Origin of the sequence: Mesorhizobium sp. M1252, assembly GCF_040318265.1 — a bacterium.
In the GTDB taxonomy this organism is placed as follows: domain Bacteria; phylum Pseudomonadota; class Alphaproteobacteria; order Rhizobiales; family Rhizobiaceae; genus Mesorhizobium.
The window spans coordinates 56168-108886 of the sequence record NZ_JAMYLX010000009.1; the positions used below are offsets into that span (position 1 = coordinate 56168).

At 63.1% G+C, this 52719-nt stretch carries 64 protein-coding genes (2 of these 64 only partly in view); 33 read left to right on the forward strand and 31 right to left on the reverse strand.

Annotated features, from left to right (window positions below):
* Both NKH22_RS18945 and NKH22_RS18950 read right to left on the reverse strand, forming a co-directional pair.
* Positions 1-127, reverse strand: the beginning of a protein-coding gene (locus tag NKH22_RS18945; protein WP_352910495.1) for a glutathione S-transferase family protein. The gene continues 488 nt to the left of window position 1, outside the view; only the first 127 of its 615 coding nucleotides appear in the window; the start codon lies at positions 125-127; its stop codon lies off the left edge, out of view.
* 10 nt (positions 128-137) lie between these two features.
* Positions 138-1349 carry an NADP-dependent isocitrate dehydrogenase gene (locus NKH22_RS18950; protein WP_023669114.1) on the reverse strand — a complete coding sequence of 404 codons (1212 nt, stop codon included), beginning with the start codon at positions 1347-1349 and terminating at the stop codon, positions 138-140.
* A gap of 216 nt (positions 1350-1565) precedes the next feature.
* Between NKH22_RS18950 and NKH22_RS18955 the strand changes: the two genes are divergently transcribed.
* From NKH22_RS18955 to murI, 3 genes are all read left to right on the forward strand, one after another.
* Positions 1566-2414, forward strand: a complete 849-nt coding sequence (locus NKH22_RS18955) for an RNA methyltransferase (protein WP_023690202.1) — start codon at positions 1566-1568, stop codon at positions 2412-2414.
* An 81-nt stretch (positions 2415-2495) separates the two neighbouring features.
* The gene (locus NKH22_RS18960; RefSeq protein ID WP_023690201.1) at positions 2496-3104 is read left to right on the forward strand and encodes a DUF805 domain-containing protein; all 609 of its coding nucleotides are present in this window, start codon (positions 2496-2498) and stop codon (positions 3102-3104) included.
* 145 nt (positions 3105-3249) lie between these two features.
* Positions 3250-4038, forward strand: a complete 789-nt coding sequence (gene murI, locus NKH22_RS18965; protein ID WP_023684874.1) for a glutamate racemase — start codon at positions 3250-3252, stop codon at positions 4036-4038.
* 84 nt (positions 4039-4122) lie between these two features.
* On the opposite strand, the gene NKH22_RS18970 is transcribed toward murI, so the two are convergent.
* Positions 4123-5505 carry an RNB domain-containing ribonuclease gene (locus NKH22_RS18970; RefSeq protein ID WP_023711500.1) on the reverse strand — a complete coding sequence of 461 codons (1383 nt, stop codon included), beginning with the start codon at positions 5503-5505 and terminating at the stop codon, positions 4123-4125.
* 160 nt (positions 5506-5665) lie between these two features.
* Here NKH22_RS18970 and NKH22_RS18975 point away from each other — a divergent pair, with 160 nt between their 5' ends.
* On the forward strand, positions 5666-5854 hold the full coding sequence (locus NKH22_RS18975; protein WP_023684876.1) for a DUF3008 family protein: 189 nt from the start codon (positions 5666-5668) through the stop codon (positions 5852-5854).
* An 83-nt stretch (positions 5855-5937) separates the two neighbouring features.
* Here NKH22_RS18975 and NKH22_RS18980 read toward each other — a convergent pair whose 3' ends face one another.
* A complete protein-coding gene (locus NKH22_RS18980; RefSeq protein WP_023690200.1) occupies positions 5938-6138 on the reverse strand; it encodes a hypothetical protein in 201 nt (66 codons plus the stop codon).
* A 386-nt stretch (positions 6139-6524) separates the two neighbouring features.
* Here NKH22_RS18980 and rpsD point away from each other — a divergent pair, with 386 nt between their 5' ends.
* The 4 genes from rpsD to NKH22_RS19000 all read left to right on the forward strand — a co-directional run bounded on the left by rpsD (position 6525) and on the right by NKH22_RS19000 (position 9447).
* Positions 6525-7142 (forward strand): 30S ribosomal protein S4, encoded by a 618-nt coding sequence (gene rpsD, locus NKH22_RS18985; RefSeq protein ID WP_023669107.1) that lies wholly within the window; start codon positions 6525-6527, stop codon positions 7140-7142.
* Between the two features lie 107 nt (positions 7143-7249).
* On the forward strand, positions 7250-8137 hold the full coding sequence (gene ttcA, locus NKH22_RS18990) for a tRNA 2-thiocytidine(32) synthetase TtcA (protein WP_023669106.1): 888 nt from the start codon (positions 7250-7252) through the stop codon (positions 8135-8137).
* Positions 8127-8954, forward strand: coding sequence for an inositol monophosphatase family protein (locus NKH22_RS18995; protein WP_352910498.1), 828 nt, complete (start codon positions 8127-8129; stop codon positions 8952-8954). The genes ttcA and NKH22_RS18995 overlap by 11 nt, the downstream gene beginning before the upstream one ends.
* A gap of 85 nt (positions 8955-9039) precedes the next feature.
* Positions 9040-9447 carry a UCP034077 family protein gene (locus tag NKH22_RS19000; protein ID WP_502908581.1) on the forward strand — a complete coding sequence of 136 codons (408 nt, stop codon included), beginning with the start codon at positions 9040-9042 and terminating at the stop codon, positions 9445-9447.
* Positions 9448-9504: 57 nt separating this feature from the next.
* Here the strand turns inward: NKH22_RS19000 and NKH22_RS19005 are convergent, their stop codons facing one another.
* Both NKH22_RS19005 and grxD read right to left on the reverse strand, forming a co-directional pair.
* The gene (locus tag NKH22_RS19005) at positions 9505-10773 is read right to left on the reverse strand and encodes a multidrug effflux MFS transporter (RefSeq protein ID WP_023697568.1); all 1269 of its coding nucleotides are present in this window, start codon (positions 10771-10773) and stop codon (positions 9505-9507) included.
* Positions 10774-10890: 117 nt separating this feature from the next.
* Positions 10891-11226 carry a Grx4 family monothiol glutaredoxin gene (grxD, locus tag NKH22_RS19010; RefSeq protein WP_023669102.1) on the reverse strand — a complete coding sequence of 112 codons (336 nt, stop codon included), beginning with the start codon at positions 11224-11226 and terminating at the stop codon, positions 10891-10893.
* A gap of 160 nt (positions 11227-11386) precedes the next feature.
* On the opposite strand from grxD, the gene NKH22_RS19015 reads away from it, so the two are divergent.
* Positions 11387-12220 (forward strand): phosphodiester glycosidase family protein, encoded by an 834-nt coding sequence (locus NKH22_RS19015; protein ID WP_352910505.1) that lies wholly within the window; start codon positions 11387-11389, stop codon positions 12218-12220.
* 12 nt (positions 12221-12232) lie between these two features.
* Here the strand turns inward: NKH22_RS19015 and NKH22_RS19020 are convergent, their stop codons facing one another.
* The 3 genes from NKH22_RS19020 to purL form a co-directional block, all read right to left on the reverse strand.
* Positions 12233-12466: a BolA/IbaG family iron-sulfur metabolism protein gene (locus NKH22_RS19020; RefSeq protein ID WP_010909092.1), complete on the reverse strand. Its 234-nt coding sequence runs from the start codon at positions 12464-12466 to the stop codon at positions 12233-12235.
* A 100-nt stretch (positions 12467-12566) separates the two neighbouring features.
* Positions 12567-13091 (reverse strand): hypothetical protein, encoded by a 525-nt coding sequence (locus NKH22_RS19025; RefSeq protein ID WP_352910507.1) that lies wholly within the window; start codon positions 13089-13091, stop codon positions 12567-12569.
* Positions 13088-15319 carry a phosphoribosylformylglycinamidine synthase subunit PurL gene (purL, locus tag NKH22_RS19030; RefSeq protein ID WP_023825114.1) on the reverse strand — a complete coding sequence of 744 codons (2232 nt, stop codon included), beginning with the start codon at positions 15317-15319 and terminating at the stop codon, positions 13088-13090. Before purL ends, NKH22_RS19025 begins: the two co-directional genes overlap by 4 nt.
* Positions 15320-15507: 188 nt before the next feature.
* On the opposite strand from purL, the gene NKH22_RS19035 reads away from it, so the two are divergent.
* Positions 15508-15672, forward strand: coding sequence for a hypothetical protein (locus NKH22_RS19035; protein WP_023669098.1), 165 nt, complete (start codon positions 15508-15510; stop codon positions 15670-15672).
* Positions 15673-15714: 42 nt separating this feature from the next.
* Here NKH22_RS19035 and NKH22_RS19040 read toward each other — a convergent pair whose 3' ends face one another.
* Positions 15715-17124, reverse strand: a complete 1410-nt coding sequence (locus tag NKH22_RS19040) for an aminotransferase-like domain-containing protein (RefSeq protein ID WP_352910509.1) — start codon at positions 17122-17124, stop codon at positions 15715-15717.
* A 93-nt stretch (positions 17125-17217) separates the two neighbouring features.
* Here NKH22_RS19040 and NKH22_RS19045 point away from each other — a divergent pair, with 93 nt between their 5' ends.
* On the forward strand, positions 17218-17463 hold the full coding sequence (locus NKH22_RS19045) for a DUF1127 domain-containing protein (RefSeq protein ID WP_023700852.1): 246 nt from the start codon (positions 17218-17220) through the stop codon (positions 17461-17463).
* A gap of 12 nt (positions 17464-17475) precedes the next feature.
* Here the strand turns inward: NKH22_RS19045 and NKH22_RS19050 are convergent, their stop codons facing one another.
* The 6 genes from NKH22_RS19050 to NKH22_RS19075 form a co-directional block, all read right to left on the reverse strand.
* Positions 17476-18120, reverse strand: a complete 645-nt coding sequence (locus NKH22_RS19050) for a Pr6Pr family membrane protein (RefSeq protein WP_352910511.1) — start codon at positions 18118-18120, stop codon at positions 17476-17478.
* 5 nt (positions 18121-18125) lie between these two features.
* On the reverse strand, positions 18126-18536 hold the full coding sequence (locus tag NKH22_RS19055; RefSeq protein ID WP_352910514.1) for a hypothetical protein: 411 nt from the start codon (positions 18534-18536) through the stop codon (positions 18126-18128).
* 41 nt (positions 18537-18577) lie between these two features.
* Positions 18578-19246, reverse strand: a complete 669-nt coding sequence (gene purQ / locus NKH22_RS19060; protein WP_352910516.1) for a phosphoribosylformylglycinamidine synthase subunit PurQ — start codon at positions 19244-19246, stop codon at positions 18578-18580.
* A 1-nt stretch (position 19247) separates the two neighbouring features.
* Positions 19248-19490, reverse strand: a complete 243-nt coding sequence (gene purS / locus NKH22_RS19065; RefSeq protein ID WP_023669092.1) for a phosphoribosylformylglycinamidine synthase subunit PurS — start codon at positions 19488-19490, stop codon at positions 19248-19250.
* 88 nt (positions 19491-19578) lie between these two features.
* The gene (purC, locus tag NKH22_RS19070; RefSeq protein ID WP_013532127.1) at positions 19579-20373 is read right to left on the reverse strand and encodes a phosphoribosylaminoimidazolesuccinocarboxamide synthase; all 795 of its coding nucleotides are present in this window, start codon (positions 20371-20373) and stop codon (positions 19579-19581) included.
* 105 nt (positions 20374-20478) lie between these two features.
* Positions 20479-20601: a hypothetical protein gene (locus NKH22_RS19075; protein WP_280790911.1), complete on the reverse strand. Its 123-nt coding sequence runs from the start codon at positions 20599-20601 to the stop codon at positions 20479-20481.
* A 47-nt stretch (positions 20602-20648) separates the two neighbouring features.
* Between NKH22_RS19075 and NKH22_RS19080 the strand changes: the two genes are divergently transcribed.
* The gene (locus NKH22_RS19080; protein ID WP_352910519.1) at positions 20649-20969 is read left to right on the forward strand and encodes a DUF1476 domain-containing protein; all 321 of its coding nucleotides are present in this window, start codon (positions 20649-20651) and stop codon (positions 20967-20969) included.
* A 126-nt stretch (positions 20970-21095) separates the two neighbouring features.
* Positions 21096-21869 (forward strand): HpcH/HpaI aldolase family protein, encoded by a 774-nt coding sequence (locus NKH22_RS19085; protein ID WP_352841932.1) that lies wholly within the window; start codon positions 21096-21098, stop codon positions 21867-21869.
* A 19-nt stretch (positions 21870-21888) separates the two neighbouring features.
* On the opposite strand, the gene NKH22_RS19090 is transcribed toward NKH22_RS19085, so the two are convergent.
* Positions 21889-22443: an RBBP9/YdeN family alpha/beta hydrolase gene (locus NKH22_RS19090; protein WP_352910522.1), complete on the reverse strand. Its 555-nt coding sequence runs from the start codon at positions 22441-22443 to the stop codon at positions 21889-21891.
* 194 nt (positions 22444-22637) lie between these two features.
* Between NKH22_RS19090 and NKH22_RS19095 the strand changes: the two genes are divergently transcribed.
* Positions 22638-23453, forward strand: a complete 816-nt coding sequence (locus tag NKH22_RS19095) for a VOC family protein (RefSeq protein ID WP_352910525.1) — start codon at positions 22638-22640, stop codon at positions 23451-23453.
* 15 nt (positions 23454-23468) lie between these two features.
* Here the strand turns inward: NKH22_RS19095 and NKH22_RS19100 are convergent, their stop codons facing one another.
* The 4 genes from NKH22_RS19100 to NKH22_RS19115 form a co-directional block, all read right to left on the reverse strand.
* The gene (locus NKH22_RS19100) at positions 23469-24197 is read right to left on the reverse strand and encodes a metallophosphoesterase family protein (protein WP_352910527.1); all 729 of its coding nucleotides are present in this window, start codon (positions 24195-24197) and stop codon (positions 23469-23471) included.
* Between the two features lie 8 nt (positions 24198-24205).
* Positions 24206-25507 (reverse strand): adenylosuccinate lyase, encoded by a 1302-nt coding sequence (purB, locus tag NKH22_RS19105; RefSeq protein ID WP_352910530.1) that lies wholly within the window; start codon positions 25505-25507, stop codon positions 24206-24208.
* Positions 25508-25566: 59 nt separating this feature from the next.
* The gene (locus tag NKH22_RS19110; RefSeq protein ID WP_245261354.1) at positions 25567-25986 is read right to left on the reverse strand and encodes a hypothetical protein; all 420 of its coding nucleotides are present in this window, start codon (positions 25984-25986) and stop codon (positions 25567-25569) included.
* 101 nt (positions 25987-26087) lie between these two features.
* Positions 26088-26813 carry a DUF2259 domain-containing protein gene (locus NKH22_RS19115; RefSeq protein WP_352910532.1) on the reverse strand — a complete coding sequence of 242 codons (726 nt, stop codon included), beginning with the start codon at positions 26811-26813 and terminating at the stop codon, positions 26088-26090.
* A gap of 137 nt (positions 26814-26950) precedes the next feature.
* Between NKH22_RS19115 and NKH22_RS19120 the strand changes: the two genes are divergently transcribed.
* The gene (locus tag NKH22_RS19120) at positions 26951-27205 is read left to right on the forward strand and encodes a DUF2171 domain-containing protein (protein ID WP_023669083.1); all 255 of its coding nucleotides are present in this window, start codon (positions 26951-26953) and stop codon (positions 27203-27205) included.
* A 7-nt stretch (positions 27206-27212) separates the two neighbouring features.
* Here NKH22_RS19120 and NKH22_RS19125 read toward each other — a convergent pair whose 3' ends face one another.
* A complete protein-coding gene (locus NKH22_RS19125; protein ID WP_352910535.1) occupies positions 27213-28232 on the reverse strand; it encodes a P1 family peptidase in 1020 nt (339 codons plus the stop codon).
* Positions 28232-29302 (reverse strand): branched-chain amino acid ABC transporter substrate-binding protein, encoded by a 1071-nt coding sequence (locus NKH22_RS19130; RefSeq protein WP_023754385.1) that lies wholly within the window; start codon positions 29300-29302, stop codon positions 28232-28234. The genes NKH22_RS19125 and NKH22_RS19130 overlap by 1 nt, the downstream gene beginning before the upstream one ends.
* 180 nt (positions 29303-29482) lie before the next feature.
* Between NKH22_RS19130 and NKH22_RS19135 the strand changes: the two genes are divergently transcribed.
* From NKH22_RS19135 to NKH22_RS19170, 8 genes are all read left to right on the forward strand, one after another.
* A complete protein-coding gene (locus NKH22_RS19135) occupies positions 29483-30010 on the forward strand; it encodes a flavin reductase (protein WP_023690179.1) in 528 nt (175 codons plus the stop codon).
* The gene (locus NKH22_RS19140; RefSeq protein ID WP_023700847.1) at positions 30007-30936 is read left to right on the forward strand and encodes an AAA family ATPase; all 930 of its coding nucleotides are present in this window, start codon (positions 30007-30009) and stop codon (positions 30934-30936) included. Before NKH22_RS19135 ends, NKH22_RS19140 begins: the two co-directional genes overlap by 4 nt.
* 5 nt (positions 30937-30941) lie before the next feature.
* A complete protein-coding gene (locus NKH22_RS19145) occupies positions 30942-32186 on the forward strand; it encodes a vWA domain-containing protein (RefSeq protein ID WP_352910538.1) in 1245 nt (414 codons plus the stop codon).
* A gap of 58 nt (positions 32187-32244) precedes the next feature.
* Entirely contained in the window at positions 32245-32583 is a 339-nt protein-coding gene (locus NKH22_RS19150) for an XdhC family protein (protein WP_023700845.1), read from the forward strand.
* Between the two features lie 2 nt (positions 32584-32585).
* Positions 32586-33290: an XdhC family protein gene (locus NKH22_RS19155; RefSeq protein WP_352910540.1), complete on the forward strand. Its 705-nt coding sequence runs from the start codon at positions 32586-32588 to the stop codon at positions 33288-33290.
* Entirely contained in the window at positions 33287-34897 is a 1611-nt protein-coding gene (locus NKH22_RS19160) for an NTP transferase domain-containing protein (RefSeq protein ID WP_352910543.1), read from the forward strand. Before NKH22_RS19155 ends, NKH22_RS19160 begins: the two co-directional genes overlap by 4 nt.
* 240 nt (positions 34898-35137) lie before the next feature.
* Entirely contained in the window at positions 35138-35995 is an 858-nt protein-coding gene (locus NKH22_RS19165) for an alpha/beta hydrolase (RefSeq protein ID WP_027049509.1), read from the forward strand.
* A gap of 74 nt (positions 35996-36069) precedes the next feature.
* A complete protein-coding gene (locus NKH22_RS19170) occupies positions 36070-37275 on the forward strand; it encodes an epoxide hydrolase family protein (RefSeq protein WP_245260293.1) in 1206 nt (401 codons plus the stop codon).
* Positions 37276-37311: 36 nt separating this feature from the next.
* Here the strand turns inward: NKH22_RS19170 and NKH22_RS19175 are convergent, their stop codons facing one another.
* Entirely contained in the window at positions 37312-38370 is a 1059-nt protein-coding gene (locus tag NKH22_RS19175) for a DUF1176 domain-containing protein (RefSeq protein WP_023711474.1), read from the reverse strand.
* Positions 38371-38494: 124 nt separating this feature from the next.
* Between NKH22_RS19175 and NKH22_RS19180 the strand changes: the two genes are divergently transcribed.
* Positions 38495-39001, forward strand: coding sequence for a DUF1993 domain-containing protein (locus NKH22_RS19180; RefSeq protein ID WP_023669071.1), 507 nt, complete (start codon positions 38495-38497; stop codon positions 38999-39001).
* A gap of 76 nt (positions 39002-39077) precedes the next feature.
* Here NKH22_RS19180 and NKH22_RS19185 read toward each other — a convergent pair whose 3' ends face one another.
* A complete protein-coding gene (locus NKH22_RS19185; RefSeq protein ID WP_023711473.1) occupies positions 39078-39242 on the reverse strand; it encodes a hypothetical protein in 165 nt (54 codons plus the stop codon).
* 330 nt (positions 39243-39572) lie between these two features.
* Between NKH22_RS19185 and NKH22_RS19190 the strand changes: the two genes are divergently transcribed.
* The 3 genes from NKH22_RS19190 (at position 39573) to NKH22_RS19200 (ending at position 42615) form a co-directional block, all read left to right on the forward strand.
* Complete coding sequence (locus NKH22_RS19190; RefSeq protein WP_352910548.1) at positions 39573-40115, forward strand: hypothetical protein; 543 nt, start codon at positions 39573-39575, stop codon at positions 40113-40115.
* A gap of 117 nt (positions 40116-40232) precedes the next feature.
* Positions 40233-41300 (forward strand): aldo/keto reductase, encoded by a 1068-nt coding sequence (locus NKH22_RS19195; protein ID WP_352910551.1) that lies wholly within the window; start codon positions 40233-40235, stop codon positions 41298-41300.
* Positions 41301-41352: 52 nt separating this feature from the next.
* Complete coding sequence (locus NKH22_RS19200; RefSeq protein ID WP_023690167.1) at positions 41353-42615, forward strand: cysteine desulfurase-like protein; 1263 nt, start codon at positions 41353-41355, stop codon at positions 42613-42615.
* 4 nt (positions 42616-42619) lie between these two features.
* Here NKH22_RS19200 and NKH22_RS19205 read toward each other — a convergent pair whose 3' ends face one another.
* The 5 genes from NKH22_RS19205 to NKH22_RS19225 form a co-directional block, all read right to left on the reverse strand.
* Positions 42620-43648, reverse strand: coding sequence for a histone deacetylase family protein (locus tag NKH22_RS19205; protein ID WP_023708623.1), 1029 nt, complete (start codon positions 43646-43648; stop codon positions 42620-42622).
* The gene (locus NKH22_RS19210) at positions 43645-44148 is read right to left on the reverse strand and encodes a GNAT family N-acetyltransferase (protein WP_031193711.1); all 504 of its coding nucleotides are present in this window, start codon (positions 44146-44148) and stop codon (positions 43645-43647) included. The genes NKH22_RS19205 and NKH22_RS19210 overlap by 4 nt, the downstream gene beginning before the upstream one ends.
* 209 nt (positions 44149-44357) lie before the next feature.
* The gene (gene kce / locus NKH22_RS19215) at positions 44358-45287 is read right to left on the reverse strand and encodes a 3,5-dioxohexanoate:acetyl-CoA acetone transferase (protein ID WP_352859750.1); all 930 of its coding nucleotides are present in this window, start codon (positions 45285-45287) and stop codon (positions 44358-44360) included.
* A 10-nt stretch (positions 45288-45297) separates the two neighbouring features.
* Complete coding sequence (locus NKH22_RS19220) at positions 45298-46671, reverse strand: aminotransferase family protein (RefSeq protein ID WP_352802688.1); 1374 nt, start codon at positions 46669-46671, stop codon at positions 45298-45300.
* A 1-nt stretch (position 46672) separates the two neighbouring features.
* Entirely contained in the window at positions 46673-48316 is a 1644-nt protein-coding gene (locus tag NKH22_RS19225; protein ID WP_352910555.1) for a N,N-dimethylformamidase beta subunit family domain-containing protein, read from the reverse strand.
* A gap of 169 nt (positions 48317-48485) precedes the next feature.
* Between NKH22_RS19225 and NKH22_RS19230 the strand changes: the two genes are divergently transcribed.
* The 6 genes from NKH22_RS19230 to NKH22_RS19255 all read left to right on the forward strand — a co-directional run bounded on the left by NKH22_RS19230 (position 48486) and on the right by NKH22_RS19255 (position 52706).
* On the forward strand, positions 48486-48734 hold the full coding sequence (locus NKH22_RS19230) for a ParB N-terminal domain-containing protein (protein WP_352859755.1): 249 nt from the start codon (positions 48486-48488) through the stop codon (positions 48732-48734).
* A gap of 115 nt (positions 48735-48849) precedes the next feature.
* Complete coding sequence (locus NKH22_RS19235) at positions 48850-49806, forward strand: alpha/beta fold hydrolase (RefSeq protein WP_023756447.1); 957 nt, start codon at positions 48850-48852, stop codon at positions 49804-49806.
* 187 nt (positions 49807-49993) lie between these two features.
* The gene (locus tag NKH22_RS19240; protein ID WP_023743108.1) at positions 49994-50392 is read left to right on the forward strand and encodes a GFA family protein; all 399 of its coding nucleotides are present in this window, start codon (positions 49994-49996) and stop codon (positions 50390-50392) included.
* A gap of 116 nt (positions 50393-50508) precedes the next feature.
* The gene (locus NKH22_RS19245) at positions 50509-50700 is read left to right on the forward strand and encodes a hypothetical protein (RefSeq protein ID WP_352910558.1); all 192 of its coding nucleotides are present in this window, start codon (positions 50509-50511) and stop codon (positions 50698-50700) included.
* A gap of 281 nt (positions 50701-50981) precedes the next feature.
* Entirely contained in the window at positions 50982-52046 is a 1065-nt protein-coding gene (locus tag NKH22_RS19250; protein ID WP_023684920.1) for a glycoside hydrolase family 25 protein, read from the forward strand.
* A 153-nt stretch (positions 52047-52199) separates the two neighbouring features.
* On the forward strand, positions 52200-52706 hold the full coding sequence (locus NKH22_RS19255; RefSeq protein WP_023700830.1) for a DUF2314 domain-containing protein: 507 nt from the start codon (positions 52200-52202) through the stop codon (positions 52704-52706).
* Here the strand turns inward: NKH22_RS19255 and NKH22_RS19260 are convergent.
* Positions 52696-52719 carry the end of a LysR substrate-binding domain-containing protein gene (locus NKH22_RS19260; RefSeq protein WP_352910562.1) on the reverse strand. Its footprint extends 936 nt past the window's final position, so the window shows 24 of its 960 coding nt (coding positions 937-960); the start codon falls outside the window, past its right edge; its stop codon occupies positions 52696-52698. The genes NKH22_RS19255 and NKH22_RS19260 overlap by 11 nt on opposite strands.

The following is a 52719-nucleotide window of genomic DNA, read 5'->3' on the forward strand; positions in this document are numbered from 1 at the left end:
GAGTGCCCTCGGCGGCAAAGACATCGACCGGCACAAGGTCGTAGTCGATGCCTTTTTCCGCCAGCACGAGGCGGACGATGCGCACATAGACGCTGTAGTCCGCCCCGTCGACGACCGGCTTGGCCATGGCTGCCGGCTTACGCCATCGCCTTCTGCAAATTCTCGTCGATCTTGTCGAGGAAGCCGGTGGTCGACAGCCATGGTTGGTCGGGACCGATCAAGAGCGACAGGTCCTTGGTCATGAAGCCGCTCTCAACCGTCTGGATGCAGACCTTCTCCAGCGTGTCGGCAAATCGCTTCAACTCGGCATTATCGTCGAGCTTGGCGCGGTGGGCGAGGCCGCGCGTCCAGGCGAAGATCGAGGCGATCGAATTGGTCGAGGTTTCCTCGCCCTTCTGGTGCTGGCGATAGTGGCGCGTCACTGTGCCGTGCGCGGCCTCCGCTTCCACCGTCTTGCCGTCCGGCGTCATCAGCACGGAGGTCATCAGGCCGAGCGAGCCAAAACCTTGCGCCACCGTGTCGGACTGGACGTCGCCGTCATAATTCTTGCAGGCCCAGACATAGCCGCCAGACCATTTCAGGGCGGAGGCCACCATGTCGTCGATCAGCCGGTGCTCGTACCACAGCTTCTTCGCCTTGAACTCGGCCTCGAATTCAGCCTCGTAGACCTCCTGGAAAATGTCCTTGAAGCGGCCGTCATAGGCTTTGAGGATGGTGTTCTTGGTCGAGAGATAAACCGGATAATTGCGCAGCAGGCCGTAATTCAGCGAGGCGCGGGCGAATTCGCGGATGGAGTCGTCGAGATTGTACATCGCCATGGCAACACCGGCGCCGGGTGCGTCGTATACGTCGTGCTCGATCACCTTGCCGTCCTCGCCGACGAACTTGATGGTCAGCTTGCCCTTGCCGGGGAAGCGGAAGTCGGTGGCGCGATACTGGTCGCCGAAAGCATGACGGCCGACGATGATCGGCTTGGTCCATCCCGGCACCAGACGCGGCACGTTCTTCATGATGATCGGTTCGCGGAAAATGGTGCCGCCGAGAATGTTACGGATGGTGCCGTTCGGCGACTTCCACATCTTCTTCAGCTTGAATTCCTCGACGCGCTGCTCGTCGGGCGTGATCGTCGCGCATTTCACGCCGACGCCCCATTTCTTGATGGCATTGGCCGAATCGATGGTCACCTGGTCGTTGGTGGCGTCGCGGTGCTCGACGCCGAGGTCGTAATATTCGAGCTTCAGGTCGAGATAAGGGTGGATCAGCTTGTCCTTGATGAACTGCCAGATGATGCGGGTCATCTCGTCGCCGTCGAGCTCGACGACCGGGTTCGCCACCTTGATCTTCGCCATGAAAAGAATGCCTCGCTTTTGGGGAACAAAACGGCCTCGCCCGCATGGCTTCGGCCGGGTATGCGGAGCGTATATCAAAGCCTATTTGGCCGCGCAAACGACCATCCGTGCAGAATGGGTCGTCTGTGCCGCGACCGGTGTTTGCAAAAGCTTCATTTTGCCGAGCGGATGTGGCAGGGAACGCTGAAATGCCGCAAACAGCAGTTCATTGAGATCATGTCCGCCGTCGATCATCCTGAAAACGCATCCGCCGCCGGGCCGGCGATCATCCTGGTCGAGCCGCAGCTCGGCGAGAATATCGGTATGGTTGCGCGCGCCATGGCTAATTTCGGCCTTGCCGAACTGAGACTGGTCAACCCGCGTGACGGCTGGCCGAGCGAGAAGGCGCGCGCCGCCGCCAGCCGCGCCGACCATGTCATCGATGCCGTAACAGTGTTCGGCGACCTGGCGTCCGCCGTCGCCGACCTCAACTTCGTCTTCGCCACCACGGCGCGGGAGCGCGACGGCTTCAAACCCGTGCGTGGTCCGGTCGAAGCGGGCAGGGCGCTGAGGGCGCGTCAGATGGCCGGCCTGCGCACCGGCATCTTGTTCGGCCGCGAGCGTTTTGGGCTCTACAATGACGAGGTCGGGCTGGCCGACGAGATCGTCACCTTCCCGGTGGATCCCGGCTTTTCGTCGCTCAACATCGCCCAGGCCGTGCTGTTGATGTCCTATGAATGGATGAAGTCGGGCCTGGAAGACGAGACGGCGACCAATTTCTCCAGCCCTGAAATGAAGCCGGCAAGCAAGGAAGAGTTGCACGGGCTGTTTGCCTATCTCGAAGGCGCGCTCGAAGCGCGCGGCTATTTCCGCCCGGCGCCCAAGAAACCCAAGATGGTCGACAATCTGCGCGCCGTCTTGACGCGCGCCGGTTTCGCCGAGCCGGAACTGAAAGTGCTGCGTGGCATCATCTCGTCGCTCGACCGGTTTTCGCCGGCCATGCCGCGCGGTGACGGCTCGCCGGGAGACGATCCAAGGCGTTTGCCGGCCGCTGCGCGAAAACGCCAGGCAGACAAAGAAGATTAGAAATCGCTAAGCTTCGAACGGCTGAAGTAACCGAATTTTATTTGCCTCTCGTCCATTGTTGTCAAAACGGTGGGGTGGCAAATGTTCACGTCCAAAATCGGCCGTATGCGCTTCTTCTTCTATTCGCTCGGCGTAGCCCTGCTCGAGGCCGTTCTTGCTGTGCTGTGCATCGTTGGCACGATCGGCTTTGAGGGGCTGGTCAACTCGGCGCCCGGTCCATCGCGGCAAGGCATGGCAGGCGCGGTTCTGGTCGTTTCCCTCCTGGCCGTGGTCATGCGTGCCAACATCGCCTGGCGACGCAGCCGCGACGCCAACGGCAAAGCCTGGATCCTGTGGTCCTACATCGTGTTCTGCGCCATCTACGCCTTTCTGCAGGCAGGCACGCTGCTGGTCATCGATTTCAAGAACCCGGAAAGCACGTCCAGCGGTTTGAACCTGCTGGCGCTGTCGATCTTTGGCCTTTGGTGCACGATCCTGGTGGCTAAGCCGGTGGCGGGCATCAATATCGACGAACTGACATCGGTTTTCGATTTCGATGGCGATACGCCCATGCCTGCGGGATCCGGTCGGATGGCCAGCAGCACGGCACAGTCTTCCATGCGCAACGCCACACCGGCCACGCGCTCGGTGCCGTCCGCCCAGCCTATGGGCCGCCCGAGGCCCGCCGGCTTCGGCAAGCGCGGGCTCTAGACCGAGGCAAGGTCGTCTTCGCCGGCTTTGCATAGAACTTGCTGACATTCGCCACTTCAAGACCATGATGGTTGCAGATAGAAGAACGGCATTGGCCAATGACCGCCAAGCCTTCTGATCCAGCCTCTTTCATGGTCCGATATCAATGAGCCACCGTCCGATCCTGATGTTCGATTCCGGCGTTGGCGGATTGACCGTGCTGCGCGAAGCGCGCGTGCTGATGCCCGACCGGCGCTTCGTCTACGTCGCCGATGACAAGGCCTTTCCCTACGGCGCGTGGGAAGAGCCGGCGCTGCAGGCCCATATAGTCGAGCTCTTCGCCAAGCTGCTCGACCGTTTTGATCCGGAAATTTCGGTCGTCGCCTGCAATACCGCTTCGACGCTGGTGATCGATGCCTTGCGGGAAAAATTCCCTGGCCATCCCTTTGTCGGCACGGTGCCGGCAATCAAGCCGGCTGCCGAGCGCACCCGGTCCGGGCTGGTCTCGGTGCTGGCGACGCCGGGCACGGTGAAGCGCCAGTACACGCGCGACCTGATCGGCAAATGGGCGCAGAAATGCCATGTCCGGCTGGTCGGCAGCAACAATCTCGCCGGACTGGCCGAGGCCTACATGCGCGAGGGCTTTGTCGACGAGGAGGCCGTGCGTGCCGAGATCGCACCGTGTTTTGTCCAGCATGACGATTTGCGCACGGACATCGTCGTGCTCGCCTGCACGCACTATCCGTTCCTGGCCAATCGCATGCGCAAGACCGCGCCCTGGCCGGTCGACTGGATCGACCCGGCCGAGGCGATTGCGCGGCGCGCTCTGTCGCTGCTTCCGGCTGTCGACGGGCCATTGCCGCAAAGCGAGCCCGACATCGCCGTCTTTACCTCGGGAAAGGCGGACTTCGCCATCAGCCGGCTGATGCAGGGTTTTGGATTGAGCGCACGCTAATGCATGTCGCCCAAAAGTGCGCAGCGGTTTTGGGACAAGGACATGCACAAAAACAAAAAAACTAAAGCGCGTCGCCGACGCGCTTTAGACAGGTTCGAAGACAATGACGCGCCGATCCGGATCGGCCGAAACAAGCCTTAGCGTCAGGCCATCGCCCTGCCTGAACCCTGAGGCCTTCACATTCGCAACGACAGGCATGTCCGAGAGCTGAACGCGCGCACGCTGATCACCGACGTCGGTGACGACGGCCTTGAATGTTTCACCCACACGCCCCCTCAGCATCACCGCCTCGGCAAGGTCGATGGCCGCGTGGTTGATCTGCGAGGCGCGGGCGCCTGCGCGGCCCATCACCTTCGGCAGTCTGGAAAACGCCTCGTTAACGACTTGCGGCACCGGCTGGCCGTTGACGATGGCCAGCACGCAGCGCACGACATAGCGATCGGCCAGCCGCCTCAGGGGTGCGGTGGCGTGGGCATAGGTCGCGGCCATCGCCTCGTGCCAGGGGACAACGCCTTCCTCATAGGGCTGGTAGGACGCACCGGAGCCGGCGCGGCGGATTTCCAGCATCAGCGCTGCCTGTTGCATGTTGGCAGGATCGAGGGTTCGCTGATAGTCGGGCAGGCTGGTCGAAGGAGGCCAGGACAGGCCTAAGGCCCGTGCCGCGCTGCGCAGTCTTTGCACTTTGGAAGCATCGGGCGGCGCCATCACCCGGAACAAGCCGGTCCGGTGTGCCAGCATGGCGTCGGCAATCGCCATGTTGGCGGCCAGCGAAAGTGCTGCGTTGTCTTGCTCGGATTGCAGCAGCGGTCTGAACGCAAGCTGGAACGTGCCATCGGCAAGCTGTTCCACCTCCTGCTCGGGCGGGTCGACGCGCGAAGCGCCGCGACGGTCTTCGGCCGCCGCCATGCGCCGCGCGATTTCGGCGAAGCCGACTGGGACGTCGGCGGCCTGCACGCTGTCATAGGCGAGCTTGGCGCGGCTTTGAATGATTGCCCGCTCCGCGCCATCCAGCCTTACCGCTCCGTCGTCGACGATCCGGACCGTGAAGATGACAGCCGGACGCGGACCGCTGGGCAGCAAGCTCGCGGCGCCCTCGGCAAGCACCCGGGGATAGAGCCCGGCCTTGCCGTCCGGCAAATACAGGGTTTCGCCTCGCGCCCAGGCTTCGCGATCCACCGCGTCGCCGTCCGCGACGAACCAGGCTACGTCGGCAATCGCATAGTGCAACAGAAGGTCGCTACCGCTCGCTTCGATCGAAAACGCTTGGTCAAGATCGGTGGAAGCCGCGGGATCGAGCGTCACGAAGGGCATCGCCGTGCGGTCGGCATGCTGGTCGGGCACGCGCCTGGCCGCCGTCTGTGCCATGGCCATTACATCAGGGGGAAATCCCTCCGGCACATGGAACTCGGTGCGGATTTTCGCGAGGCCGGTAGCGAGTGCCTGCGAGGGATCGTTCAACGATTTCATGGCGCCGTCCTACACCGGCGTTGCGGGCACGGGAAGGTGGTTTTGCCGGCAGTTGGCCGACCATGGGCAGACATGAGCGCGGAACGGAAGTTGACCGCCAGCGCTGGAACCGTCGCCGGAGCGCAACGTTTCTTCCTCTGTCAGCAAAGGAGGTGCCGATATGCCTGCAACCTCAAAAGCACAGCAAAAGGCCGCTGGCGCAGCCCTGTCGGCCAAGCGCGGCGAGACCAGGAAGAGCGAACTTCAAGGCGCGTCGAAGTCGATGTACAATTCGATGAGCGAAAAACAGCTCGAGGAATTCGCAGAGACCAAGCGCAAAGGCCTGCCGGAGAAGAAATCGGCAGACTGAAACCTTGAACCGAGTCGATAAACAAAGCCCGTGGCCGAAACCACGGGCTTCTTCGGTTCAGGCCAAGCCCGAAACCCCTGACGTCACCAGCAGCGCTTCACCTTGTAGCGGATGACCTTCTTGTGGCCATGCCGCCAGATGACCTTCTTCTTCACCACGACATGGCAGGTCTGACGATGCTTGTGGCCCTGCCAATGCTTGGCCATCGCTGGCTCGGGCACGGCGATCGACATCGTCCCGGCCAGGACGGCTGCACCGACCAACGAGAGGAAAAACTTTTTCATGCGACTTCGGGCTCCTTTGGCTCCAGTCCCTTCCTAAATGCCGTCGGCGCAACAACCTCCCGCCGCATCCGGCACGGCACTCAACGCCAAAGACGTGATATGGTTGCCGGGCCCAGCGCCAGCGACGCGCTTGACTCTGCTCAAATCTCCGTTTAACGAGCGCACCAACACCGGGCCGCAATGCCCGGTTGTTTCTTTTGCATGGCAAGCCCGGGAAAGCAGGTTTATCGTTTCCTGGGTTTTGTCTAGACTGACGTGTCCCGTGGGTTTTCCGCCGCGTTGCGTGGGAAAACCCTGTCAGGCCTCGAAAACGGAGGCCAGAGGAGGGCGCGTTTCCTTCACCCGGACCATGAGGCTCCGGGTGGTTTGTTTTGAAAGGGAATGCGATGAGCAAGCGCGAATCCGCGAAGTACAAGATCGACCGCCGTCTCGGCGAAAACATCTGGGGCCGCCCGAAGTCCCCGGTCAACAAGCGTGAATACGGCCCCGGCCAGCACGGCCAGCGCCGCAAGGGCAAGCTTTCCGATTTCGGCCTGCAGCTGCGCGCCAAGCAGAAGCTGAAGGGTCACTATGGTGATGTCTCCGAAAAGCAGTTCCGCAAAGTCTATGAAGAGGCTGATCGCCGCAAGGGCGACACCTCCGAGAACCTGATCGGCCTGCTCGAGTCGCGTCTCGACGCGGTCGTCTACCGCTCCAAGTTCGTGCCCACCATTTTCGCGGCTCGCCAGTTCGTCAACCACGGCCACGTCAACGTCAACGGCAAGCGCGTCAACATCGGCTCGTACCGTTGCAAGCCGGGCGATGTCGTCGAAGTGCGCGAAAAGTCGAAGCAGCTGGTCATCGTGCTGGAAGCGGTCGGCCTCGCCGAGCGCGACGTGCCGGACTATATCGAAGTCGATCACAACAAGATGGTCGCGACCTTCTCGCGCATCCCCGGCCTGGCCGATGTTCCGTTCGCCGTGCAGATGGAGCCGAACCTGGTCGTCGAATTCTATTCGCGCTAAGCGATCGCTTTTCTGCGATACTGGAAAGGGCCGCCCGTCGAGGCGGCCTTTTCTTTGTCGGCCATGTCCGCTAATCCGGCACTCTCGGCTATGGAAAGCGACAAGCCATGAACATGCTGGCAGACATCGAAACAGTTGAACCGATTGCTGAAGGCGGCTTCCATCCGCTGTTTGCCGACGTGCCGTCTTCCGTCGAGTTCAACAAACTGCGTAAGCGGCTGTTGCGGTTAACCCGTCAGGCGGTCGAGGATTTCGCCATGGCGAGGCCCGGCGACCGCTGGCTGGTGGCCTTGTCCGGCGGCAAGGATTCCTACGGGCTGCTGGCCGTGCTGCTCGATCTCAAATGGCGCGGGCTGCTGCCGGTCGAGCTGCTGGCCTGCAATCTCGACCAGGGCCAGCCGAATTTTCCGAAGCACATTTTGCCCGACTACCTCGATGCGCATGGCATTGCCCATCGCATCGAGTATCAGGACACCTATTCGGTGGTCACCGACAAGCTGCCTCAGGGCAGCACCTATTGTTCGCTGTGCTCGCGGCTGCGGCGCGGCCATCTCTATCGCATCGCGCGCGAGGAGGGCTGTTCGGCGCTGGTGCTCGGCCACCACCGCGAGGACATTCTCGAAACCTTCTTCATGAATCTGTTCCATGGCGGCCGCCTTGCCGCCATGCCGCCAAAGCTGCTCAACGACGACGGCGACGTCATGGTGCTGCGGCCGCTGAGCTACTGCGCCGAGGTCGATCTGGAAAAATTCGCCGCCGCTATGAAATTCCCGATCATTCCCTGCGATCTCTGCGGCAGCCAGGAAGGCCTGCAGCGCAACGCCATGAAGGCGATGCTGGACGATATGGAAAAGCGCATGCCGGGCCGCAAGGATACGATGCTGCGCGCGCTGTCCAACACCAGGCCGTCGCATCTGCTCGACAGAAAGCTGTTCGACTTTGCCGCCCTCAATGGCAGCCTCAGCACAGGACAAGACATTTCCGATGATATTTGACGACCAAGCGATCGACTGGCTGGCCGAGCTTCTCGCCGATGCAGCCAGGGCCGAAATCATGCCACGCTTTCGCCGGCTGGGCGAGGGCGACATCAGACAGAAGACCTCGGCTGCCGACCTGGTGACCGAGGCCGACATCAACGCCGAGCGGCTGATCACGGCCAGGCTGCGCCAGCGCTATCCCACGGCGATGATCGTCGGCGAGGAAGCCTGTTCCGACAATCCGGCGCTGCTTCAGGGGCTCGGTGATGCCGACCTCGCCTTCGTCGTCGACCCGGTCGACGGCACCTTCAACTTCGCCTCCGGCGTGCCGCTGTTCGGCGTCATGCTGAGCGTCGTCGTCAAGGGCGAAACCGTCGCCGGTATCATCCATGACCCCGTAGGCCGGGACTGGCTGATCGGCGCCAAGGGCGCCGGCAGCCATATCCGCCATGCGCATGGCGCGCTGGAGACGGTGCATGTCGCCGATGCCGTGCCGATCTCGCAGATGACCGGCTCCGTCTCCTGGCAATATCTGGCGGAACCGCAACGCTCGCTCCGGGCGCGCAACCAGACCAAGACCCTGTCGCAGTTCGGCTATCGCTGCGCGGCACATGAATACCGTCTTCTGGCCAGCGGCCATGCCCATTTCGTCGTCTACAACAAACTGATGCCGTGGGACCATCTGGTCGGTGTGCTGATCCACGCCGAGGCCGGCGGCTACACCGCGCGGATCGACGGCAGCGCCTATCTGCCCTCGCATATCGACGGCGGCATTCTTGTCGCCCCGGACAAGGAAAGCTGGCAGGAGTTGCGCAGGGAACTCTGGGCGCAATAATCGGTCCAACTGCTGGTAGAGGCTTTCGTCAAGTATATTGGCTCTGTTATAGTGTCCAATCTCTCGCGAAGTCGGAAGCCGCGAAATGAAACATCGGTCCGCAATTGTTGCAACGGCACTTGCACTTGCCCTGGTCGCCGGCGTCACCTCGGCACGATCGCAGGAGCGCGCGTGTCGAAGCCTCGATCCCGTCGACAGCATAGACGAGATGTTCGACGCGATCTTTGCCTGTTGGCAACCGCCGCCTGGAAGTGCTGGCCTGAGCCTGACGCTGAGCTTCTCAATTCGTAAAAACGGCACGCTGATGGGCAAGCCGCGCGCCACCTTTTCGCATATGGGAGACGATGCCGCGCTCAACCGGATCTTCGTGACGTCCGTGCTCGAAGCGCTCGACAAGGCTCTGCCGATGCCGCTGTCGGACAGCATGGGTGGCGCCATCGCAGGGCGCCCGCTGTTCCCTCGTTTCACGGCAGTGATTGGCGGCGCATCCTGAAACGCGTCGCATAAAGGTGGATGCGGTTTTGAGACCAACAATCTCAAGGCGCGTCGCTCAATGCAGGTCGGTGACGTGCCCTGAAATGGGTGGGTTGTGCGGCTGGAACATCTTGCCGCGCTCGGCGATCAGGATCATCAGCAGGGCCGCAACCGAGACGCTGCAGAACCCTGCGGCCAGCGGTGTCACCGTGCCGTTGAAGGCCTGGCCGATCAGCGTGCCGAGGATGCCGCCGAGAAAAGTCTGCATGAAGCCCAGGATGGACGACGCGGTGCCCGCCAGTTGGCCGAGCGGCTCCATCGCGAGCGCGTTGAAATTGGCGCCGAGCGCGCCGAACGGGAGCATCGCACTGGCGAAGAAGGTGATGAACAGCCAGAGTGGCATCTTCATTTGAAGCGAAACGGTGAGCCAGGCAAGGCTGATCACCAGGAACAACAGCAGTGCGCTCTGCGACAGGCGGCGCATGCCGATGCGGCCGACCAGGCGCGAGTTGAGGTAGTTCGAAAAAGCGAGAACGCCGGCGACACCCGCGAAGATGACAGGAAACAATTCGCCGACATGAAAAATGTCGACATAGATCTGCTGTGCGGAGGCGATGAAGCCGAACATGGCGGCGAAAATGAAGGTGCTGGCAAAGGCGTAGCAAAGCGCCATGCGGTTGGTGAGCACGATGCGGAAACCACCGACGACGGATGAGACTGTCAGCGGCCGGCGGTACTCCGGATGCAGCGTCTCCGGCAGCCGCAGCAGCGACCACGCCGACACGATCAGCGCCCCGACGGCCATGGTGACGAAGATCCAGTGCCATGTTGCGAACAGCATGATGACCTGGCCGATCCCAGGCGCGATCACCGGGATGGCCATGAACACCATGAAGATCAGAGACATCACCTCGGCCATGCGCCGACCGTCGAACGTGTCGCGCACGATCGAGACGGCGATGACGCGGGTCGCCGCCGCACCGATGCCTTGCACCAGCCGGCACAGCAGCAGGACGGCGAATGACGGGGCGATGGCGGCAGCTGCCGCCGCCACGACATAAATCGCCAGCCCGGCAACGAGCGGCGCGCGGCGCCCGAACCGGTCCGAGATCGGTCCGAAGAAAAGCTGTCCGCCACCGAAGCCCAATATATAGGCGGTGATCACATACTGGCGGTGGTTTTCATTCTCAACGCCAAGCGTGGCGCCGATTTGCTGCAGTGCCGGCAGCATGATGTCGATGGCCAGCGAGTTCAACGCCATCAGTGCCGCGCACAGCGCGATGAATTCCCAGCGCGGAATAGGCAATTTGCGTGCCTGTTGCGGCGCTTTTGCTGGCTGGTCCACGGCGGGTCCGATCTTCAAAACGATATGCGCCGGCATGCCGGCGCATAAGTTCGTCCTCACTCCGATAGGGGGAGGTAACATTTTGCCGGGGCGGGGCTGCCCCGTCTCAACTCAGAATCAGGCTGTCGCTTTGACGCTGACGCCCTTGTCGACGAGCAACGTCTGCAGCTCGCCCGCCTGGAACATTTCGCGGATGATGTCGCAGCCGCCGACGAATTCGCCCTTGACGTAAAGCTGCGGGATCGTCGGCCAGTTCGAATATTCCTTGATGCCTTGGCGCAGTTCGGCCGAGGTCAGCACGTCGACGCCCTTGTAGTCGGCGCCGATGTAATCGAGGATCTGGACGACCTGGCCGGAAAAGCCGCACTGCGGAAAACCGGGCGTGCCCTTCATGAAAAGGACGACGTCGTTGCCCTTCACTTCGCTGTCGATGTAGTCGTTGATGCCGCTCATGAGATATCCTTTCACGCCTGTGGGAGTCAGGCTCGAAGCATAGCCATCAAATAAACCCATAGATGGGCCGAAACAAGATGTTTGCGCCGCCGTCGCGGAAATGGCGCAAAGGATCGCCTGTCTTGGGCCAAGCATCCCTGCCGATTGCAGCCTCCGGGACATGATGAAAAGACGATATGGCGCCGCCCTTCCGATCGCCATCCTGCTGGCCGCGATTGCCGTTGTCTGGTGGCCGAGACGCCCGGAGCCGCCGCCGCTGGTCATTGGCGGTGACCTGCCCGCGCCTTGCCGGAATGTCGCCTTCGAGGCGGTGACCTATGTCGTCTGCGAGACCGATCTTCGCGCCGACAGCATCGGTGTTTTCCACGCCGGCGCCGATGGCAAGCCTTTTGGTTCGCTCGAAGCCTTCGACAAGGCGGTTGCGGGCGAGGGGAGGCCGGTGCTGCTCGCCGTGAATGGCGGCATGTATCACGAGGATTTGTCGCCGGTCGGCCTGCTGGTCGAGAACGGCAGCGAGAAGTCGCCGCTCAACCTTGCCGACGGCGAAGGCAATTTCTTCCTGAAACCGAACGGCGTCTTTCTGGTCGGCAATGACGGCAAGGCGGCTGTCATGGAAAGCAACGCCTATGCGGTTACCAAACGCGATGTTGCCTTCGCCACGCAGTCCGGCCCGATGCTGGTGATCGATGGCAAGATTCACCCACGCTTCGAGCCGAACGGAACCTCGCGCTACATCCGCAACGGCGTCGGCGTGCGCGATGAAAACACCGTTTTGCTGGCGATCTCGCGGTCTGAGGTCAGTTTCGGCAGCTTTGCGCGGCTGTTTCGCGACGCGCTACAATGCCGCAACGCGCTGTTCCTCGACGGCGCGGTCTCCGCGCTGTCGGATGGGAAAAGAATGATCGTCGGCGGAAAATACCCGGCGGGCCCGATCATCTCAGTGTCGGCGAAGCCGATCACGTCAGTGTCGGCGAAGCAGCCGAAGAAACAGTAGGCCAGTCTGGCTTCAGTCCGGCACACTGGTCTGCAACGCCAGCGCGTGCAGCACGCCGCCCATATTGCCCTTCAGCGCATCATAGACCATTTGGTGCTGCTGGACGCGGCTCTTTCCGCGGAAGCTCTCGGCCACCACTTCGGCTGCATAGTGATCGCCGTCGCCGGCGAGGTCGCGGATCGTCACCTTGGCGTCCGGAATGCCGTCCTTGATCAGTTTTTCGATGTCGTGGGCATCCATTGCCATGGCAAAATCCTGTTCTGGGCGGCTAGGCACGAAGTGACTCGGACGGCAGCCTAAAGCCTTTCTGGTCCGGGTTGAAGCCGTTCTGTCGGCGACGCAGTGTCTAAGGGCCATCCTGCGGCGGGTGCACCACACCATCTTCGGTGATGTCGTCGCGGGTCGAGAACCCCCGGCCAAGGCTGAACACCAGGACATAGAGCGGGATGTTGAGCGCCAGGTTGATGATCGGGAGATAGCTGGTCATCTGCCACAGGGGCGAAAAGAATGGTTGGCCATTGCCGTCGCAGATCAGCGATGAGCCGTATTCCCACAGCGCGCCGGTAATGACCGCAATGGCAAAGAGCTTGATGCAGGTGGCGACATGCCTTGCGCGCGCCGGGTTCGGCAAAAGGCGGCTCCACAGCACCAGGCAGACGATGGGGATCGCATAGATCAGACTTTGCAAGGCCAGCATCTGCAGTGTGCCATTGGCCGCCTCAAGGAACTGGTCACGCCTTTCCAGCAGCGGACAGACCTCGCTCGAGGTCGTCGACAGCAGGAAAAAGACGAACGGCCCGAGGAACCAGAAGAAGAACAGCGACGGCCAGAAGACGACTGCGATCAGCGTCCGGGCTGCCAGGCTGGTCAACTGGACTTGTCCATGAAGTTCGGGAACCAGCCTTCGTGGGCGGCGGTCAATTCGCTGACCGGGATCGCCCTGGCATCGCCGAGCTTCAGTTCGTTTCCACCGGTCGAGCCGATCCATGGCGCAAAGATGCCGAGCTTGCTCTGTTCCTCGCGGATGGCGTCCCATTCCTTGCTCTGCGGATCGACGGACAGCGTCAGCAGGTAGCGGCCCTGGTCTTCGCCGAACCAGACCGGGATCGGGTCGGTGCCGGCGAGCCCCGGAATGGTGGCGCCGATGCCGGACGCCATCGCCATTTCGGCCAGGGCTATCGCCAAGCCGCCATCGGAAAGGTCATGGGCCGCGGTCACGACGCCCGACGCGATCAGCGCGCGGACATGGTCGCCGACGCGCTTTTCGTGCGCGAGGTCGACGGATGGCGGCGGCCCGTCGGTACGGCCATGGATGTCCCTGAAATAGGCGGACTGGCCGAGATGGCTGCCCCAGCTTGCGGGTGCGCCGACCAGCAGGATCATCTGGCCCTCGGCGGCAAAGCCGATACGGGTCATCTTCGACCAGTCGGCAATCAGTCCGACGCCGCCGATGGTCGGCGTCGGCAGGATGCCCTGGCCGTTGGTTTCATTGTAGAGCGAGACATTGCCCGACACGATCGGGAAGCCGAGCGCGCGGCAGGCATCGCCAATCCCTTTCACCGCGCCGACCAGTTGGCCCATGATCTCAGGCCGTTCCGGATTGCCGAAATTGAGGTTGTCCGTCGCCGCCAGCGGCAGCGCGCCGGTGGCGGTAAGGTTGCGCCAGCATTCGGCCACCGCCTGCTTGCCGCCTTCATACGGGTCGGCCTCGCAATAGCGCGGCGTCACGTCGGAGGAGAAGGCGAGCGCCTTGGTCGGATGGCCTTCTACGCGCACCACGCCGGCGTCGCCGCCCGGAAGCTGCAGCGAATTGCCCTGGATCAGCGTGTCGTATTGCTCCCATACCCATCGCCGCGACGACAGGTCCGGCCCGCCGAGCAGTTTCAGCAGCGCGTCGGCGACATCGGCCTTCGGCGCATCGCCGGCGGCAAGCGCCGCAGGTTTCTTCGGCTCGACCCAGGGGCGGTCATATTCCGGCGCCTTGTCGCCAAGGTCCTTGATCGGCAGGTTGGCAACTTCGTCACCCTGGTGAATGACGCGGAAGCGCAGATCGTCGGTGGTCTTGCCGACAATGGCGAAGTCGAGGCCCCATTTGTGGAAGATCGCCTCGGCTTCCTTTTCCTTCTCGGGGCGCAGCACCATCAGCATGCGCTCCTGACTCTCCGACAGCATCATCTCATAGGCGCTCATGCGCTCTTCGCGCACCGGCACCTGGTCGAGGTGAAGCTCGATGCCGAGGTCGCCCTTGGCGCCCATCTCGACCGCCGAACAGGTGAGGCCGGCCGCCCCCATGTCCTGGATGGCGATAACGGCGCCAGACGCCATCAGCTCAAGACAGGCTTCGAGCAGGCATTTTTCGGTGAAGGGATCGCCGACCTGCACGGTCGGGCGCTTCTCGTCGATCTTGTCGTCGAACTCGGCCGAGGCCATCGTGGCGCCGCCGACGCCGTCGCGGCCGGTCTTGGCGCCGAGATAGACGACGGGCAGGCCGACGCCCTTGGCTTCCGACAGGAAGATCGCATCGGTCTTGGCGAGGCCCGCGGCAAAGGCGTTGACCAGGATGTTGCCATTGTAGCGGGCGTCGAAATTGACCTCGCCGCCGACCGTCGGCACGCCGAACGCATTGCCGTAGCCGCCGACGCCGGAAACCACGCCGCTGACCAGGTGCCTGGTCTTGGGATGGTCCGGTGCGCCGAAGCGCAAAGCGTTCATCGCCGCAATCGGCCGCGCGCCCATGGTGAAGACATCGCGCAATATGCCGCCGACGCCGGTCGCCGCACCCTGGTAGGGCTCGATGTAGGAGGGATGGTTGTGGCTCTCCATCTTGAAGACGACGCAGTCGCCATCGCCGATATCGACCACACCGGCATTCTCGCCCGGACCCTGGATGACCTGAGGCCCGGTGGTCGGTAGCGTGCGCAGCCATTTCTTCGAGGATTTGTAGGAGCAGTGCTCATTCCACATCGCCGAGAAGATGCCGAGTTCGGTAAAGCTCGGTTCGCGCCCGACCAGGTCGAGGATGCGCTGGTATTCGTCGGGCTTCAGCCCATGCGCGGCGATGAGTTCCGGGGTGATCGGCACGGAATTGGAAATGGTCATGGGCGGCGATTGATGTCCATGGGAGAGGGGAATTTGAGACCCCTCATATCGCAAGCTTTGGCGTGATACACCCCATTGGATGACGAAAAACGCCGGAAAACCACAGGGCGACGATGGTAGCGGGGCGCCGTTGGGGAACGCTATGGCATCCCGGCCGTTAGGCCTCAAAGCAATCAGGAGATTTCGACATGGCCACCAAGCAAGGCAAGAAAGACAATCGCCTCTCCGACAAGGAGGCCATGCATATTGCCGAGACCACCGACGTTTCGCCCAAGCAGGCCAAGGACCTGGCCGAGAAGCACGGCAAGGACAAGGGCGCGAAGGAAGCCAAAAACTTCAAGGCAGAGGGCTGAACCTGAGATCGGTACGCAGGGGCACGGTTTAGCCCCAACGATTCAGGACGAACTGTCGTAGCCGGCGCGGCCTTCCTCCAGCAGCCGCCGGATCACCGCGACGCCGCCGGTGATGTCCTCGCGCCGCCTTGGCTGCGAGACGCCGAAACGCACGCCGTGAAAAACCTGCTCGGAACGCCCCGCCTTGAACTCGTCCTCGTCGTCGAGGAGCACGCCATTTTCGAGGCATGCGCTCCTGAACGTGCCGGACAGCCAGGGATCGGGCAGCGTCAGCCAGACGAAGGGCACGCTGCCGTGTGACTTGAAGGCGAAACCGGCCAGTGTCTCGCGCACGATGGCGATCCGGGTGGCAATTTCGGCAATGCTGCGTTTGCGGATATCGCCAGCCTGCCCTGACAGCACCAGCCGCGCATTCACCTCCGCCAGCAGGAACGGCATCCCGCCGGTCATCATCTTGTGGGCGACGCGGATGCGATGGCGATAGGCGGGCGGGCAGGAGAGCCAGCCGCCGCGAACACCTGCCGCGACCGATTTCGACAGACCGCCGGCGACAATGGTGCGCTCGGGTGCATATTCGGCGATGAGCGGCGTCGGATCTTCGGTCAGGCCGCCATAGAGATCGTCCTCGATGACGATGACATTGTACGCGCGCGCGACACGAGCGATCGCCTCACGGCGCGAAACCGACAGGATCGCCAGCGTCGGGTTCTGCACCGTCGGCATCAGGAAGATCATCTTCGGGTGCTTTTGCGCGCAGACGCGTTCGAAATCCTCGGGATCGAGGCCTTCTTCGTCCGATGCCACCAGTGCTATGCGCCGCCCGATCAGCCCGGCGCTGCGGGCGATCTGCGAATAGGTGAGGTGCTCGAAGGCGACATAATCGCCCGGTGTGGTCAGTGCCGCAATCGCCGCCATCACCGCGGCATGTGTGCCAAGCGTGGGAACGATGGTGTCGGCCGCCGGACGGAACGAATTGCGCGACAGCCAGCGGGCGCCGGCCTCGAACCAGCGCTCCGGAAAATCCCTGGTGTAGCTCGAAATCTCGTGCGGGTGATCCTGCACCGTGCGCGAGAGCATGTCAGCGACAATGGCGCCCTGGCCGATGTCGGGCGCGGCAGTGCTGTCGAAACGCAGCTTGCCGGGCGGCGCATCGACATAGCGCGTGCCTTGCACGGCAGGCTCGGCGAATTCGGGTGACGCTTCCGATTGCTGCGCCAGCACATAGGTCCCGCGACCGACTTCGCCGCTCACTAGGCCGCGCTCGCGCAGCAGCTGATAGGCTCGGCCGATCGTGCCGACCGTCGTGCCGATATCATAGGCGAGATCGCGCTGCGGCGGCAATTTTGCCCCGGCATCGATGACGCCCTTGTCGATGTCCGACTCGATGCTGTCGGCAAGGCGCTGGTAAAGCGGGCCGGAACCGATGGTGAGGTCAGGGAGCCAATTTGTCATGGTGACAATTCTGTATATTGCACCAGATCGGGTGTCAATGCATATCAGAACCGTACCAAGATGGGTACAATTTGCAAGGTTGGCAGAAAGACAATGGATACAATCGAGACAATTCGCTGCGCGGGCATTGAATTGGTCGGGCCGCGCCCGTCCAGCCGGCGAGGCTTTGTCGGCCGGATCGTGCATGTGGTCAGATCGCTGGCGCGATGGATCGACGTGCTGATCGAGCGCCGTCGCGGCCGCCTGGCTTTGCTCGAAATGACCGACGAGCAGCTCAGGGACATCGGTGTGTCGCGTGACGACGCTCACCGCGAAGGCATCAGGCGATTCTGGGACTAACTTGTAGTCTGGTCAGCGGCGTGTGCCCGGAGCCCTGAGGCGTGAGACGCCCTTATCGGCAAGCACGGCGAGGATGCACAGCACCAGGAAAACACCGGTGACGGCCAGCGCCGCAAGGGCGACGTTGGCCGCGCCGTTTTTCGCAACGTCGAGGAACGGGTAGGGCACTTCGCCTGCGATCGGTGCGCGCGCCAGCGCATAGGCGAGATAGGCGATCGGATAGGCCATCCACCACGAAATGTCGCTCCAGCGTGTCCTGCCGTCAGCGCCTGCAACAAGCCACCACAGCACGAACAGCACCGGCGTCACATAGTGCAGCAGCACGTCACAGAGCAGGAACAGCCCCTGCGGCTGCCAGAGCTGCGCCAGAACTGTCGCGTAGACGATGAAGACCAGGGCGATGGAAGCCGCCACGCCCGCCTGCATCCGCGGCCCGGCAAAGGCCGGCAGCCAGGCGTAGCCCGAAGGCGACAGCAGCGAGACATGGACCAGCACTGCACCGATGTTGGTCAGGATGGTGAAGAAGCTGAACAGAAAGACGATGGAGCCGAGAAAACTGCGGCCGGCTTCCATCGATGCCGGGATGGTGATGCACGCTTGCAGGACAAGCCCGGTCAGACCGATGATCAATCCCGCAATCTGCAGGAAGCGGCCCACTGGCGTCAGGCGGCCGCGTTACACGACGGATTGCCCGTTTGCCAGCGCGCAATGTCGGATCCGATGCGCGCGCCGAGCGGATCGTCCATCAGCGGACCGAACACGTCGACGCGGCTGGAATTGCCTTGCGACTGGACGACCAGCAGCGGCTTGCCGCCATAATGCTTGGCCGGCACCAGCAGGAAGCGGGGCGTGCCGCTGAACGAATTCAGCTCATTGGCCATCTGATAGGATTTGAAGGCGGGATCCTTGCTGGCGATCCAGCATTTGTGGGCCGATATCGCTACCTGTTCCATGGCCAGCAGCGAAGCGCTCTTGCTCGTGGGGACCGGCGCGCTCTTCGGGCTGGACTGGCAGGACGCCAACGCCAAGCCGGCAGCAGCCAGGGGACCTAGGCGAACAATCATCAGTCTCATGGTCAACCGCCCCCGCGTTTTGAAAGGAATTCGAAGAGATATCAGGCGGCGATGCCGAGCGCGCCTTCGAACAGCGCCCGGCCGTCACTGCCGCCATGCGCGGCCTCGATCAGGTTTTCCGGATGCGGCATCAGGCCGAGCACATTGCCCTTCTCGCTGATGATGCCGGCAATGTCGTTGATCGAGCCATTGGGATTGGTGCCTTCGGCATAGCGGAACACAACCTGTCCTTCGCCCTCGAGGCGCGCAAGCGTGTCGGCATCGGCGAAATAATTGCCGTCATGATGCGCAACCGGCGTGCGGATGATTTGGCCCGGCTGATAGCGGCGGGTGAACATGGTGTTGGCGTTGGCGATCTGCAGCTTCACCTCACGGCAAACGAATTTCAGCGAAGCATTGCGCATCAGCGCGCCGGGCAGCAGGCCGGCCTCGACCAGAATCTGGAACCCGTTGCAGACGCCAATGACCATGACGCCCTTGGCGGCCTTTTCAGCGACTGCCCGCATCACCGGCATCCGCGCGGCAATCGCGCCGCAGCGCAGATAATCGCCGAAGGAGAAGCCGCCGGGAATGGCGATCAGGTCGACATCGGGGATTTCGGTGTCGGTCTGCCAGACGGTCGCCGGCGCCTGCCCGGAGACATTGGTCAGCGCCGCAATCATGTCGCGGTCGCGGTTGAGGCCGGGGAGAAGAACGACAGCTGATTTCATATCAAGCGATCTCCACCGCGTAATTCTCGATCACCGTGTTCGCCAGCAGCTTGTCGCACATGGCTTTCAGATCGGCTTCAGCCTTGGCCTTGTCGGTCTCCGAGAGCTCGAGGTCGAAGACCTTGCCCTGCCGCACCTGGCCGACGCCGCCGAACCCCAGTCCGGACAGAGCGTGCTCTATGGCTTTTCCCTGCGGGTCGAGCACGCCGTTCTTGAGGGTGACGGTGATGCGGGCCTTGATCATGCTGGACAGGTTCCTGTTCGAAGACTTAGCAATTCCAGGAAAAGTCTGAAGCGGTTTTTCGTCCGGAATTGCGTCAAGAAATGAAGACTTAGTGCGGCTTGCCTTTGAGGCCATCGGTCGAGGCGACGAGCACCGGGCCGGTCGGGCGCGGCGGCTCGTTCTCGTTCATGATGCCAAGGCGGCGGGCAACTTCCTGATAGGCTTCGACGAGGCCGCCCATATCGCGGCGGAAACGGTCCTTGTCGAGCTTGTCCTGCGTTGCCACGTCCCACAGCCGGCACGAATCCGGCGAGATCTCGTCGGCAACGACGATGCGCATCATGTCGCCCTCGAACAGGCGGCCGCATTCGATCTTGAAATCGACGAGCTGGATGCCGACACCCATGAACAGGCCGGAGAGGAAGTCGTTGACGCGGATGGCCAGCGCCATGACGTCGTCGATCTCCTGCGGGCTTGCCCAGCCGAAAGCGGTGATGTGCTCTTCCGACACCATCGGATCGTCGAGCGCATCGGCCTTATAATAGAATTCGATGATCGAGCGCGGCAGAACGGTGCCTTCCTCGATGCCGAGGCGCTTGGACAGCGAGCCGGCGGCGACATTGCGCACCACCACTTCGAGCGGAATGATCTCGACTTCCTTGATCAACTGCTCGCGCATGTTGAGCCGGCGGATGAAGTGGGTCGGAATACCCATGCGGTTCAGATGGTTGAAAATATATTCGGAGATGCGGTTGTTGAGCACCCCCTTGCCGTCGATGACCTCGTGCTTCTTCTTGTTGAACGCGGTCGCATCATCCTTGAAGAACTGGATCAGCGTACCCGGTTCCGGTCCCTCATAGAGGATCTTGGCCTTGCCTTCATAAATGCGGCGGCGATTTTTCATCTGATTTTTCTCTGGATTTGCGGGCAGGCGGCAAGCGACCAGTTCCTGTCCGTCTGCCTAAATTGGTGCGGCGACGGGTGGGGTTCAATGCCGGGTCTATCCCAATCACAGCGTTTGCTCAATCGGCAAATCCTTTCCATCGACCGCTTTCAGGAATGAAATGCCGCAGCGCAGCAAGTGATGTAGCATATTGACCGGCCCGCGCCCTTTTGGTTTGTGCTGCGGCAACACACATATCCATCGCCAACGCGAATCGATTTCATCGGAGGGAAGCCATGAGCAGCATGAAAGACCGCGAAGAGGGTTTTGAGCGCAAATTCGCCTTCGACGAAGAACTTCGCTTCAAGGCTTCCGCACGCCGCAACAAGGCGCTCGGTCTGTGGGCCGCCGAAAAGCTGGGCAAATCCGGCACCGATGCCGACGCCTATGCCAAGGAAGTGGTTGTCGCCGACATCGAGGAAGCCGGCGATCACGACGTATTCCGCAAGATCCGCAAGGATTTCGACGCCGCCGGCGTCGACCAGTCGGATCACCAGATCCGCCGCACCATGGACGAACTGATGGCGCAGGCGATCGAGCAGATCAAGAACACCTAGAGCGAGTAGCGCTGGACCAATCGACCGCCCGGTCCAGCCGGGCGGTTTTTCTTTGCCTTTTCAGCCTTTTCCGGCTGAAACTGTGCGTGGGCCTGTTACAAGGCTCTACCCAACGAGGAAAGCACCATGTCCCTGAAGTCACGCCTGGCGGCGGATGAAACGCTGTTCACCGCCTGGTCCGGCGTTCCGGACGCTTTGACGGTCGAAATCATCGCCAAGCAGGGTTTTGACGCCGTCACCCTCGATATGCAGCATGGCGGACACCACGAGGACTCGGTCCTGCGCGGGCTGGTGCCGGTGCTGGCCGCCAACAAGCCGGCGCTAGTGCGCATTCCGGTCGGCCGCTTCGACATGGCCAGCCGCGCCCTCGATTTCGGCGCCGAGGCGGTGATTGCGCCGATGGTGAATTCGGTGGCCGATGCAAAACTCTTTGCCGCCGCGATGAAATATCCGCCGATGGGTGAGCGCTCCTGGGGCCCGACCTATGCTTTTCCGCGCCATGGCAAAGGCGACCACGCCGAATGGCTGCGCGACACCAATCAACGCACGATGGCCTTTGCCATGGTCGAAACGCGTGCCGCGCTCGATGCGCTGGACGGCATTCTCGACACGCCGGGCATTGACGGCATCTTCCTCGGTCCATCGGATTTCTCGATCGCATGGTCGAACGGCGCGACCGTCAATTCGACGCTGGAAAGCATGATGGAAACCGTCGCCTCCATCGCCGAGCGCACGCGCAAGGCCGGCAAGCATGCGGCGATCTACGTCGTTGAGCCGGCGATTGCCGGCCGCGTCGTGGCGATGGGCTACCGGCTGCTGGCGATGGGCTCGGACCATACGCTGATTTCGCTCGGCGCAAAGACACTCATCAAAAGCATGAACGATTCGATCAAGGGCTGAGGCGTGGTGCCTTGCCCGGTCAGGCCTTGAGGTCGGTCAGGAACTTCGCGAAGGTCATCGACCCCTCCGGCCACGGGCCGAAGCCGGCATCCTCATTGAGGTGACCAGTTTCGCCGGCATCGATGAACAGCGAACCCCAGGCAGCGGCAATGTCCTCGGCAACCTCGAAGGCGCAGAACGGATCGTTGCGGCTGGCGATTACGATGGACGGGAAGGGCAGCGGTTCGCGTGCATAGGGGCCAAAGGTCATCAGGTGACGCGGCCTTATCTCCGGGTTGGCGACGTCGGGCGGCGCGACAAAGAACGCACCGGCGACCGGCTTCCTGAACTGCGGAATGGCCTGCACCGCGGCCGCCACGCCCAGGGAATGGGCAACGATCACCACCGGCCGCTCGGCCTCGTTGACAGCGTTCGCCACGCTCGCCGTCCAGTCCTCGCGCACCGGCTTCGACCACTCCGCCTGCTCGACCCGGCGCGCCGTCGACAGTTTCGACTGCCAGCGTGTCTGCCAGTGTTGGGGGCCGGAATTGGTGTAGCCCGGCACGATCAGAATATCTGCGTCTTTGACTTTCATGGCGCTGAGATAGCGAGCGGCCGTGTCTCGTGCAACCCGCGCTGACGCATGCGGTGCATCACAATCGTGAACAACCTGTTCGATTCTTTCCATCTTGTGTGAACGATCAGGATCGACGATTTGAGGCAGGAAGAGATCGACAACAGAATAGACTGGTGGCGCGGCCTGGGATAACGCGCTGAACGGAGAGTTTTATGAGCGAACTGCCTTTTGCCGCGACGACCCCCGTCAGCGTGTCACGCGTGGGCCTGAAGGCGCGCGACGCCGAAGGACTTGCCGATTACTACCGGGCTGTTGTCGGCCTGCAGGAATTGAGCCGCGCCGATGGCGCCATCACGCTGGGCGCTGCCGAGCGCCCGCTGCTGGTCATCGAGCCTGACGCAGCGGCCAAGCCCGACGATCCGCGCAGCGCCGGCCTTTTCCACACCGCTTTCCTTCTGCCCAGCCGCGCCGATCTCGGCCGTTGGATAAACCATGCCGCCGCCAACAAGATCCGCATCGAGGGCGCCTCCGACCATCTGGTCAGCGAGGCTCTCTACCTGACCGACCCCGAAGGCAACGGCATTGAAATCTATAGGGACCGTCTGCCGCAGGAGTGGAAGTGGAACGGCGACAAGATCGCCATGGCGACCGAGCGGCTGAATCTGGCCGCCGTGGTTGGCAGCGTGCCGGCCCGTGACGCCGGCTGGCAGGGCGCGCCGCAAAACAGCATTATCGGCCATGTCCATCTGCGCGTCGGCCGGCCGGAAGATGCCGAGGCTTGGTGGCACGACGAATTTGGCTTCGACACGGTCGCTAAGTATGGAGGGCAGGCGGTGTTCCTGTCGTCGGGAGGCTACCACCATCATATCGGTGGCAATTCGTGGCACAGCGCCGGCGCCGGCCGCCGCGATCCGTCCCGCTCGGGTCTGGCCTGGGTCGAGATGCGGTCGGACAAGACAACCGCTGAAACCACGCGGGAAGATCCGTGGGGCACGGTTATCCGCACCGTGCCGGGCGCCGCCGGCTGAGCGCCCGCTCGGTTCTTACAAGGAATTGGCGGCGTAGCCCGTCAGCAGCCCATGCGCCCAGCTGTCAAAGCCGGTCGCCGTGGAGCGGCCGGATGCTTCGGTCCAGTCATAATTGACCACGTGATGGCTGAACGACCATTGTCCGCCCTTGCGCGTTGCGATGGCGTAGCGGGCATGCGGACTGCCGGTCACGGTCAGGCCGGGGAATGCCTGGACGCCGACGCTGCCCGGATTGAGGATTGTCCGGTTGTCCGACAAGCGCACAACGCGCGGCGGATGTGTATGGCCGCACAAGGTCAGCCCGGCGCCGGCGCTGCCCAGCTTGTGCCTGATCTGCTTTTCATTGGAGGGTTGGAAGTGGCTGCCTCCGTCTTCCTCGAGCAGGAACACGTCGTCGTCACTCGGGCTGCCATGGCAAAGCAGGATGTCCGGGGCAGGCGACAGGGTGACCGGCAAGGCCGAGAGCCAGGTCAGGGATGTCTCAGAGAGGCGTTGGTGGGTGAAAGCATCGACGTCTTCCAACCCGGAAGCAGGCGGCTCGATCAGCACACGGTCGTGATTGCCGCGCACGGTCGGCCAATTCTGCGCCATCAGATATTGCGCGGTTTCTTCAGGCCATAGCGGCCCGGAGAGACAATCGCCCAGATTGACGATGATGTCGGGAGAAGCGTCTTTGATCTGCGCATGAACCGCCTCAAGCGCGCGCAGATTCCCATGGATGTCGGAAAGGACGGCCAGCCGCATCGAAAAACCTATCCGAAAACCCGCTTGAAGATCGTGTCGACATGCTTGGTGTGATAGCCCAGGTCGAATTTCTCGCGGATCTCGGCTTCGGGCAGCGCTGCGGTGACTTCCCTGTCGGCCAACAATTCCTCAAGGAAATCAGCGCCATGTTCCCATACCTTCATGGCGTTGCGCTGCACCAGGCGGTAGGCGTCCTCGCGGCTGACGCCGGCTTGCGTCAGCGCCAAAAGCACGCGCTGCGAATGCACAAGGCCACGGAACTTGTTCATGTTCTTCAGCATGTTGTCGGGATAGACCAGCAATTTGTCGATGACGCCGGTCAACCGCGACAGCGCGAAATCGAGTGTTATCGTGGCGTCCGGGCCGATCATGCGCTCGACCGAGGAATGCGAAATGTCGCGCTCGTGCCAGAGCGCGACATTCTCCATCGCCGGCAAGGCCATGGAGCGCACCATGCGGGCAAGGCCGGTGAGGTTTTCGGTCAGCACCGGGTTGCGCTTGTGCGGCATTGCCGACGAGCCCTTCTGGCCCGGCGAAAAATACTCTTCCGCTTCCAGCACCTCGGTGCGCTGCAGATGGCGGATCTCAGTCGCCAGCCGCTCGACCGACGAGGCGATGACGCCGAGCGTGGCAAAGAACATGGCATGGCGGTCGCGAGGGATGACCTGCGTCGACACCGGCTCCGGCTTCAGCCCAAGCTTTTTCGCCACATGTTCTTCGACATAGGGATCGATGTTGGCGAAGGTGCCGATCGCGCCCGATATGGCGCAGGTGGCAATATCCTCCCGCGCGTGCACCAGCCGCTCGCGGCAGCGTGAGAACTCGGCATAGGCCTGCGCCAGCTTGACGCCGAACGTGGTCGGCTCGGCATGAATGCCGTGGCTGCGGCCGATGGTGATGGTGTCCTTGTGCTCGAAGGCCCGGCGTTTCAGCGCGGCGAGCAGGCCGTCGAGGTCGGCCAGCAGGATATCGCTGGCGCGGCTGAGCTGCACCGCAAGGCAGGTGTCGAGAACATCCGATGAGGTCATGCCCTGGTGGATGAAACGCGCATCCGGCCCGACGAATTCGGCCAGATGGGTGAGGAAGGCGATGACGTCGTGCTTGGTCACGGCCTCGATCTCGTCGATCTTGCCGACGTCGAATTGGGCGGCGCCGCCTTTTTCCCAGATGGTTTTGGCGGCTTCCCTGGGAATGACGCCGAGCTCGGCCAGCGCATCGCAGGCATGGGCCTCGATCTCGAACCAGATGCGGAAGCGGGTTTCCGGCGACCAGATGGCGACCATTTCCGGCCGGGAATAGCGAGGGATCATCCGTCAGTCCTGATGTGTCCGTGGTTAAGTGCGCGTCCTAACAGAGGCGGACCGAATGCTCAACGCTGCTGGCGCGCAAACCACACGCTGGCGGCGGCAAGCGCGATGAATCCGAGCGGAAAATAGAGCCTGATACCCAGCACCACGAATTGGTAGAGCGCCGTCAGCGAGGTGAAGACCAGTTCGAACGCCCACCGGGCGGTGAAGGCCTCCGCGTGCCATTCGGCATAGTAGGAGCGGTATTGCAGCGCAAACAACCCGCCGGTGAAGGCGAGCGTCGTGGCAAGCAGGCAGACGAAGGCGGCGGCGAACGCCACCTCCCAATGCCGGTCGAGCGAGACCAGCCGCGCCGCGAACAACCCGACGGGAAAGGCCAATGCCGCGCCGGTCGCAAACAGCAGGGCGACGAAGCGGATCTTTTCCGGGGTCTCCCAATTGTCGAGCCAAAGACCGGTCAGCGCGCTGGCGCCCATGGCCATCGCCCACAGCAAGGCGCCGACAAGCGCCGTGCCCGTCGATGGTACGGCGCGGCTGACGCGATTTCCGGCGCGCTTGCGCCAACTGGATTGATCGAGCGATGTCACAGGCGTCCGGTCACGGCGATCCAGCGAAAATCCGGCCCTTCGAAGCCGTATTGGCGCACCGCGATCAGCACCGCATAGGCGCTGATGCTGTCCATCGAGAACGTCTGCACCGCGCCGATCCTGTAGCCGTTGGGGCAGCCACGGCTTTTCGGGATCGATTTATCCTCATGCAGCAGATGGGTCCGGCCGCCATCCCTGGCCTCGATCCGCAGCAGGCGAAAACCGTTGACCTCGCCCTGGCTCTGGCAGCTTTCGGTGTCATTCATGCCGATCTCGTCCAGCCGGAATTCCAGCGGCGGGTCGACCGGCGAAAAGATCGGCCGTGGGTTCACCACCATGCGGAACGGGTCGGCCGACAATTCGGTCACCGGGTTGAAGCCGGCGGTGATGCCGCGGTTTGCGGTGAGTTCGGCCTGCACAACGACGGCTTCGCCCTTCTGCCTGGCCTGCTGACGGGCCGTATCGAGCGAGGCGGTCTCATCCTCCAGCCGGACCCGGATTGGCGTGCCCTTCAGGAACGTGTCGTCGGCGGTGTTGATGTAGTAGCGATTGGCATAGGGAAAGCCCGAACCGTCTGCCACACCGTATTCCTCGAAGGCGAAGACGCCGCCATCCTTGCTGAAGCCGAGGATTTCAAGCTCGGCGACATCGCCCGCTCGGGCGGCCATGGCGGATGCCAGATGGACCAGCAGGCAAACGCCAATCAGGACGAGATTTCGCATCGGGGTTCCGCTCCGCCTGCCGTGGTTCGATCGTTCCCTATCACGAGACAGTCAAAACATCGTGCTATTCGAAAGGCGATGCATCCAATTCCGCCTCTGTTTGTTATCGTCGATCGTTTTCAAAAGGAGAACACCCCATGACTGAGGCCAGCAAGATTCGCGAGCATATGGAAGTGGTCGGCGCCGACGGCGTTCACATCGGCACCGTCGACAGGGTTGATGGCGAGCGGATCAAGTTGACCAAGGCCGACAGCGGCGAGGGCGCCCATCAGGGGCATCACCACTACATTCCCTTGAGCCTGCTTGCCGAGGTCGAGGGCCAGAAAGTCTGGCTGTCGGCGAATTCGGATGTCGCGGTCAGCTTCGAGGAAGAGGAGTCCGACCCGACCTGACTGAAAGTCAGCGCGACGACCACACCGGAAACAGATCGCCATCGGCCGGCATCGCGGCATGGATGCCGCGGCTGATGGCGCGCGCCATGGTGGCGCCGGCGGCGGCAAAGAAATCGACGGCATCGTCGGCGCTGAGTTCTATGCCGCTCTTCCCCGTCGCCAGCGCGAACACCAGATCGCCGTCAGCCGGCGTGTGCACGGGCCAGATGGCGCGCACGAAGCCGTCATGCGCTGAAATGGCCAGCCGCTTGGCTGCCGCCTTGGTCAGCACGGCGTCGGTGGCGATGACGGCGATGGTGGTGTTGCCACCGGCCTCGGCTTGTCCACCGACACGCTTGTCGCGGTATTTCAACAGGATCCGCCTGGCGTCGTCCGGCATTGGCGAGGGATAGCCAAGCCCGCCGAACTCATCGCCGATCTCGAAGGGTGCTGCCCAGAAATAGCGGGTCCGCGCGATCGTCACCGAGCCGGTCGGGTTGGCGGCGGCGAGTGCGCCGATGGTGACGCCGCTGTCGAGCACAGTCGAGGCAGAGCCAAGGCCGCCCTTCAGCCCGGAACTCAGCGCCCCGGTGCCGGCGCCGATTGTGCCGAGCGGAAAGTCGACTGTTGCCGCCTGGGCGGCTTCGTAGCCAAGGTCACGGTAGGGCGGGTACTGGCCCCAATCCTTGTCGCCGCCATTGCGCAGGTCAAACAGGATCGCTGCCGGCACGATCGGCACGCGAAAGCCGCCGACATCGATCCCTATGCCGTTTTCACGCAACGCCGCCTGCACGCCCGATGCGGCGTCGAGGCCGAAGGCCGAGCCGCCCGAGAGAACCACGGCATGGACCGCCTCGATGGAATTGTGCGGTTCGAGCAGGTCGGTCTCGCGCGTGCCCGGCGCGCCGCCGAGGATCTGCACGCCTCCGACCGCCGGTTCATCGCACAGCACGGTCGTGACGCCCGATTTCAACCTCGCGTCCGACGCGTTGCCGACGCGCAGGCCGGCGACATCGGTGATCAGATTGCGCGGTCCGGTGCGAAACATCAGTTCGTCTCCGCCGGCACGAAACGCGTCCCGTCGAAGCGGAAGGCGCGATAGAGGTTTTGGCTCAGATCGCCTTTGTCGTCGAACCGCAGCGGCCCGATCGCGGTGGTGAAATCATGCCCGGTTAGCGCGTCGGCCAGCCCCTTGCCGGAGCCCTCGGACACCGCCGAGGCCGTCTTGGCGATCTCCACCGCCGCATAGGCAGGCAAGGAATAGCCATCAGGCGCGATGTTTTTGGCCGTAAACGCCGCCAGCACCTTGGGATCGGCGACATCGGCCCATTCCGGCGGCGCGATCATCAGCGTGCCGATGGCGTAAGGCACATCGCCGGGTGGCGTGCGCAAATTCTCGCCGCCGGCAAAGACGATGCCGGCCTCGAGCTGGCCGGCGTCGCGGCCCATAATGGCGATGTCGTCGCCGTCGCCACCGGCAAAGACATGCGTCGCGCCCGCCTTCTTCAGCCGGCCGATCAGCCCGATCTGGTTGTCGAGCTGGGGCCGGAACGTGTCTGTGAAGACCGGCTTCAGCGCCGCCTGTTCGGCCGCGGCGCGCAGCGTCTCGGCGATTTCGCGGCCATAGATGGTGCCGTCGTCGACGATGGCGAATAATTCGCTTTGCCACAGCCGGGTCAGGATGCCGGCCACGGCATTGCGCTCGTCGTCGCCGCGCGGCCCCAGCCGATAGACCGGCCAGCCGGTCTTGGCGCGGCGGTCGGTCAGGCTTTCGGTGCGCACGCCAACGGTGATGACCGGTATGTTGGCATCCTTCAGGATCGGCAGCGCCGCCTGGATCGCCTCGGTGCAGAGGAAGCCGACGACGATATCGACCTTCGCAGCGGCGAATTCCCTGGCGGCGGCAGCCCCGCCATCGGCGGTGCAGGCATCGTCGACCGTCCTGATCTCGGCGCCGTTGGCTTCTGCTGCCAGGGCAGCACCCGCCTCGATCTGCTTGCCCAGGATCGCCGACGGACCGGACAGGGGTGCGGCGACGCCGACAAGCAAAGTCTGCGCGCCGGCGCTTGCCGGCAGCAGCCAGAGCAGTGCCGCTATTACAGCTGTTGGGGGTCGCATTCTGACGACGAATTCCTCCGTGCCGGTCGCATGCTTCCAGCGTCTCTTCCGCCAAGACCTAAAGGCTGCCCGCCCCAGGCGCAACACGGGAATTTGCGGATTGGCGTCAACCACTTCGCTTGTGGCCTATTGTGTGCCGCCATATATAACGCTTGGATTCCCGCTTATGGAAAATCATCGGTGTTGAAGTTGAACGACATAGGGCCTCAGGCCTATCGCGACGCGATGGCGCATTTTGCCGGCCACGTCCATGTGGTGACCACCGACGGGCCCGCCGGCAAACGCGGCACGACGGTGATTGCCGCCTGTTCGGTGTCGGACACGCCGCCGACGGTTCTCGTCTGTCTCAACCGCGAGAATGCCAAGAACGAGCTGTTCGTGCAAAACGGCCGGTTTGCGCTGAACACGCTGGCTTCGCACCAGCAGCCGCTATCGGTGGCGTTTTCAGGCCTGACCGGGCTGTCGGCCGATGAGCGTTTCGCGCTTGGCGAGTGGGATGTCATATCGACGGGCGCGCCTACCCTGAAGGGCGCTCTGGCGGTTTTCGACTGCGAATTGATCGACACCAAGGATCTCGCCACCCATCGTGTGCTTTTTGGCAAGGTGACAGGCCTGCGCATGGGCGATAATTTGCGGCCGCTGATCTACCACGCCCGCGACTACCACGTGCTGCAGAGCGGAGCAGAGGCGGCAACGGAGAAAGAATGACCGAGCTGAAACCGCGCCCCGCGCCGCGGACGATCGACGAAACGCTCGATCTCCTGACCGGCGCGGACTACGTCGCGGACCGCTCGCTGGCAACGGTGCTGTTCCTGTCCCTGCGCATGCAGCGGCCGCTGTTCCTTGAAGGGGAGGCCGGCGTCGGCAAGACCGAGATCGCCAAGGTGCTGGCGCAGGCACTCGGCCGCCGGCTGATCCGCCTGCAATGCTATGAGGGGCTCGACGTCTCGTCCGCTGTCTATGAGTGGAATTACGCCGCGCAGATGATAGAGATCCGCATGGAGGAGGCGGCAGGCTCGGTCGACCGCTCCGACATGGAGCGCAATGTCTTTTCCGAAAAATACCTGATCCGCCGCCCGGTGCTCGATGCGCTGACCGGCAAGGCGGGTGCTGCCCCGGTGTTCCTGATCGACGAACTCGATCGCACCGACGAAGCCTTCGAGGCGTTCCTGCTCGAAATCCTGTCCGACTTCCAGGTGACGGTGCCCGAGCTTGGCACGATCAAGGCGGAGGAGCCGCCGATCGTCATCATCACCACCAACCGCACGCGGGAAATCCACGACGCGCTGAAGCGGCGCTGCCTCTATCACTGGGTCGACTATCCCAATGCCGAGCGCGAGCTGGAGATCGTGCGCCGCAAGGTGCCGCAGGCCAACAGCCGGCTTTCCGCGGAAGTGGTGTCGTTCATCCAGAAGCTGCGCCGGGTCGAGCTGTTCAAGGCGCCGGGCGTCGCCGAAACCATCGACTGGGCCGGCGCGCTGACCGAACTCGACAAGGTGGCGCTCGATCCCGAAACCGTCTCCGACACGATCGGCGTTTTGCTGAAATACCAGGACGACATTGCCCGCATCGGCGCGGGCGAGGGCCGGCGTATCCTCGACGAGGTCAAGGCCGAACTGGCGGCGGCGGAGTAGGGCAAGTGAAGGCGCCCGAACCCAGAGAGGCGACGGAAGACGGGCGCATCGCCGACAACATCGTCTATTTCGCCCGCACCTTGCGCAAATCCGGCATGCGGGTCGGGCCGGCTTCGGTCAAGGATGCGATCGAGGCGGTGCTGGCAGCCGGCATCGGTTCGCGCGACGATTTCTACTGGACGCTGCATGCCGTGCTGGTGTCGCGGCACGAGGATCACCCTGTTTTCGACGAAGCCTTCCGGCTGTTCTGGAAATCGCGCGAGCTGATCGAGAAACTTCTGGCGATGTTCTCGCCTGTGGCGCCCGACACCAAGGAGAAGCAAAAGCCGCGCGCGGCAGAAAACCGCGTCAGCCAGGCCATGTTCGAAGGCCACGAGAAGAATCGGCCGGTCAGGGAAATCCCGGAGATCGAAGTCGACGCCCGGCTAACCTTCTCCGGGAATGAAGTGCTGCGCGGCAAGGACTTTGCCCAGATGAATGCCGACGAGATGGCAGACGCCAAGAAGGCGATTGCCCGGCTGCGGCTGCCGTTCGACATGGTCCGTACCCGACGCTTCAAGGCAGACCTGCATGGCCGCCGTATCGATCCACGCGCCATGATGCGCTCGGCCGCGCGCACCGGCGGCGAACTGATCCTGCCGAAATTCCGCTCAGCCCGCGAAGTGCATCCGCCGCTGGTGGTTCTCGCCGATATCTCCGGTTCGATGAGCCAGTACACGCGCATCTTCCTGCACTTTCTGCATGCGCTGACCGAAAAACGGCGGCGCGTGCACACCTTCGTCTTCGGCACGCGACTGACCAATCTCACGCGGCAGATGCGCCATCGCGACCCCGATGCCGCCCTTGCCGACTGCTCGGCGGCGGTGAAGGACTGGTCGGGCGGCACCCGCATCGGCGATACGCTGGCGGAGTTCAACAAGCACTGGTCACGCCGCGTGCTCGGGCAGGGCGCGGTGGTGCTTTTAATCACCGACGGTTTGGAGCGCGACGATGTTTCCGGCCTGTCGCAAGAAATGGATCGCCTGCACAAATCCTGCCGGCGGCTGATCTGGCTCAACCCGCTTCTGCGCTTTGGCGGCTTCGAGGCGCGGGCCCGCGGCGTCAGAGCGATGCTGCCTCATGTCGACGAGTTCCGCTCGGTACACAATCTCGATGCGCTGGCCGACCTCTGCGCCTCGCTGGACAAGAAATCCGCCGCTTCGGTCGATCCGCGTCGCTGGCTGGACGCTGGTGTCAGGCGCGCCGCATAGCCATATTGGATTCCGAAAAACAGGCTCCCAGAGAAAACAGATTTTGAGGCAAGCGATCATGGACAACAGCATCTATCTCGATGAGGCCCGCGACCCCTTGATCATCGCGGAAGGTTGGATGAAGGACGGCAAGGATGTTGCCATCGCCACGGTGGTCGAGACCTGGGGTTCGGCGCCGAGGCCGGTCGGCAGCCACTTGGTCATCGACGCCGAAGGCAACTTCCACGGCTCGGTCTCGGGCGGCTGCGTCGAGGGTGCTGTGGTGAGCGAGGCGATGGACGTCATCGACTCGGGGAAAGCGAAGATGCTGGAGTTCGGCGTTGCCGACGAAACCGCCTGGCAGGTCGGCCTGTCCTGCGGCGGCCGCATCAAGGTCTATGTGGAGCGGCTTGGTTAGGCATGGATCCCTACGCTCTCAAAACGCTCAATGCCGAACGCCGGGCCCGCCGCGCCGCGATCCTGGTCATCGATCTCGGCGACGGCCGCGACCGCATCGTGCGCGAAGGCGACCAGGTTGCCGGGGAACTCGGGCAAGCGATCGCCAAGGCATTTCGCACCGGCAATTCGGGTTCGGTCGAGGCTGAAGGGCGCACCTTCTTCCTCAACGCGCATTTGCCGCAGCCGCGCCTGGTGGTAGTCGGCGCCGTCCATATCAGTCAGGCGCTGGCGCCGATGGCCAGGATCGCCGGCTATCCCTTGGAGATCGTCGATCCGCGCACCGCCTTCGCCACCCCGGACCGTTTTCCCGATGTAGCGCTGCATGCCGAATGGCCGGAGGATGTGGTGAAGCGCCAGCCGCTCGACAGCTACACGGCGCTGGCCGCCGTCACCCATGATCCGAAGATCGACGATTTCGCGCTGAAGGCCGCACTCGACGCCAATTGTTTCTATGTCGGCGCGCTCGGTAGCCGCAAAACCCACGCCAGGCGCGTCGAGCGCTTGCTGGCGCTGGGCGCGACCGCCGACCAGATCTCTCGCATCCACGCCCCGATCGGCCTCGACATTGGCGCGGCGAGCCCGGCCGAGATCGCCGTCGCCGTCCTGGCGCAGACGATCCACGCCTTCCGCTCGCGCGGGCTGGAATCGAAAGGCGCTGCGGCGTGAGATTCGGTCCGGTTCCAATCGACCAGGCGCAAGGCGCGGTGCTGGCGCATGCCACGACGGCCGGCGAGCGGCGTTTCCGCAAGGCGCACAGGCTGAGCACGCAGGACGTGGCGGTGCTGAAGGCGGCCGGCATTACCGAGATCGTCGTGGCGGTGCTTGCCGCCGATGACCTAAGCGAGGATGCGGCGGCCGAAAAGATTGCTGCCAGCATGGCCCACCGCAACATCGAGGCAAAACCTGCCGCGACCGGCCGCGTCAACCTCCATGCCAAGGCCGCCGGTCTCTTCACCGTCGATGCCGCCATGATCGACGCCATCAATGCGGTCGACCCGACCATCACCATCGCCACGCTGGCGCAGCACGCGCCGGTCGAGACGGGGCAAATGGTGGCGACGGTCAAGATCATCCCCTTCGCCGTCGCCTCAGCTTTGGTCGACAAGGTGGCGAAAATCTGCGCCGGTGGCGAGATCTTCGCCGTCAACGCTTACCGGCCGGTGCGCATCGGCGTCATTCAGACGATGCTGCCCGGCATCAAGGCCAGCGTGCTCGACAAGACGCTGCGCGTCACCGAGGCCCGGCTGGCACGCTCCGGCGGCCGGCTGACGACGGAGCGCCGCACGCCGCACGAGATCGCGCCTGTAGCCGAGGCAGCGGCCGCGCTGGCGCGCGACAACGACATGGTGGTGATCTTCGGCGCCTCGGCGATGAGCGATTTCAACGATGTCGTTCCGGCGGCGATCGAGGCAGCAGGTGGCACGGTGATCCGCGCGGGCATGCCCGTCGATCCCGGCAATCTGCTGGTGCTGGGCACGCTCGACGGCAAGCGCGTCATCGGCGCGCCCGGTTGCGCCCGCAGCCCCAAGGAGAACGGTTTCGATTGGGTGCTCGACAGGCTGATCGCCGGCCTCGACGTCACAGCCAAGGACATTGCCGGCATGGGAGTTGGCGGCCTCTTGATGGAAATCCCGACCAGGCCGCAGCCGCGCGAGCCGGTGCCGGCGAGAGCCGGGCTGAAGGTCGAGATCGTGCTTCTGGCCGCCGGTCGCTCCAGCCGCATGGGCGGGCCGAACAAGCTTCTGGCGCTGTTCGACGGCAAGCCGCTGGTGCGCCGCACCGCTGAACGGGCGCTCGATTCCAAGGCTTCTGCCACCGTTGTCGTCACCGGCCATCAGCGCGAGCGGGTGCACGCCGCTCTCTCGGGCCTCGACGTGATCTTTGCCGACAACCCGGATTTTGCCGACGGCCTGTCCTCGTCTCTAAAAGCCGGCATTGCCCGCGTTGGAGCCGAGGCGGCCGGCGCCATGATCGTCCTCGGCGACATGCCGGGCATCTCATCGGCCGATCTCGACAGGCTGATCGAGGCCTTCCGTAGGGACGGCGGCCGCTCAGTGGTGCGTGCCGCCCATGACGGCCGCCGCGGCAATCCGGTGCTGCTGCCACGCGCGCTATTTGGAGGCATCGCCCACCTCGAGGGCGACACCGGCGCCCGCCATCTGGTCGAGGCCGAAGGGTTCGATGTCATCGATGTCGAGATCGGCGACGGCGCGTCGATCGATGTCGACACGCGCGAGGCGCTCGAAGACGCCGGCGGCGTGCTGCAGGATTGACAAAGCGCGGCTGAAAAACGCATGCCATGCAGTATGGCTAATCGTACCGCCGCACCCCCCTCTGGCCTGCCGGCCATCTCCCCCTCAAGGGGGGAGATCAGCAGTTTCGATGGCGGCGCTCATCTCGCAGTTTTTCCTACAGCTTTGAAGATTGGCGGAAGGCGGCGTGATATCCAATCTCCCCCCTTGAGGGGGAGATGGCCGGCAGCCCAGAGGGGGGCGGCCGCGCTCCATAGCCTTCTGATTTCGCTCTTTTTCCTGTTCTCTGCCGCCCACGCCGACGCGCTCGAACTAAAACCCTACAAGGATGACCTCTTCGCCTATCCGGCGACGCTCTCGTCCACGGACAAAGGCGCCTACACCGTCATCGACTATCGCGAGATGCGCGACATCAACGACCGCGACGAGGTGCCGGAAAAGCGCGTGCAGGCTAAGTATACCGACACCGGCGTGCGCAAGGTGCAGCGGGATTTGATGCTGAAAACCGATGCCGGCGATGTCAGGCATGTCGCCGTCGGTAAGACCGAAGGCGCCGGCATCATCGTGCTTTACCTGCACGGGCAGGGCGGCAGCCGCAAGCAGGGCGTCGACGACTTCACCTTCGGCGGCAATTTCAACCGCATCAAGAACCTGATGGCCGGCAATGGCGGCCTCTATCTCTCACCCGATTTCACCGATTTCGGCGACAAGGGCGCGGCCCAGGTCGCGGCGCTGATCGGCCACTATGCCGAGGCCTCGCCGGACGCCAAGATTTTCGTCGCCTGCGGCTCTATGGGTGGTGCGCTGTGCTGGAAGCTGGCCGGCCGCAACGATACGGGACGGCGCATAAACGGGCTGCTGCTGCTCGGCTCGCTGTGGGATGACGGTTTCCTGTCGAGCCCGGCCTACAGGCGCCATGTGCCGGTGTTCTTCGGCCAAGGCAGCAAGGATCCGGTCTTTCCCGTGGAGAAGCAGGAAGCCTTCTTCCGCTCCATCACTGCGAACTCGAAAGCCTATCCGACCCGGTTCGTCCGGTTCGAGACCGGCACCCATGGCACGCCGATCCGCATGGTCGACTGGCGCCAAACGCTGAACTGGATGCTGTCGAAGGCGCCCTGAGGCATATCGCCCAGGGGTGCCCCTTGGTTTTGGCAATCATGGTTCGGCCGATATCCTCTTAGGTGTAGGCTGATATGATCCAACAGATCGGAAGCACAGCGATGGACGCCCACCCCTTCAAGATCCAAATTCCGAACGAACAACTTGAAGATCTCCAGCGCCGGCTTAGCGCAACACGATGGCCAATTCCGCTAAGCGAAGCGGGCTGGAACGATGGGGCCGAGCTGCCGTTCATCAAGCGCCTTGCGGATTACTGGCGAGACCGCTTCGACTGGAGAGTGCAAGAGGCGCGGCTGAACCGGCTGCCGCAATATCTGACGAGGCTGAACAACCTAGATGTCCACTTTGTCCACCAGCCAGGCAACGGACCGGCGCCGCTGCCGCTGATCATAACGCATGGCTGGCCCGGCTCGTTCATCGAAATGGAACACGTCATTCCATTGCTGGCAGACCCAGCTGCCCATGGTGGTGACCCGGCCGACGCTTTCCACGTGGTAGTTCCCTCTTTGCCCGGATACGGCTTTTCGCAGGCGCCGACGGAACCAGGCTTCCATTCCGGCCGCATCGCGGAGTTATGGGTACAGTTGATGCGCGGGCTCGGCTACGACCGCTTCGCTTCCCAAGGAGGCGACATCGGCGCAGGCGTTTCCGCCTGGATGGCACGGCTCCATTCCGAAAGCGTGCTTGGCGTCCACGTCAATTACATTCCCGGGAGCTATCGGCCACCCTTGGGTGCAGGTCTGCCACCTGTCACCGTTGAGGAGCAGGCCTTTCTGGAAAAGGCCGCGGCCTGGACGGCAACGGAGGGCGCCTATGCCCATCTGCAGGGCACGAAGCCTCAGACGCTTGCTTATGCGCTGACAGACTCGCCGATCGGTCTCGCAGCCTGGATGATCGAGAAGTTCCGTAGCTGGAGCGATTGCGACGGTGACGTGGAGCGCACCTTCGGCATGGACACGCTCCTTACGGATGTTTCGCTCTATTGGTTCAGCAACGCGCTCACCTCGTCCTTGCGGCTCTACAAGGAGAATCGACTGTTCCCTCTTGCGTTCGAGACGCTGGAACGCGTTTCGCCGCCATTTGGGGTAGCGCTTTTCCCTCGCGAGTTGCCGATGCCGCCTCGATCCTGGGTGGCGCGGGTCTTTGACGTTCAGCGATGGACATCGATGCCGCGAGGGGGCCATTTCGCTGCGCTGGAGGAACCGAGTCTTCTGGTCGAGGACATTCGCGCCTTCTTCCGGCCGATGCGTTCCCGGCCTGAAACGAGAAGGCGAATGTGAAGGACTGCTTGAGCGCGGCGGTTCCTGATAAGATCCCTACGGCGCGGTGTTGTAGTCGACCACCGTCTGCGGGTTCTCCTCGCCATCGTAAGACGCGTCCACATCATATTGGACGAGGGAAAAATCGCCGTTACGGAACAGGTATATCCCCTTGTCCGAGGCGTCGCCGATGCCGCGCCATTTGTTGAACGTGGTCAGCGTCTTGGCGTCTTCGTCATATTCGGAATTGGCCGCCCAGCCGGATGTGCGGAAGCCGATGATATCCATGCCCAGCAGTTTGCCGTCGCTGTCATTGTTCTCGTAACGGATATCCATTTCGGGCTCGGTGAACTGCAACTGCCGCACGCCCGATACTTCGTCGGTCATGTAGTAGACCGAACTTGCGTTATAGGCTGCCGCTTGGCAGTAGAACTCGAAAAGCCGCGTTTCCTTGTCGGGATCGCTGGCAGCCGCGTCCTTTGCCTTGTATTTGATCGAAAAGATGTTCGGCTCCTCGCCGAGAAATTGCTTGTCACACTGATCGCCATAATCGGCGGCGAACAGTTTCTTCACCTGCTCGAGTGCGGTGTCCTTCTTCGGCGGCGGCGGCCCGTCACCACAGCTTGGCGGCAGAGCCTCCTCGAAATCGGCCTTGGACGGCTTCAGCGCGCCCTTGTCGATAAAGATCGGGCGGAATGGCGGGGCCTGGATCTGAGCGCTGACCTGGCGCAGCGTGTAGCAGCCGGCGAAGACCGCCTCGTTGCCGTCCTTGCCGGTGGCGCGGATGGCGACCGGAACGCTGTAATAGATGCTGCCGGCTGCGCCCTCGTCGGAAACAGCACCGGTTTCGACGTCGACCCTGCCGGTGCCGTCATAGCCCTTGACGAAGGTATCGAAATCCTTTGCCGGCTTGGTATCGCCGTAGTAAGCCCAGGCGCGGGCGAATTCGTGCCGGTTGATGGCGCTGTAGAGCGAGCGGATGACGGCCTCGGCGTCTGACCTGTCATCGACGTAAGGGGCCTGGTCATCGGCTGCCGGTTCATCGTCGGCGAACACAGCCTGGCCGGATGCGGCAAGGGAGCAAAAGGCGGCCGCTGCCAGAAAGACGCGTCTCATCGGAGAATCTCCACCACGAAGGAGTCTATCATAGAGATTGCGGCGACGTGGTGACGCTTGAAAAATCCTCCGGGAAGGCGCTACGTCCCGCCGTCGGCGCTTCAGCCGCAATGGAGATTTGAACGTGACACTATCGATGTATGAAGCCTCGGTGCCGGTGTTTTCGGCCAGGCTGAAGGCGCTGTCCGGCGTGCTGTCGGCGGCCGAACAGAATGCAACCGAGCGCAAGATCGACCCGCAGGTGTTTTTGACCGCGAGGTTGGCGCCCGACATGTACGCGCTGGTCAGGCAGGTGCAGGTCGCCACCGACCACGCCAAGGGCGCGCCATCACGGCTGGCCCGTCGCGAGGTGCCGAAATACGAAGACAATGAAGCGACCTTCGCCGAGCTTCAGGCGCGCCTGACCAAGACGCTCGATCTGCTGGCGTCATTCTCGGCCGCCGAATTCGATGGTTCGGATGAAAGGGTGGTCGAACTGAAGTTTGGCCAGCGCGAAGCCTCGATGCCCGGCATGCAGTATCTGCTGCATGTCGCCATGCCCAACTTCTATTTCCACGTGACCACGGCTTACGACATCCTGCGCCACAATGGCGTGCCGCTGACCAAGGGTGCCTATCTCGGGAATCGTTGACGAATTCGGCATTCCGAGGTTTCCCGGTCGCTGCCGGGAAACTTCGTTTGACGCTGGTTCGGCGCCAAGGCCTTGATCAACGCGGTGACATTTCGCGGGCTATGCGCGGGAAGTCGGCCGGCTTGATGCCGATGTCGGCGCGGTCGGCATTGCTCATCGAATGCAGCAACGCCAGTGCGGAACGATAACGCAGATGCTCCTGCGGACGCGGACGGGCAAACATTTCAGTGAAGAACCCCATGATTCGGCCCCTTGTTGATCCTCCACGGCGCCGAGTATAGGAAAATTGTGAAGATTGTGCAGTGCAGCATTTGCATGGCAGCCATTCCAAGCGAATTTTTTTCGGCACAATTGCCGCGTGCGCTGAAACTTGTGGCGCATCCCCACCGTATGCATAGACGCTGGCACATGGCCGGCTTTTCCTCGCCACTCCTGGCGAATTTCCGGACTGCATGCAAATGCAGTCCGGCTTTTTGTTGGGTCTTGCACATCGCCAACCGGGCCCGCGCAAGCCTCGCAAACGCCTAAACTGGTTAAGATCAGCGGCATTCATTTTTAACGAGCCGGTTCTATGCTGCGACCGGCTCTGTTCGCACGCTTAAACGAGGGGGAGGCTGACATCGGCGCCAAGCGGGATTTCGCTTCCTTGCTCGACGATCTGTTCGTTGCCTCCGACAAGGATGAGGCGGCGGAAGAGACGAGCGCCCGGCCGTCGATCCCGTTCGACTATCTCTCCGTGGCCGACGAGCTTCATTCCGGCCGCATCAAGGTCTCGGGCGAAACATTCGCCGCCGAATACCGCGAGGCGGGAGCCGATCTGGCCGCAGAATTTGCCGCCCTTCTCGATCATGCCAAGCTGGCGCTGGCCGGCGAGGAGGCAAAGCCCGAGGAAAAGCTGCCGCCGATCGATCCTGACGCGATCGCCATCGAGCTCGGCCTCGATCATCCAGTCAAGAACGCCGATCTCGGCCGCATGCGCCGCAGCTTCGACTTCGCCAACCACCCCGACCGCGTCGCGCCGCATCTGCGCCAGCGCGCCATGATCCGCATGCAGGTGGCCAACATGCTGATCGACGAGGCCAAGCGGCGCGCTTTGGCTGGCGTCCGGCGCTGACTTTCCAGGGTTCACGCAAAAGTCGGTCCGCTGAGGGTTGGAGAGCGGCGCCGCTTTCCCTATAGATGCGGCTTCCTTCCCGCGTAGCCGCGCAAACCTCCCGCCGGAGAAAATTCGATGCATAAACGCCGTCTCGGTCGGACCGATCTTCTTGTGACCCAGATCTGCCTGGGGTCGATGACCTGGGGCGAGCAGAACACCGGGGCCGATGGCCATGCGCAGATGGATCTGGCTTTTGAGCGCGGCGTGAATTTCATCGACACCGCCGAGCTCTACCCGATCCCGCCCAAGGCCGAGACGCAGGGGCGGACGGAGAAGTTCATCGGCAGCTGGATGAAGGCCAAGGGCAATCGCGACAAGGTCATCCTGGCCTCGAAAGTGGTCGGCCGCACCGCCAACCGCTGGTTTCGTGGCGACCGGCCGTCAAAACTGGTGCGCGCCGACATCTTTGACGCCATCGACAAATCGCTTGCCAAGCTCGGCACCGACTATCTCGACCTCTACCAGATCCACTGGCCGGAGCGCGACATCCCCTGGGGCGCCAACCCGACCCGCGTGGGTGCTGTGCCGCGCCGTGCCGATGCCGTTGGCGCGCCGCCCGGCGAGACGCCGATCGCCGAGACACTCGCAGTCTTCGAGGAACTGGTGAAGGCGGGAAAGATCCGCCATCTCGGCCTGTCGAACGAAAGCTCCTGGGGCGTCATGCGCTTCATCGCCGAGGCCGACAAGGGCGTCGGCCCGCGCATCGTTTCGCTGCAGAACGCCTACAATCTGGTCAACCGTACCTTTGAGGTGAACCTGGCCGAAGTCTGCGGGCGCGAGGATGTCGGCTTCCTCGCCTATTCGCCGCTGGCGCAGGGCTATCTCACCGGCAAATACGACCATGGCGCACGGCCGCAGGGTTCGCGCTCGCAGTTGTTCAACCGCGGCCAGCGCTACGAGACGCCAAATGCGGCGGAGGCGCAGCTCGAATACAACGAACTGGCGCGCTCCTTCGGCCTCGAACCGGCGCTGTTCGCCAACGCCTATGTCGCCAGCCGACCCTTTGTTACCTCCAGCATCATCGGCGCGACGACGATTGCCCAGCTCGAGATGGCGCTGTCCTCAGTCGACGTGACCTGGACCGACGAGATGCAGAAGGCCGTCGACGCGATCCACCAGCGCGTGGGCAATCCTTGTCCGTAAGCGGGCACTCCGGGCGGAATTCCGTAGAAAACACAAGGGGAAGGGGACAGCAATGGATTTTCCGATCGAGACCGTCAGGGGAAAATTTCCGGCGCTGGACCTGACCGACAAAGGCCGCCGGCGCATCTATCTCGACAATCCGGCCGGCACGCAGGTGCCACAGGCGGTTGCCGATGCGGTGGCGCGCTGCCTCCTCACCACCAACGCCAATCTCGGCGGCTATTTCGAAACCACGCTTGCCGCGCAAAAGGTGTTCGACGACGCCCATGAGGCGATGGCCGATTTCCTGGGTGCAGCGAGCGCGGAGGAAATAATCATCGGCGCCAACATGACGACGCTGACCTATCACATGTCGCGCACGCTCGGCCGCGGCTTCAAGCCGGGCGACGAGATCATCGTCACCCGCATGGATCATGAGGGCAATGTCTCGCCCTGGCTGCAACTGGCCGAAGATCTTGGCCTCTTGGTGCGCTTCCTGCCTTTCGACGAGAACAGCTGGCAGGTCGAGGAGGCGGCGCTCAGCGCTCTGCTTACCGACAGGACAAAACTCGTTGCGCTGAACTATGCCTCGAACCTCACCGGCTCGATCAATCGGGTGAAAGCGCTGACGGCCATCGCCAAACAGGCCGGCGCGGTGGTCTATGTCGACGCCGTGCAGTTCGCGCCGCATGGGCTGGTCGACGTGCAGGATCTCGGCTGCGACTTCCTGATCTGCTCGGCCTACAAATTCTTCGGCCCGCATATGGGCATATTGTGGGGACGCCGCGACATCATCGATGCGCTGCAACCCTACAAATGCCGTTGCTCTTCCAATGGCCTGCCGGAGCGCTTCGAACTCGGCACGCCGCAGATCGAACTGATGGCCGGGCTTACCGCAGCGGTCGATTACTTCGCCGAACTCGGTGCTGCGGCCGGCGAGGGCGGTTCGCGAAGGCAAAAGATCGCAAAGGCATACGAAGTGTCGATCGCCTACGAAAACCCGCTGGCGCTGAGGCTGATCGATGGGCTGTCCGCCATTGAGGGCCTGACCATCCGCGGCATCACCGATCAGAAGCGTGTCATTGAGCGCGTGCCGACCGTGTCCTTCACCGTCGACGGCATCGTGCCAGAGACGATCGTGCGGCAGATGAATGCCGAGAACATTTTTCTATGGTCGGGTCACAACTACGCCTGGGAGATCGTCCACCATCTCGGCATTCCGGCCGAGCAGGGAGTCGTGCGCATCGGTATTGCGCACTACAACACGGCGGCAGAGATCGACGAGACGTTGGAAAGCGTGCACCGGGTGATCGCCATGCTGAGGCAGCAGCGCTAGTCAGCTATCGCTGTTTGCCGCCGAAACCGGTGAGGAACGCCGTGAGATTGTCGCCGAGCGCGTCGCAGAGATAGCCGCCTTCCTGGACGATAACCGTCGGCAGGCCAAGCTTGGCAATTGCCTCGCCGATCCGCGAGAAACCGGGCGTGGTCACCGAAAGCCCGCCGAACGGATCGCCCTCGAACGCATCGAGACCGAGCGCCACGACCAGCGCGTCCGGCGAAAAGGCGCGGATACGCTGGAACGCCACTTCGAGGGCCTCCAGAAACGCCGCGTCGGCTGATTTGCGCGGCAATGGCAGGTTGAAATTATAGCCGAGGCCCGGACCTTCGCCGCGCTCATCGGCATGGCCCCAGAAGAACGGATAGAAGCGCACCGGATCGGCGTGCAGCGACACCGTCAGGACGTCGGAACGCGTATAAAAGATGCCTTGCGTGCCATTGCCGTGATGCAGGTCGACATCGAGGATCACCACCCGCGCTGCCTGCTTGCGCAACACCTGGGCCGCGACCGCTGAATTGTTGATGAAGCAGAAGCCGCCGGCGACATCGGCAAAGGCATGGTGCCCGGGTGGCCGGCAGAGCGCATAGGCGGCGGGCGCGCCAGCCATGACGGTTTCAGCCGCCTCGACCGCGCTCCAGGCGCTCCACAGCGCGCTCTGCCAGGTCTCGGCCGAAATCGGGCAAGCGGTGTCGGCCATGTGGTAGCCGGCCTGGCCGACTGCCGAGGCCGGATAGGACCCTGTGCGGGCCAGTGGATGGATGTTGGGGATGACTTCCGCGGATGCGCTCTCGATGCGCTGCCAGCGCGCAAAAATGTGTTCGAGGAAGGCGAGATACTCCGGCGTATGCACGGCCGCCACCGGGCCTAGGCCATGTTCCCTGGGCCGCTCGATCATCAATCCGGCGGATTTTGCGCCGGCTAACAATCGCTCTACCCGCTCCGGCTGTTCGGGATTGGGCTGCGGCGTACCGCTGGACAGAAAGGCCTTCGGGTCGTGGCGTTTCTGCTCCTCGGCAAAGAAGGCTTTCATTCCGCGTCCCCATCCTGCGCTGCATCGGCAAAGGCGAAAAAGGCATCGCCAACAATCTTCTGCGTCTGCTCGTAGCTCGACCAGGCGATGCCCAGCCGCTCATAAAAAGCCTTGGCGCCGTCATTGTCGGTGTCGACGGACAGCCTGAGATAGGCGCCGCCATCCCGGCGGCAGTCGAGCGCGACCCGGCGCAGCAGTCTTTCGCCGATCTTGCGGCCGCGAAACCGGTCCTCGACATAGAGGTCCTGGATATAGACGCCGGGCCGCCCCATCCATGTCGAGAAGATCGGGAAATGCAGGCAGAGCCCCGCAAAATCGCCGCCGATCTCGGCGATCAGGGTGGAGAAGGCGGGTTTGTCGCCAAAGCCGTAGCGGCGGAGATCGTCGGCAGTGGACGTGATCTCCTGATGCGCGCCGATATGGGTGCCGAGCTTGAGCAGCGCGGCATGGATGGTGTCGACGTCGTCGATGGTGCCGGGGCGGAGGGTGACTGTACTCACGATAGGCAAGGCGCCCAGGCACCCCCCTCTGTCCTGCCGGACATCTCACCCTCAAGGGGGGAGATTGGCAGCTTTGGCGCTGCCATCCATTTTGCAACGATTGAGATTGGCGAAGGCCGCAGTGACATCCGATCTCCCCCCTTGAGGGGGAGATGGCCGGCAGGCCGGAGGGGGGTGTGCCAGAACGCCATCATCGCAGATCAATCATCTCAAAACGCCACCCTATCGCCACCCTTCAGCGCCAGCATCTCGCGCGCCTCGGTCGGCGTTGCGACTTCCAGCGACAACCCGTCGAGAATGGCGCGTATCCTGCGCACCTGATCGGCATTGGATTTCGCCAATTGCCGTCCATCGTAGAGACTGTCCTCCAGCCCGACGCGGACATTGCCGCCCATCGCCGCCGCGATCGAGATCAGGGGCATCTGATGGCGGCCGGCGGCGAGCACCGAGAACTGGTAGCTGTCGCCGAACAGCTTGTCGGCGATGCGCTTCATATGGATGAGATTGTCGGGATCGGCGCCGATGCCGCCGAGAATGCCGAGCACGAACTGGATGAACAGCGGCCCCGACACCAGCCCGCGGTCGCGAAAATGCGCCAGCGAATAGAGATGGCCGACATCGTAGCATTCGAACTCAAAGCGCGTGCCGCAGCCCTTGCCGAGCTTTTCGAGCACGCCTCCCATATCGGCAAAGGTGTTCTTGAAGATGGTGTCGCGCGTGGCTTCGAGCAGCTTTGGTTCCCACTCGTGCTGCCACTCCCTTGGCTTGTCGAGCATCGGGAACAGCGCGAAATTCATCGAGCCCATGTTGAGCGAGCACATTTCCGGCTCGGCCCGCAGTGGTGCCGCCAGCCGCTGGTCGAGCGTCATCAGCGACGAACCGCCGGTGGTGATGTTGATCACCGCATCGGTCGCTTGCTTGATGCGCGGCAGGAACTGCATGAACACCTCAGGATCGGCGGTCGGCCGGCCGTCTTTGGGATCGCGGGCGTGGAGATGCAGGATTGAGGCGCCAGCCTCGGCCGCCGCGATGGCGTCGGTCGCGATCTGGTCCGGCGTCACCGGCAGATAGGGCGACATGGACGGGGTGTGCACCGAGCCAGTGACCGCGCAGGTGATGATGACTTTCCTCGGCGCCATTCTTTAGCCCTCAGCCTTCGACCGGCAGGTCGAGTTCGGCGGCCAGAACTTCCAGCGAATCGCCGATGATGGAAATGATCTCGCCGACCTCTTCAGCCGTGACGATCATCGGCGGCGCCACCATGAAATTGTCGCTGTCGACACCGCCCTTGACCCTGCGGCCGTAGATGATCAGCCCGCGCTCGTAGGCGAGGTCGAGCAGGCGCTGCGTGGCTTTCTTGCCCTGTTCGATCGGCCGTAGAGTTTCGGGATCGGCAACCATCTCGGCGCCGGTGAGCAGGCCTTTGCCTCGGACATCGGCGATGAACGGAAAACGCTTCGCCAGCCCTTTCAGCCCGTCCATCAGCACGTCGCCCATCGCGGCGGCATTGGCGATCAGGTCGAGGCGGTCCATCTCGCCGAGCACGGCGAGCCCGGCCGCGCAGGCGAGCGGATTGCCAGCATAGGTGTGGCCATGCTGGAAGCCGCCCGACGCCAGCAGCGGCTCGACCAGCCGCATCGGGGCGGCCAGCGCGCCGAGCGGCGCATAGCCGGAGCCAAGCCCCTTCGACAGCGCGACGATGTCGGGCTTGCAGTTCCAATGGTCGCCGCCAAGGAATTTTCCGGTGCGGCCGGCGCCGCTCATCACTTCATCATGGATGAGCAGGATGCCGTAGCGGTCGCAGATCTCGCGGATACGCGGATAATAGCTGTCCGGTGCGACGAGGGCCGAAGTCGCCGCACCGCCGATCGGCTCCATGATGAAGGCGAGCACGCTGTCCGGGCCCTCGGCCTGGATCTTCTCCTCCAGCATGTCGGCATAGCGGACGCCGCGCTGCTCCATCGAAAGATTGTCGCGGTCGCGCCATGCCGTCGGCGCCGGCACGGTCGGCATCACCCGCATCATCGGTGTGAACGTTTCGGCCAGCGCATCGTCGCCGGTTATCGAAAGCGAACCCAGCGTGCCGCCATGATAGGAGGGAAAACGCGTGATAACCTTCCAGCGCTTCGGCTGGCCGGTCGCGACCGCCCATTGCCGCGCCAGCTTGATGCAGGATTCCGTCGCCTCCGAACCGCCGGAGACGAAGAAGATTCGGTCCATGCCCTCCGGCAGTTTGCCGGCGAGTTCCCGCGCCAGTTCTTCCGCCGGTTCGTTCTCGAAATGAAGTCGGTAGGCGAAGGTGGCGCGGTCCATCTGCCGCTTCATGGCGTCGAGCACGTTGCGGTTGGAATGGCCGATATTGGCGACCATCGGCCCGCTCGATCCATCGATGAAGCGGCGGCCGTCCTGCGTCCACATATAAATGCCTTCGGCGCGGTCGATCAGCGGCCGCCGCAGGCTGGAGAGGTAGAACAGGTGCGATGGCGCGCGCGCTTCTGAACCGGCGGAGGAGGGCTTCTGCATGTCAGGTCTTTCCGAGGTAGCGATCGATTACATTCCTGGTCACGCGCTCGACCATCGGATCCTGCCTGAGCAGGCCAGCCACCCATTCGCAGCTTCCGGCGTGGAAAACCTCGCCCTTGCCGCGCGGGAAATTGACGATCATGCCGTTGCCGCGTTTGACCTTTTCCAGATTGGCGTCGGTCGCCTCGCCAAACAGCGTTTCGGCCGTAAAGCGGCCATCCTCGTCGGTGAGAAACTGGTCCTCGATCGGGATGTCGGCGCTTTCCTCGACCTGGCTCGCCATGCCGACGGCCAGCACCTGCAGCCCGTCAGGCGCACCGCTGTCCGGTGTCGGATAGGGCAGGCCGCCGCGGATCTCGAAATCGAGCCCGTCGACCTCATAGCCATAGACATGGCTGTCAGCGCCGAGCAGGTCGCCATAGTACATGCCGGTGCCGGCAAAGGCCCAGTGCTCGGGCCGATAGACCGGAAAGCCGCGCACGCCGCGCGGTGCGCATCCGCCCCAGCCGGCATAGACGCCGCGCGTCGCGTTGAGGCCGAACGTCATTGCGCCGGGACGACCGATCTCAGGCGCTTCCCAGGAGTTGGTGGCGCGGGTGACGTCGCCGCCTCGGAAGTAGGCTGGGTCTTCGGCGCGCGCCCGGTATTTGTAGCAGACCTGCCGCCGGCCTTCGTCCTCGAGCCTGGTCTGCCACATGAAATTGCCGGCAAAGCGCGCCGCACGACCGCCGCGCTCGACGTAGCTGTCGACGGCGTCCCGCATCTCCCAGGTCCAGTACTCGTCATGGCCGACGAAGACCACGCAGTCGTAGCCGTCGAGGATCTCGGGCGAGAAGTGCAAATCGTGCTGGCTGGCGAGATCGACGCCATAGCCGGCGCGCTCGGCAAAGCGGAAGAAGTGGCTGTCATAGCTCGCCCAGCCGGAGGAGGTGTATTTCTTCGAATGTCCGGTGGCGTACGCCCATTCCATGTGCGGATAGCGCGGCACTGTTTTCGGCGGCACCGCAACCTCCAGCGGCACGCGCGGCGCGTCCTTGGGCAACACCACGAAGCCACGGCACCAAGGCCGCTGCGTCGACACCATGCGCGCATACTGGTCGCGGCCCGGGCCGGTGATGCCTTGATAGGCGTTGGAGCCGCCCCATGTGTTGTAGGACAGCCAGGTGCCGGTCCCCGCCACCTGCAGCACGCGACCGGGCTTTTTGCCGGGCAGGGGCGCGACGATGATGAGGTGGTGGCAGTGGATCGGCTTGCCATCGCCGCCGTCCGCCGTCAGCGTTAGCCGGTAGGCGCCGGACGGCCAATCCTTGCCGATGCTGAATTGAAACGACGCCTCCCAGCCGCAGCCCTCGACCGAGCACTGGTCCGGCGTATCCTGCCAGCGCGCCGAAAGCCCCGTTTGCTCGAAGACTTTTGTCTCGCTGCCGCCGTCGCGGACAATGACAATGCTGAAGCGCGGCACTGTCGAACTGACATGCAGCGTCACGGTATCGCCGGCGCGGTAGGAAAAGCGGTTGGAATAACACCAGATCTCGCCGCGCTCGCCGTCCATTCCTGGCCATTCATAGTAATGGCCGCGCACTGCCTCGCGGCGCTGCTCGGGCGTCAGTCCGAAATCGGGAAATTCGGTCGGCAGTTGGGTCATGAACACCGGAAAAGTGACAGGCCGCCATTTCGGCCATCTGCCGGCCAAGCGTCAAATGGAAACGATCGGGCCAGCAATTGCATACGACACAATTGCTTGGCCGCTCTTGGCCGCACCTGGCAAACCGACTATCTCAGGCGAGGCGGCATTTTCCGCCTCGGGAGCCGGTATGCTGAGAGTGCAGAAGGTCAAGGTCGACGAAATCTACGTGCCGACGGCGCGCAAGAGGACGCTGCATCCCGAAACGGTCCGGCATCTGGCCGAAGACATACTGGAAAACGGCATGAAGACGCCGATCCAGGTTCGCCATGACGGCAAGCGCCACATCCTGGTCGAGGGCCTGCACCGGCTGGAAGCCGCCAAATGGCTCGGCGAGACCGAGATCGACGCCTATCTGGTGCAAGCCAAGCGCCACTGAGGCGCGCGACCGATCGACAACAGCCAAACCGATCATTCTTCCGCGGATTTTTTCGCAGGGCATGTCGGCACGCGGCGTGCTCGCTCGTCCTTGGGGGGAACCTGAGGAGACCGACATGTCCAGACGAATCTATTTCGCCATTCTTGCCTCGGTCGCTGCCTTGTTTGCAGCGCCCGGCCCAGCCAATGCAGAGGAGACCAAGCCCGCCATGACCACCGAGGCAACAGCCATGCCGAAGCCGGAAAAGTCCGGCCTGCTGCCGATCGACGGCCTGAATTACTACTATGCCGTCTATGGCAAGGGCGAACCGCTGCTTCTGCTGCATGGCGGCCTTGGCACGTCGGACATGTTCGCGCCGCTGCTGCCGAAGCTGGCGGAAAACCGCACCATCATTGCCGTCGACCTGCAGGGCCATGGCCGCACCGCGCTCGGCGAGCGACCCTTCAGCCTGGAGGGGATGGGCGACGACATGGCTGGTATCGTCAAGGCGCTCGGCTATGACAAGGTCGACGTGCTTGGCTATTCGCTGGGCGGCGGCGTCGCCTTCCGTATGGCCGTTCAGCATCCCGAGACGGTGCGCCGGCTGGTCCTGGTCTCGACCGGCTTCGCCGCCAATGGCTTCTATGACGAGATGCGCGGCCAGCAGGCGCAGGTGAGCGCGGCCGCCGCCGATTTCATGAAGGACACGCCGATGTACAAATCCTACGTCGCCGTCGCCCCACGTCCCGACGATTTCCCCAAACTGCTCGACGCGCTGGGCAATTTCATGCGCAAGGATTACGACTATTCCGCCGATGTGGCGAAGCTGAAGATGCCAGTTATGCTGGCCTATGGCGACAGCGACATGTACAAGCCCGAGCACGAGATCAGGTTCTACCAGATGATCGGCGGCGGGCTGAAGGATGCCGGCTGGATGCGTGAGAACCTGTCGCAGAACCGGCTGGCCATCATTCCCAATCGCACCCACTACGACGTCTTCTTCGCACCGGAGCTGACGGCAGCGGCACTGCCCTTCCTCAATGGCGAAACCAAGGTGAAGACCTGGGACGAAGTCCTCAGCGAAACGAAATAGCTTGCCTGAAAATATATGCCGGCCGTCTCGAAGAGGCGGTCGGCTTTTTTGTGCCTGCGAAGCTACGGAGCCTTGGCGCAGCCATTGGTCCTATCGGCGCAATCGATGGCGCCATCAGGGCTTTTCAATTGACCGAAAGGTACCTGTCGATATCATCAAGAGACCTTCAGTGTGATGGGTTCGAATGATGACGAAATACCAGGGCGGATGCCATTGCGGGGCAGTGCGCTACGGCACCGAGGCGGCGCCGCTCAACCAGCGCGTCTGCCACTGCCGGCGCTGCCAGAAGGTCATAGGCGCGGCCTTCAACGCCCGCCTTTTGTTTCGCATCGACGATGTCACGGTCGAGGGGCAGGTGGCGACGGTCAACACCTCTCCGGACCTCAAGCGCGGCTTTTGCGCCGCTTGCGGCACCACGCTGTTTTCCCGACGCGACTCCGCCGGCATCGTCGGCATCACCACCGGCTCGCTCGACGATCCCTCGCTGTTCAAGCCGGAAATGCATATGTGGACCGCCTCGAAGCAGCCCTGGCTGCAGCTCGATGACGGCCTGCCGCACCATGAAGGCGCGCCGCCTCCGAATTGACGCCGGCCTTACCGGAAATTAATCCCGAAACCACGACATAGCCGGCAAAGCGTCATTGGCGGGCCATGATTGCCTGCCTATCTGTCGTCTGCGGGCGGGTATCGAGGAGACGACCGATGAGCGACAGAATCAGCACCCTGGACGAGCTTTTGAGGGATCCGATGGTCCTCCTCGTGATGGAGCGTGACCGCGTGCGCCCCGAACAGGTTCGCCTGCTGCTCGAACGTGCCCGCCGCCCGGCCGCCGACGCCGTGCCACCGGCGCATGTGGTGGCGAAAAGCTGCATGCAGCAATGGCTGGGAAGGTAAGGGCTTCCCCTTCTCCCCTTGTGGGAGAAGGTGGCCGAGCGAAGCTCGGTCGGATGAGGGGTGTTCCAGGGAACGCCAACGCCTCACTCCGCTGGAACACCCCTCATCCGTCTCGGCGCTACGCGCCGATCCACCTTCTCCCACAGGGGGAGAAGACAAGAGGGCCAATTCCTAACAACTTGATTCAAACTTTGTTGGTAATTTCTCGTTAGTAATCGAGGCCGGTTTGTCCGGCGGCGTCTGTTTGCCTTCGGTCTGTTGTGTTTTGCGTACAGGTCCAGATGCGGATTTCAGGCGTCGTCAGTTTCATGTTGGCATCGCTGTGGCTTGCCGGCTGTTCGTCCACAGCGGGCGTCGATGGCTTGCAGCCGTCGAACGAGACGACCAGTTCGGTCGTGCGTCCGAGCGCGCCGGTCACAGCGGCTCCGGCGGAGACCGCCGACCTCGCGCCGATGCGGTCCGACATGGTGGCCGACAACGCTGTGGCCGACAATGCGCCGCCCTTTTCCATGGTCGAGGAAGAAGAGGCCATCGTCGCGGGCACGCCGCAGGGGAGCACCAGACCACAGCTCGAGCCCGCCGCTCTGATGTCTGCGCCGAAGCGGTTGACGCGCGCGGCGCCGGCCATGCTGGCCTCGCCGGTCACCCGCTACGGTTTCCGCGACGCCAAGCCGATCAATTTCGGCAAGGCTTCGCCACGCTACCTTGCCGTCCACGGCGTCGACGTCTCGCGCTGGCAGGGCAATGTCAACTGGGGCAAGCTGCGCGCCCAGGGCGCCAACTTCGCCTACATCAAGGCGACCGATGGCGGCGACCATCTCGACCCGATGTTCATGAAGAACTGGCGCAATGCCGACGCCGCCGGGCTGAAGCGCGGCGCCTATCATTTCTTCTACTGGTGCCGCACCGCGGGCGAGCAGGCCGACTGGTTCATCCGCAATGTGCCGAGGGTCGAAGGCGCGCTGCCACCGGTAATCGATGTCGAGTGGAACGGCGAATCTTCCTGCAAGCGGCGGCCGTCGCGGGCCACCGTGCTGGAAAAGATGAAGGTGTTCATGGACAAGCTGGAGCGCCATTACGGCCAGCGGCCCATCATCTACACCGCACCGGATTTCTATCGCGACAATCTCAAGGGTGCGTTTCTCGATTATCCGTTCTGGCTGCGCGCCGTGGCGCGGCATCCCTCAAAAGTCTATCCCGGCCGCAAATGGCTGTTCTGGCAGTACTCCGGCTCCGGCCTGTCGCACGGCGTGACCGGCCGCATCGACCTCAACGTCTTCCATGGCGACGAGCGCGCCTGGAGGGCATGGGCAGGCGGGCAGACGACCGTCGCCGACGCCGACTGAACGTCAGGCCGGTGCCGGTGCGCCTGCGCTGCCTGCCGCTGCGCCTTGGGTTGAATTTTCAGCGTCTCGCTAACGATCCGCTCACTGTGTCCTTTAGCGGTATCGCAACAGCCTTCCGGTAACGTGCCCGTGATCGGGTTTTCGGAGGGATCCATGCGCAATCCAGTTGTGGCTGTCGCACTTGCCGCCGCCGTCGGCTACGGGTTTTTCAGTTCGCTCGGCCACATGCCGGGCGGCAGTGGCGCTTCGCTGGCGGAGTCGAAGCAGAACGTCGTGTCCTATTCCACCGAGGACAAGGCGATGCAGGCCGCCAAGGACAGCGGCCGCTCGACCCTCAAGCGCTTCCACGAACTGATGGACGCCGGCACGCCGGGCACCTACACGGTAAAATTCCCGCTGACCCAGAACGGCGCCACCGAGCATATCTGGCTGCAGCTGGTGGGCTACAGCGAAGGCTCCTATATCGGCCTGCTTGCTGACGTGCCGGTCAATGGCAACAAGTACAAGATGGGCGACAGGATGACGGTAACCGAGGCCGACGTCGAGGACTGGATGATCAAGAACGGCAAGGTGATCTACGGCGGCTACACCACGCGCCAGGCGCTTGCGGATATGCCGAAGGAGCAGGTTGCAAAGTACGGGTTGACCTTCAAGGACTGAGGGTTGAGGCGCG

What these genes read in the sequence shown, in the direction of transcription:
- purB (WP_352910530.1), bottom strand. Translation starts at nt 25,507, where the DNA reads ATGATCCCTCGCTATTCCCGGCCGGAAATGGTCGCCATCTGGTCGCCG.
- NKH22_RS19055 (WP_352910514.1), bottom strand. Translation starts at nt 18,536, where the DNA reads ATGAGACTGATGATTGTTCGCCTAGGTCCCCTGGCTGCTGCCGGCTTG.
- NKH22_RS19090 (WP_352910522.1), bottom strand. Translation starts at nt 22,443, where the DNA reads ATGAAAGTCAAAGACGCAGATATTCTGATCGTGCCGGGCTACACCAAT.
- NKH22_RS19115 (WP_352910532.1), bottom strand. Translation starts at nt 26,813, where the DNA reads ATGCGAAATCTCGTCCTGATTGGCGTTTGCCTGCTGGTCCATCTGGCA.
- grxD (WP_023669102.1), bottom strand. Translation starts at nt 11,226, where the DNA reads ATGAGCGGCATCAACGACTACATCGACAGCGAAGTGAAGGGCAACGAC.
- NKH22_RS18955 (WP_023690202.1), top strand. Translation starts at nt 1,566, where the DNA reads ATGTCCGCCGTCGATCATCCTGAAAACGCATCCGCCGCCGGGCCGGCG.
- NKH22_RS19130 (WP_023754385.1), bottom strand. Translation starts at nt 29,302, where the DNA reads ATGCGACCCCCAACAGCTGTAATAGCGGCACTGCTCTGGCTGCTGCCG.
- NKH22_RS19240 (WP_023743108.1), top strand. Translation starts at nt 49,994, where the DNA reads ATGACGAAATACCAGGGCGGATGCCATTGCGGGGCAGTGCGCTACGGC.
- purC (WP_013532127.1), bottom strand. Translation starts at nt 20,373, where the DNA reads ATGAAAAATCGCCGCCGCATTTATGAAGGCAAGGCCAAGATCCTCTAT.
- murI (WP_023684874.1), top strand. Translation starts at nt 3,250, where the DNA reads ATGAGCCACCGTCCGATCCTGATGTTCGATTCCGGCGTTGGCGGATTG.
- NKH22_RS19015 (WP_352910505.1), top strand. Translation starts at nt 11,387, where the DNA reads ATGATGAAAAGACGATATGGCGCCGCCCTTCCGATCGCCATCCTGCTG.
- NKH22_RS19040 (WP_352910509.1), bottom strand. Translation starts at nt 17,124, where the DNA reads ATGACAAATTGGCTCCCTGACCTCACCATCGGTTCCGGCCCGCTTTAC.
- NKH22_RS19220 (WP_352802688.1), bottom strand. Translation starts at nt 46,671, where the DNA reads ATGCAGAAGCCCTCCTCCGCCGGTTCAGAAGCGCGCGCGCCATCGCAC.
- rpsD (WP_023669107.1), top strand. Translation starts at nt 6,525, where the DNA reads ATGAGCAAGCGCGAATCCGCGAAGTACAAGATCGACCGCCGTCTCGGC.
- NKH22_RS19150 (WP_023700845.1), top strand. Translation starts at nt 32,245, where the DNA reads ATGGACAACAGCATCTATCTCGATGAGGCCCGCGACCCCTTGATCATC.
- NKH22_RS19175 (WP_023711474.1), bottom strand. Translation starts at nt 38,370, where the DNA reads ATGAGACGCGTCTTTCTGGCAGCGGCCGCCTTTTGCTCCCTTGCCGCA.
- NKH22_RS18980 (WP_023690200.1), bottom strand. Translation starts at nt 6,138, where the DNA reads ATGAAAAAGTTTTTCCTCTCGTTGGTCGGTGCAGCCGTCCTGGCCGGG.
- NKH22_RS19045 (WP_023700852.1), top strand. Translation starts at nt 17,218, where the DNA reads ATGGATACAATCGAGACAATTCGCTGCGCGGGCATTGAATTGGTCGGG.
- NKH22_RS19110 (WP_245261354.1), bottom strand. Translation starts at nt 25,986, where the DNA reads ATGGCCATGGGCGCCAGCGCGCTGACCGGTCTTTGGCTCGACAATTGG.
- NKH22_RS18960 (WP_023690201.1), top strand. Translation starts at nt 2,496, where the DNA reads ATGTTCACGTCCAAAATCGGCCGTATGCGCTTCTTCTTCTATTCGCTC.
- NKH22_RS19100 (WP_352910527.1), bottom strand. Translation starts at nt 24,197, where the DNA reads ATGCGGCTGGCCGTCCTTTCCGACATCCATGGGAATCTGCGCGCGCTT.
- NKH22_RS19120 (WP_023669083.1), top strand. Translation starts at nt 26,951, where the DNA reads ATGACTGAGGCCAGCAAGATTCGCGAGCATATGGAAGTGGTCGGCGCC.
- NKH22_RS19235 (WP_023756447.1), top strand. Translation starts at nt 48,850, where the DNA reads ATGTCCAGACGAATCTATTTCGCCATTCTTGCCTCGGTCGCTGCCTTG.
- NKH22_RS19020 (WP_010909092.1), bottom strand. Translation starts at nt 12,466, where the DNA reads ATGGCAATGGATGCCCACGACATCGAAAAACTGATCAAGGACGGCATT.
- NKH22_RS19255 (WP_023700830.1), top strand. Translation starts at nt 52,200, where the DNA reads ATGCGCAATCCAGTTGTGGCTGTCGCACTTGCCGCCGCCGTCGGCTAC.
- NKH22_RS19035 (WP_023669098.1), top strand. Translation starts at nt 15,508, where the DNA reads ATGGCCACCAAGCAAGGCAAGAAAGACAATCGCCTCTCCGACAAGGAG.
- NKH22_RS19200 (WP_023690167.1), top strand. Translation starts at nt 41,353, where the DNA reads ATGGATTTTCCGATCGAGACCGTCAGGGGAAAATTTCCGGCGCTGGAC.
- NKH22_RS19250 (WP_023684920.1), top strand. Translation starts at nt 50,982, where the DNA reads ATGCGGATTTCAGGCGTCGTCAGTTTCATGTTGGCATCGCTGTGGCTT.
- NKH22_RS19140 (WP_023700847.1), top strand. Translation starts at nt 30,007, where the DNA reads ATGACCGAGCTGAAACCGCGCCCCGCGCCGCGGACGATCGACGAAACG.
- NKH22_RS19195 (WP_352910551.1), top strand. Translation starts at nt 40,233, where the DNA reads ATGCATAAACGCCGTCTCGGTCGGACCGATCTTCTTGTGACCCAGATC.
- NKH22_RS19190 (WP_352910548.1), top strand. Translation starts at nt 39,573, where the DNA reads ATGCTGCGACCGGCTCTGTTCGCACGCTTAAACGAGGGGGAGGCTGAC.
- kce (WP_352859750.1), bottom strand. Translation starts at nt 45,287, where the DNA reads ATGGCGCCGAGGAAAGTCATCATCACCTGCGCGGTCACTGGCTCGGTG.
- NKH22_RS18950 (WP_023669114.1), bottom strand. Translation starts at nt 1,349, where the DNA reads ATGGCGAAGATCAAGGTGGCGAACCCGGTCGTCGAGCTCGACGGCGAC.
- purL (WP_023825114.1), bottom strand. Translation starts at nt 15,319, where the DNA reads ATGACCATTTCCAATTCCGTGCCGATCACCCCGGAACTCATCGCCGCG.
- NKH22_RS19225 (WP_352910555.1), bottom strand. Translation starts at nt 48,316, where the DNA reads ATGACCCAACTGCCGACCGAATTTCCCGATTTCGGACTGACGCCCGAG.
- NKH22_RS19000 (WP_502908581.1), top strand. Translation starts at nt 9,040, where the DNA reads ATGAAACATCGGTCCGCAATTGTTGCAACGGCACTTGCACTTGCCCTG.
- NKH22_RS19170 (WP_245260293.1), top strand. Translation starts at nt 36,070, where the DNA reads ATGATCCAACAGATCGGAAGCACAGCGATGGACGCCCACCCCTTCAAG.
- NKH22_RS19185 (WP_023711473.1), bottom strand. Translation starts at nt 39,242, where the DNA reads ATGGGGTTCTTCACTGAAATGTTTGCCCGTCCGCGTCCGCAGGAGCAT.
- NKH22_RS19080 (WP_352910519.1), top strand. Translation starts at nt 20,649, where the DNA reads ATGAGCAGCATGAAAGACCGCGAAGAGGGTTTTGAGCGCAAATTCGCC.
- NKH22_RS19230 (WP_352859755.1), top strand. Translation starts at nt 48,486, where the DNA reads ATGCTGAGAGTGCAGAAGGTCAAGGTCGACGAAATCTACGTGCCGACG.
- NKH22_RS19085 (WP_352841932.1), top strand. Translation starts at nt 21,096, where the DNA reads ATGTCCCTGAAGTCACGCCTGGCGGCGGATGAAACGCTGTTCACCGCC.
- NKH22_RS18995 (WP_352910498.1), top strand. Translation starts at nt 8,127, where the DNA reads ATGATATTTGACGACCAAGCGATCGACTGGCTGGCCGAGCTTCTCGCC.
- NKH22_RS19155 (WP_352910540.1), top strand. Translation starts at nt 32,586, where the DNA reads ATGGATCCCTACGCTCTCAAAACGCTCAATGCCGAACGCCGGGCCCGC.
- NKH22_RS18970 (WP_023711500.1), bottom strand. Translation starts at nt 5,505, where the DNA reads ATGAAATCGTTGAACGATCCCTCGCAGGCACTCGCTACCGGCCTCGCG.
- NKH22_RS19205 (WP_023708623.1), bottom strand. Translation starts at nt 43,648, where the DNA reads ATGAAAGCCTTCTTTGCCGAGGAGCAGAAACGCCACGACCCGAAGGCC.
- NKH22_RS19125 (WP_352910535.1), bottom strand. Translation starts at nt 28,232, where the DNA reads ATGTTTCGCACCGGACCGCGCAATCTGATCACCGATGTCGCCGGCCTG.
- purQ (WP_352910516.1), bottom strand. Translation starts at nt 19,246, where the DNA reads ATGAAATCAGCTGTCGTTCTTCTCCCCGGCCTCAACCGCGACCGCGAC.
- purS (WP_023669092.1), bottom strand. Translation starts at nt 19,490, where the DNA reads ATGATCAAGGCCCGCATCACCGTCACCCTCAAGAACGGCGTGCTCGAC.
- ttcA (WP_023669106.1), top strand. Translation starts at nt 7,250, where the DNA reads ATGAACATGCTGGCAGACATCGAAACAGTTGAACCGATTGCTGAAGGC.
- NKH22_RS19245 (WP_352910558.1), top strand. Translation starts at nt 50,509, where the DNA reads ATGAGCGACAGAATCAGCACCCTGGACGAGCTTTTGAGGGATCCGATG.
- NKH22_RS18975 (WP_023684876.1), top strand. Translation starts at nt 5,666, where the DNA reads ATGCCTGCAACCTCAAAAGCACAGCAAAAGGCCGCTGGCGCAGCCCTG.
- NKH22_RS19095 (WP_352910525.1), top strand. Translation starts at nt 22,638, where the DNA reads ATGAGCGAACTGCCTTTTGCCGCGACGACCCCCGTCAGCGTGTCACGC.